Genomic DNA, 57,671 nt, shown 5'->3' with positions numbered 1-57,671 from the left:
CAACTTCCCAAACAGGGCTGCGATGACCCTTTAGGGTCTTGGAAAACCTACCGTCAAGACTCCACAACCGAGCAGTGCTGTCGCTACTGGCTGAAAGCAGCCTCTGCCCGTCAGGGGTAAAGTCCACATCGTAAACCCTGGCTTGATGCCCTGTGAAAGTTCGTAGGGGCGGTGCCCCCGTGCCCGCCCTGCCCTCCTTGTTCCACAGTTTCACGGTTTTATCGTTGCTAGCAGAAGCCATTAGCCTACCATCTGGACTTGGGGAGATATCCCAAACTCCAGCTTCATGACCTGTTATGGTTTTCAGTAACGTCCCGTCGAACTGCCAGAATTTAATTGTTTTATCTTCATTAGCGGTAGCAAGGAAAGGTGTATTAGCAGGATTGGCAAAGTTAGTACCAGAGAGGAAAGCAACCGAGTGAACGGCACTATCGTTTCCAGCAAAAGACTTCAGCAACGTGCCGTCTCGCCCCCACAGTTTGAAACTGCCATCGGAAGAAGCGGAAGCTAGCATCTGACCTTCGGGGGAAAAATCCACATCCCAAATCGTGCCGCCATGTCCGTAAAGGACTTTCGAGAAGGGGTTTGTCGGATTCCAGAGTCGAGCAGTATTGTCGTCGCTAGCAGAGACAACTATTTGACTGTTGGGAATAAAAGCAAGCCCGCGAATTCCAGATTGATGCCCTTTAAGGACTTTCAAAAGTGTCCCGTCCGGCTTCCAGAGGTTGATGGTTTGGTCAGCGCTAGCGGAAGCAATCACATCGCCTGCTATGCTGACGGCGACTTCAAACACTTCCGCACTGTGACCGCTAAGAGTAAGTAGGGGCTGTGCCCCCGTGCCTGCCATTCCGTCGGGTTGCCAGAGTTTGACAGTGTTGTCAGCGCTGGCAGAGATAATGGCGGGACGTTTTGCACCGCTATTGTCTGCAAGTAAAGCGAAATCAACGTCCCAAACGCTTGCGCTGTGACCTTCCAGGGTTCTCACGAGTTCGCCATCTAGAGTCCAGACCTTGACCGTATTATCTGTGCTGCTAGAGGCTAGCAGGTTTCCATCCGGGCTAAAGGCAACACCCCAAACCGAACCTTGATGTCCTGTCAGAGTCTTGAGCAGTTTGCCATCAAAGCTCCACAGGCGAATGGTGCTGTCTTCACTGGCAGAGGCGATGCGCTGACCGTCTGGGCTCAGGGCGATCGCCCAGATCGCAGCCTTGTGTCCCTGAAAGGTTTTGAGCAGTTTGCCTTCCCGACTCCACAGATAAATGTTGCCGTCCACGCTGGATGTTACCAGGCGCTGGCTGTCGGGACTAAAACGAAGGGCGTAGACGCTGCTGATTGTGTGTTGGAGAGTGTGCAGCAAGGTACCATCCCGTTGCCAAACCTTGGCTGTTTGGTCGCCGCCTCCGGTGGCGATGAGTTGACCGTCGGGGCTGACATCAACTGCCAGAACCGGGCTGGAATGGCCCAACAGGCGATTGAATTCTGCCGTTCCATAGATGGCTTGTTGCAGCACTTGTTGAACTTGAGATGGCAACTGGGGGCTGGAATTAGCTAGGCTGTCGATCCTGCGTCTGGCTTTAATGGCGCTCACGAGGGCATCTAATCGCTGTTGGGATGCGAATAGCCCTGCCGATGAGGAAGTGAGGGCTTGAATTTCACTGATGCGGGCTTGGTGTTCGCTGGTGATGGCGTAATGATATTGCCAGAGGGCGAGAATGCCAAAGGCGATCGCAACTATTAGCGCTCCGCTGAGCGCCCCAAGAAATCTTCGCTGTCGCTTTGCCGTCTCTCGCTCTAAAACTAACCGTTTGCGTTCTTCTGTGAGTCTGGCTTCAACTTCTCTGAGCCTCGCCGCTTCCAGCGCTTGCTGCACTTCCAGCCTGTCTAATTCACCAGAAGCGGCTAAAAAGTGATAATCCAAATCGCTCAAACTTTTTCCCTGGGCCCAGTAGGAAGCGTCTTTTAACGATTGTCCCCGCAACAATCGCGATTCATCGGTTTGTTTGGAAGCGATCCAAGCGTTGAAAGCTTGGGAATAAGGACGCAGTTGCTCTAACTGTTTTTCTACCCATTGTAGGTGAAAAACTGCTTGATAAATCGGGTTGTTTACCTGTAAAAAACCTTGCTGTTTTACTACCAAACCTGATAGCAGCAGTTCGATCTGCTCTCGACTATCATCCGCTTCAACTTCACCACATTGTAAGAGGTTTTGATAGATACCTAAGCTACGTGCAGTGAGTTGTTCGTTGCCAATAATGCGATCGCGAATTGTCTTTAAATGCTCAGGCTCATCTTGAGATTCCCATTTATTTATTGATGATATTTTCTATTACCACAGATTCCACAAAAAATCCCTCTGTTCCCGGTGGAATTTTTAAATCACCGCTGTGGGCTTTTCCTGCCATTTTTACTACTAATTCACATATTTTTTGAGTTAAAAATGGTTGTCCTCCCGTCCAATCTAAGATTTCTTTGAGAACTGCCTGCGGATTGGCTATGACCTTTTCTAACCCTTTCGCTAATGGTTGAGCTTCTTCTAAGCTAAATCCGGACAAATCGATCGATTTTCCGATATTAAAAGGTGTCCGATTTTTATCGGTGATTAAATCGCTGGGTGTAGCTACTCCGAAAATTACGAAGGTAATCCGGTTGTATGAGGGATTGAGGGCTCGTTGGTTGTAACAATAACGAATCAAGGCGAAAAAGTCATCGACGGGAAAATCTAAGCCTAAAATACTATCAATCTCATCGACAAATATAAAAATTCGCTCATGGGAAAATTTGACTAATAAAATTTCTTCAATAAATTGACTCAATCTTTGCAGGAGAGAAACTTCTTCTTGTTCTTGCCACCAGGTTTTTAAATTAACTTTGCCTACAAGATGGAAACTGCGCCACAAATCCCCAACGATTCCTTTATACCACTGTAAGGGAGTAATGTTTTCGCTACCGATGCGGGTCATGTCGATCGTGCTGCATTGAAATCCTTCGGCTTGCAGTCGATGGAAGGTGCGAACGAGAAGGGAAGATTTGCCCATTTGCCGCGAATTGAGAATGTAGCAAAACTCGCCGAGTTTTAAGGCTTGATAAAGTTCGATATCTGCTTGTCGTTCGACGTATGTAGGCGCATCAGTGGTGAGACTGCCACCAATTTGGTAAGAGTAATCTTTCATAATTGATAGTTAATTGTTTCGGAGAATTTAGCGATCGCCCACATCGCACAAATGCCTATCCTCCTCCTTCACATCGGCATTCGTTTGCAGATAATCCCGCACCCAGTCGCAACCATACTGGAGAAAATCGAGCTGGAAAATTCGCTCTAAATTCCACACAATTGCTGTGGTATCCTGACTGGCTGAGGCGATTAACTTCCCATCAGGGCTAAATGCCACTCCGAACACCCCATCGCTATGTCCCTTTAAAGTTTCAATCTCTTGACCATCGTACCTCCAAAGTTTGACAGTGCCGTCAAAACTTGCTGAAGCGAGAGTCTTGCCATCGGGGCTAAATGCGACTCCGAATACCCCATTTTTGTGTCCCTTTAAGGCTCTAATTTCTGTACCATCCAACCGCCAAAGTCTCACCATGCTATCCATACCTGCTGAAGCGAGAGTCTTGCCGTCAGGGCTAAATGCCACTCCAGCTACCTGACGACGATGGCTTGTTAAAGTGTGTAGAAGCTTGTAGCTGGGCTTTCCAGAGGCGATCGCATTATCCCACTGCCAAAGTTTGACAGTTCCGTCCACGCTAGCTGAAGCAATAACCTTTCCATCGGGACTAAAGGCAACTCCGTTAATGTGATCGGTATGCCCTTTGAGAGTTGCCAATTGGGTGCCGTCAATCCTCCAGACTTTGACCGTTTTGTCCTCACCCGCCGAGGCGAGTGACTGTCCATCTGGATGGAAATCAACCGCGAAAACTCTACCTTGATGTCCAGTAAAAGTCTTGATTAAGGTTCCGTCTAGTTGCCACAATCGAACAGTGCTGTCATAACCGCCTGTAGCAATCGTGTCTCCCTTTGGGCTGAAATCTACTCCGAAAACTTTATCAGCTTGTTTGGGGAAAGTGTGAATTAAGCTACCATCAAGGCGCCAAAGTTTAACGGTATTATCACGACTGGCGGTGGCAATTGTCTTACCATCAGGACTAAATTTTATGGTGTAAATTGATGCTTGATGTCCGTCAAGAGTCTTCAGCAAACTGTCATCAAGTTTCCAGAGTGCGATCGGGCCATCCCAACTGGATGAGGCGAAGATTTGCCCGTCAGGACTCCAAGCCAATCCAGAGACGACATCTTTAGCGACTAGCAGGGTTTTTACAAGAGTGCCGTCAAGCTTCCAAAGTTTGACTGTTCTGTCTAGACTTCCCGAGGCAAGCAAACCACCTTGAGGGTTAAAAGCGATTTTGGTCACGGCATCGCTGTGTCCAGTTAGGGTTTTGACTAAAGTGCCGTCAAGCTTCCAAAGTTTGACTGTTTTATCCGCACTCGCCGAGGCAATGAGATATTCTGAAGGGCTAAAGGCAACATTCATAACTCTATCCGTATGTCCGGTGAGGGTTCGGATCAGTTTACCGTCTGCATTCCAGAGTTTAATTGTTTTATCTTTAGAAGCAGATGCAATAGTTTGACTGTCCGGGCTAAAGGCAACGCTGTTAACTTCATCTGTATGTCCGGTGAGAGTTTTCAGCAGTTTGCCGTCTGTACTCCAGAGTTTAATTGTTTTATCTTTAGAAGCGGAAGCAATAGTTTGACCGTCAGGTGCGATCGCGACTTGTGAAATATTATTGGTATGTCCTTTTAAGGTCTGCCATAAGGTATAACTCGGCTTGACCTTTGGTGATTTTGTACTGTTTTTGCGCCAAAGTTTGACTGTTTTATCCCCAGACCCCGAAGCAATTACATCCCCTCTGGGGTTAAATACGACTCCCCAGACTGCATTGTTGTGCCCTTGAAGCGTTCCTAGTCTTGTACCGTCTTTTTCCCAAAGATCGATCGTTTTGTCGGCAGAAGCTGAGGCGATGAGTTCCCCATCAGGACTGAATGTGACATCATTCACCACATTGTTATGCCCCGATAAATGATTATAGTCAACTGCTCCATAAACAGCTTGATGGAGAGCTTCTTTAACTGAGCGTTCGAGTTCTGGGTCTACACCACCTAACTTTTGCAGTTGTCGCTTTCCTCTGATTGCCTCTATGAATGCGTCTAATTTTTGATTTGAGGCGAATAGTGCTTCGGAAGATTTGGCGATCGCTTTGATTTCGCTGACAGCAGTTTGCCGATACTGAAAATACACCGCTAGCCCCAAGGCAGAGGCGATAATTAATGCTATAGTTACTACAAAAAGCAAAAACCTTTGCCGCCTAGAACTTTTTTTCTCTACAGCTAATCTTTTTTGTTCTTCAGTTAGTCTGGCTTCAATTTCTTTAGCTCGTTCTGCTTCCAATCCTACCTGCATTTCTCTTCGGTCTAATTCTTCAGAAGCGCCTAAAAACTGATAATCTAAGTCACTCAAACTTTTACCCTGGGCCCAAGCTTGAGCATTTTTCAAGGCTTGTCCGCGCAACAGTCGGGATTTATCGGTCTGCTTGGAAGTTATCCAAGCATCAAAGGCTTGAGAGTATGGACGCAAGGAAGCGAGATTTTTTTCTACCCATTTTGTGTTAAATACTTCTTGATAAATCTGGTTTCTTACCTGTAAAAACCCCTGAGATTTTACTACCAAACCAGACAGCAATAGTTCTACCTGTTCTCGCGAGTCATCGGTGGGTACTTCCACTCCTTGTAAGATTTTTTGATAGATGCCTAGTAGTCTGCCAGCACGTTGCTCATTTCTCAGGATGCGATCGCGGATCGTTTTTAAATGCTCTGGTTCGTCTTGAGATTCCCAATTTTGGATGATGTGCGATCGCACGACAGATTCCACAAAAAAGCCTTCCGTTCCCGGTGGAATTATCAGCACGTCACTGTGAGATTCTCGCGTCGCTCTTACTATCAATTGACACAGCTTTTGGCTCAGAAATGGTTGCCCAGAAGTCCAAGCTAATATTGCTTTGATAATTGCCTCGGCATTACTAACTACACTCTCTAACCCTTGAGTTAAAGGAGAGGCTTCTTCCAAGGAAAAACCGGGCAAATCTACTGCTTGTCCGATATTAAAGGGAGTGCGCTTTTTATCTGCTATTAAATCGCTGGGTGCAGCTACTCCAAAAATCGCGAAGGTAATCCGGTTGTATTCTGGATTAATGGCTCGTTGGTTGTAACAATAACGAATTAAGGCGAAAAAGTCATCGACGGGAAAATCTAAGCTTAAAATACTATCAATTTCATCGACAAATATAAAAATTCGCTCGTTAGGAAATCTCGCTAATAATACCTCTTCAATAAATTGACTCAATCTTTGCAGGAGAGAAACTTCTTCTTGTTCTTGCCACCAGGTTTTTAAATTAACTTTTCCTACCAGATTGAAACTGCGCCACAAATCCCCAACAATTCCTTTATACCACTGTAAAGGAGTGATATTTTCGCTACCGATGCGAGTCATGTCGATCGTGCTGCATTGAAATCCTTCGGCTTGCAGTCGATGGAAGGTGCGAACGAGAAGGGAAGATTTGCCCATTTGTCGCGAATTGAGAATGTAGCAAAACTCGCCGAGTTTTAAGGCTTGATAAAGTTCGATATCTGCTTGTCGTTCGACATAGGTAGGCGCATCAGTGGTGAGACTGCCACCAATTTGGTAAGAGTAATCTTTCATAATTGATAGTTAATTGTTTCGGATAATTTAGCGATCGCCCACTGCATCGCACAAATGTCTATCCTCCTCCTTCACATCGGCATTTGTACGTAGGTACTCTCGCACGCGATCGCAACCAGAGGCTAGTACCCGATCTAACTCTACACTCTCCTCTAAATTCCAGAGAATTACTGTTTTATCCTCTGAAGCAGAAGCAAGAGTTTTGCCCTCAGAACTAAAAACTAAAGACCCCACCCGTGCGTTATGTCCAATTAAAGTGGTAATCTCATTGCCGTCACGTTGCCAAAGTTTAATCATACCGTCACTACCCCCTGTAGCGATCGTTTTATTGTCAGGACTAAAAGCCACACTCCAAATTCCAGAAAGATGTCCCTTGAGAGTGTGTAGCAACTTACCATCACGACTCCAAAGTTTAGCCGTTTTGTCATCACTCGCCGAAACAATTACCTCGCCGTCCGGGCTGAAAGCTACACCAAAAACTAAACTACTGTGACCTTGAAGGGTCTTAATTAACCTACCATCAAGTCGCCAAAGCTTAACTGTCTTATCTCCACTTGTTGAAGCAATAACCTTCCCATCAGGACTAAAAGCTACCCCCCAAACCCCAGCTTTATGTCCTCTGAGGGTAGTCAATTCGGTTCCGTCTAACTGCCAAAGTTTGACTGTTCTATCCCCACTGGAAGAAGCTATAATTTTGCCGTCAGGACTAAAAACGACTCTCCTCATATCAACTCCTCCTGGGAGAGTCTTCAATAAAGTGCCATCAGCACTCCAAAGTTTCACTGATTTGTCTGCACTAGCGACAGCAATAATGTTGCTATCGGGACTAATAGCAACACCACTAAACGCAGAGTTACGCCCCTCAAATCGCCTCAGTAACTTACGATTTCTGTGCCAAAGGAAAACCTCGTTTCCGCTTGATGAAACAACTAATCTTTGATTTTTGCTTAAAGCTACTCCCCAAACGCCAGCAGTATGTCTCCGTAGAATTGTCAGCAAGGAATTACTGAATTTCCAGAGTTTAACAGTACCATCAAAAGAAGTCGATGCGAGATATTCCCCATTGTGACTAAATGAAAGATCGCTAATTGCGCTGCCATGTGCTTTGATCGTGGTGAGTAAGGTGCCGTCAATGTTCCAGAGTTTGAGTATTTGGTTATCAGAACCAGAGGCGATCGTTTCTCCATCGGGGCTAAAAGCTAATGCCTGAACTCCTGCTTCATGGGCGGCAATTGTTCTTAACAAAGTGCCGTCACGGTGCCAGAGTTTAATAGTACCGTCTCCAGTGCCGGCAGCGATCGCATTACCATCAGGACTAAAGGCAATGGATAAAACAGGAGATTCATTTTGTGAAAGCGTTTTCAGCAAGGTGCCATCACGTCGCCAAATTTTCACAGTGCTATCTTCAGAAGCGGAGGCAATTAACTTTCCATCTGGGCTAAAAACTGCTTTCCTGACTACGCCAAGATGGCCTCTTAATGTCTTGAATAATGTGCCATTGCGCCGCCAAAGTTTCACCGTACTATCTTGGGAAGCTGAGACAATTAATTCTCCATCTTGGCTAAACTTGACGCTGTAAATTGGAGCTTTATGTCCTGTGAGAGTGTGTAAAGGTAGTGCTGCTTTATCTGTGCTACTGTTAAGCTGCCAGAGTTTAATGGTTAAGTCTCCACTCCCAGAAACGATAAGCTGACGATCGGGACTGATGGCAACTCCTAGAACGGGTGCTATATGTGCTTTGAAGGTGCGAATTAATCTGCCATCTTGATGCCAAATTTGCACCTCCCCGTCGCTTGTTCCCACAGCGATCATCTCATCATCAGGACTAATGGCTAAGGCATTCATCCAACCACTATTGCCTGAAAAACGGTTATATTCAATTGCTCCATAAATTGCTCGACGTAGCGCCGATTCAACCATGTCATTTGTCGGGCGATCTGTACCGTTTAATAGTTGTAGTTCTTTTCTGGCTTTGAGGGCTTCTATTAAGGCATCTAACCGCTTATCTAAGGCAAATAGGGCTTCGGAATACCGCGTTATACTTTGAATCTTACCAATTTTTTCATTGCGTTGGCTTTGAGTGGCTTGATGATATTGTGAAAAGGCGATCGCTCCCAATCCTAAAGCTAAGATTAATGCCATACTGAGTGTTACTATAAAATGTTTTTGTCGTTTGGCATTTTTTTTCTGCTCGAACAGGCGCGCTTCAACTTCTGTTAGTCGTGCTGCTTCTAGTGCTTGTTGCACTTCGATTCGGTCTAATTCTTCACTTTGGGATAAAAATTGATAATCTAGGTCACTTAAACTTTTTCCTCGCGCCCAATTTTGAGCGTCTTTCAATGCTTGTCCCCGCAATAGGCGCGATTTATCTTGTTGTTTTGCCGCCCACCACGCATCTAAGTTTTGCGAGTAAGGACGTAGTAATCCTAATTTGGTTTCGATCCATTCGCTGTCAAAAATTTTTTGATAAATTCGATTTTTTACTTTCAATAAACCTTGTTTTTTTTCTACCAAGCCACTGAGTAGCAATTCTATTTGTTCTCGACTGTCATCGGTTGGCACTGGCACGCATTGCCAAATTTTATGGTAAATTCCCAGCCATCTACCCATGCGTTGCTCGTTTCGCAAGATGCGATCGCGGATTGTCTTTAAATGCTCAGGTTCATCTTGCGATTCCCAGTTATTGATGATGTTTTCTGTCACCACCGATTCCACAAAAAATTCCTCGGTTCCCGGTGGGATTTTTAAATTCCCGCTGTGGGACTCGCCCGCAGTTGTTACCACTAACTCACATATTTTTTGAGTTAAGAATGGCTGCCCTTCCGTCCAAGCTAAGATTTCTTTGAGAACTGCTTGCGGATTGGCTATGACATTTTCTAATCCTTTCGCTAATGGTTGCGCTTCTTCTAAGCTAAATCCTGACAAATCGATTGCTTGTCCGATATTAAAAGGTGTCCGATTTTTATCGGCGATTAAATCGCTTGGTGTAGCTACTCCAAAAATCGCGAAGGTAATCCGGTTGTATTCTGGATTAAGGGATCGTTGGTTGTAACAATAACGAATTAAGGCAAAAAAGTCATCAACGGGAAAATCTAAGCTTAAAATACTATCAATCTCATCGACAAATATAAAAATTCGCTCGTTAGCAAAGTGTTCTAATAAAATATCTTCAATAAATTGACTCAATCTTTGCAGAAGAGAAACTTCTTCTTGTTCTTTCCACCAAGTTTTTAAATTAACTTTTCCTACCAGATTGAAACTGCGCCACAAATCCCCAACAATTCCTTTATACCATTGTAAGGGAGTGATATTTTCGCTACCGATGCGGGTCATGTCGATCGTGCTGCATTGAAATCCTTCGGCTTGCAGTCGGTGCAGGGTACGGACTAAGAGAGAAGATTTGCCCATTTGCCGGGAGTTAAGGACGTAACAAAATTCGCCAGCTTTTAAGGCTTCATAAAGTTCGGAATCTGCTTGCCTCACTACGTATGTAGGCGCATCACTGGCGAGACTGCCCCCAATTTGGTATGTTACCTGGGTCATGCCGTTTATGGGTGGGTTTAAAGGTGAGTATGTAGTAAATTTATTTAGAGGTGAGGATGTGGTGCTGGAGCTTCATTATAATATAAATAATGCCCAATTTTAATTAATTACCCCTTTTTTTTAGTCCGCGTAGGCGGACTTTGTTTGTATAGCAGCGATTTTAAATCGCCAGGAAAAGTGGAGTTTTCAAGGCGGATATTGGATTACGAAAAGAAACTGTAAAGCCGACTCTAAATAAAGTTGTGCGAACTAAAATACAGGCGGTACAACTCGCAGCTTAGCGTACAGCGGTTGTTATCGATATGAATCAGCCCCATACTAAATAATTTAGAAGCCACTATCGGCTCTAATTCCACTCCGTGTTCCGATTTTACCACTTGTTTAAGTGCAACCGCAAGTTCGGGATACTCTTGGAATGTGGCCCAAAAACTCCGCAAGTAATCTTTATAAATTCCCGCTATTGTCGGAGCTTCTTGTAGTAGCTGATCTAGCCTTACACTGTTTTGACAGAGGTGGTAAAGAGCTAGCCGCACCAGATAAGGATGTCCCCCTACCATTGCCATCAGTCGATCGCCATTGGGGCCATCTGTCCAATCCAGTCCGTGACGCTGGGCTAAAGCAACTATCTGCTCTTCTGTAAAATAGGGCACTTGCAGCGGCAAACCGACATTAAAAGGCGATTCCGTGAGCTTTAAAGGAATATAAATTTCTGTAGAGTGAAGAACGATTAACCGCAGTTTTTCCAGGGTCTTAATCCGCTTTGCTTCTTCATGCCAGCTTCGCAGCAGCGGCAAAAATTCTCTGGCAATTTTTGGATACTCAAAAATTCTATTTACTTCATTTAAAGCTAACACAAAAGGTGTACTTATTTCTGCTAATACATATTGTTGCAAATAGATGGTGCAGCTTACTTTGCTACCCATGTCTTCATCCCAATAATCATCTAATAGAGGTGGTAATCCTAGGTGACGGCTGATATTGGCACAAAACCAGCGTAAAAATTTATCGAGGTTGTCTAAAACAGCTTCCTCGGCTTGCTGAAAATCTAAACTTACTGTTCGATAGTCAAGAGAACTTGCACGATCTAAAATCCTTAGCAGAAGGGAACTTTTTCCCATCTTCCTGGGAGCCTTAATCCGCAGCACACTTCCTGGTTTGGTAATCTCTCGATAGGCGAGTTCTTCAATTAGGGGGTGATGGATATAAAATGGCGAACCGAGGGGCACGGGAGATCCGGGAAATTCTAAAGGTGTTGCGAGGCATTGGCTGCGGGTAAATTCTTCAATTAATTCTCGTTCCTCTGTGGTCAGGGAACGTGATTCTACACAAGAGCGAAAATTTGATTTGCTAATAGATGTCTGCAAGATTTGAGAGAGAGATTGCCACAAGGACGAGGCGATGTTTCTCAGGTAATGCTCTCCGTAATGAGAGGCAGATGCGATACTTGTATAAGTCTTTCCTTCCCAAACTTGGCGGAGTATGATTTCTTGTATGGGATATAAATCTTTTTGTAATCGCACACGAGTTAGCTGTAGTACCTCATCTATCGTCATAACGAGCAATAACCATATAAGTGTATCGTTGATATTATCACTTATGATTGAGTGTAAAGCTCAGAGCGATCGCCGATTGGATTGCGACACGATACTGTCGCGACATTTTTCATGGGGTAATTGGTCAAATCGGTTAAATCTCCCCGAAGAGTATCACTGTCAATGATCAAGAATTCCCTCGCGGGGCGGGGGCGGGTGTATTTAACCTGTCTGCACTTTTCAAGGGTACAAAAGTGAACCCACCTCTACAGGTTTTTGAGAATGGTTCTCTTCGTTAATTTAAATGCGTGACATCCGTTAAATCTGGTAATTACCCCGTTGCCTGACTGGTCACTCAGTGCTACAACCCAATTTTAATGGGCGCTGGCGCTCCTACTGGAAAGGAATCTGCGCTCAGTTTTTCTTGATCGTTGCCCAAAATGTCATGCCGGTGTCACAGTTGATAGTGAAAGCAGAATTAAAAATGTGACAGTTGACTTTGCTAAAGCTTAGTCGATTGATGTTAATTTAATTACAAGTAGTTTCATATCGCTGCATTTACTCATCACAAGTGTTAAGTCCAAAAGCCTAATTTTTATTTTTGTGCCAGCAGTTTTTTTAATTTTCCTGTAACCACCTCTCAAAAATATTAGCAAATAACCGAGTTAATTTGATGCAAATGGTTCATGAAATGTTTTCAAATTATTTTATTCCTCACGGTCATTGCTACTTGTGGAAGCCGGGATTAGTGAGGCTACACGTTTTGTCCGATGGCTTGATAGCCGTCGCTTATTTTTTGATACCGATCACGCTTATTTATATTGTCAAAAAGCGGCAAGACGTGCCTTTTGACTGGGTTTTCATGCTGTTTGGCTCTTTTATTGTCTGCTGCGGGATTACCCATATTATGGAAATATGGACGCTGTGGCATCCTAATTATTGGTTCTCTGGTTTTCTTAAAGGGATTACGGCGCTGATTTCGCTATGTACAGCAGCAGTGCTGGTGGAACTAATCCCAAAAATCTTGGCTATTCCCAGTCCTGATCAATTGGCGGTGGCAAATGTAGCTTTACAAAAGGAGATTTGTGAGCGCAAACAAGCTCAAGAAGCACTCTCGGAATTAATGCTAGAATTGGAAAAACGGGTGATGGAGAGGACGATCGCTTTAGAATCGACCAATGAACTTTTGCTACAGGAAAATCGCGATCGCTCTTTGGCTGAAAATTCATTGCGGCACTCGGAAGCTAAACTGCGAGAACAAACTCAGCATTTAGAGAACGCTCTGCAACAACTTAAAGGCGCTCAAACTCAACTCGTGCAAACTGAAAAAATGTCGTCTTTGGGGCAAATGGTAGCTGGGGTTGCCCACGAGATCAATAACCCTGTTAACTTCATTTATGGCAATCTGATTCCTGCGGAGGAATACATTAAAGAGCTTGTAGAATTGATTAAGGCTTATCAAGTTTATTACCCCACTCCGGCGCCGGAAATTGCAGACAAGATTCACACTATCGAACTCGATTTTATTTTAAAAGACTTGCAAAAACTTTTTGGTTCGCTCAAAATTGGAGCAGAGCGAATTAGGGAAATTGTTAAATCTTTACGGACTTTCTCCCGGTTAGACGAAGCCGACATGAAAAAGGTCAATATCCATGAAGGTCTCGATAGCACTTTAATGATTTTGCAGCACCGCTTGAAAGAACAACCAAACCGTCCGCCTATTCAAGTGATTAAAGAGTATGGAGATTTGCCAGAATTGGAATGCTACGCTGGACAGCTTAACCAAGTATTTATGAATATTTGTTCTAATGCTATTGATGCTTTAGAACAGATTGTACAGCAGGGAGATTTGACCAACGGCTATTGGGAAAATAATTTATTTGACTACTCACAAAACCCCTATTGCCCACTGCTAAAAATTCGCATCCGCACGCTTTTAGTTGATGGCAAGTGGGTGCAGATTCACATTGCTGATAATGGCACTGGCATAGATTATGATGCGATCGCTAAAATTTACGATCCATTTTATACAACGAAACCTATCGGTGCTGGTACCGGACTGGGTTTGGCGATTTCTTATCAGATTATTCAATCCCATGAAGGTTATTTGCGCTGCACATCCGAGGTTGGCAGAGGTACGGAGTTTATCATTGAAATTCCTTTGCGATCGCAATTTAGCGAGCGCCACCTAGTGCAGAAGCAAGCTGTTATGAACAAGCTGGGTTGAGGCGTTAATAAATAATGCTTAATCCAGCTACAATTTTCGGTTGATTTTATTTTTTGCCTAACTTAGGCATCATCAAATCCATATTATCTGCCAATAACAAGTATTATGTGGGAAGCACTCAAAAATATCTTTTCCCCTACTCAGTATATGCCTCACGGTCATTGCTATCTTTGGCAAACGCCTTTAGTGTGGCTGCACGTAACTGGGGACTTTTTAATCGCGATCGCCTACTATTCAATTCCGGCGATGCTAATTTATTTTATCTTCAAGCGGCGCGATGTTCCTTTTTTAGGAATATTTGCTTTATTTGGTGCATTTATTATTCTCTGCGGCACTGGTCACTTGCTAGACATTTGGACGTTGTGGCATTCCGCTTATTGGCTGTCGGGGATTGAAAAAGGAATTACTGCACTGGTTTCCTGCTTCACCGCCGCCTCGATGGTAACACTATTGCCCCAGTTTTTGTCTTTAAAAACCCCCCAAGAATTAGAGGCAATCAATTGCAAGTTGCAGACTGAGATTGCGGTGCGTGAAGAGGCTGAGTTAGCGTTGCGCCACGCTTATGATGATTTAGAAATTAAAGTTCAAGAACGCACCGCAGAGTTGAGAAAAATCAACGGTTATTTAGAAGCAGAAATTAGAGAAAAGATAGCCGCTGAATCGGCTTTGCGAGAACGAGAGACTAGGTTGACAGAACAACAAAATGGTTTGCTAGAATTAGCGAAAAATTCTAGTATCTACGAGGGAAATATCGCCGAGGCGTTGAGAGAGATTACGCAAATGGCAACTCGTACCCTGAATGTTGATAGGGCAAGTATTTGGTTTTATCAGGAAGATAAATCCTCACTGTGCTGTGCGGATATTTACGAACTGACTCCCAATCAACACAGCGCCGGCGCAGAACTGAAAGTTGCTGACTATCCTAGCTATTTCCAAGCTTTGAATACAGAACAGGCGCTGGCAGCGGTTGATGCCAAAACCGATCCGCGCACCCGAGAATTTAGCGAATCTTATTTGACGCCTTTAAACATTTCGTCGATGCTAGATGTTCCTATTACCCATCAAGGACAAATTGCGGGTGTAATTTGTTTAGAACATCAGGGAACGACCAGGAATTGGACGCTCGACGAACAAAGCTTCGCTAGCTATGTGGCGCAGATCGCAGCTTTAGCAATGGAAGCTCGCGATCGCAAGCAAGCCGAGTTAAACTTGCGTTCTGTCACCGAACGCTTGCAATATTTGCTGGCGACTACTCCGGCGGTGATTTTTAGCTGCAAATTAGGGGGGAATTATGACGTAACATTTGTCAGCGATAATATTGTTTCAATGATGGGTTATGAAGCCAGAGAATTTCTTGATGGTTCCCTTGATTGGCATAGCCTCATTCACCCAGACGATAGAGAAAATGTTGCAACTGCATTCGCTCAGATATTGGAAAAAGAATCGATTTCCTACGAATACCGCGAACGGCACAAAGACGGTACTTATCGCTGGATATACGATGAGATCAAGTTAGTCAAAAATTCTGCTGGCATACCTGTGGAGTGCGTGGGTTATGGAGTAGATATTACTGCTCGCAAACAGGCGGAAGCAGCTTTGCAGCAACAAGTAAAAAGGGAGCGGCTCGTGAATTCCATGCAAGAGCGAATTCGTTCCTCTCTTAATCTAGAAGAAGTGCTGACAATGGCTGTGGAAGAAGTCCGCCAGTTTTTGTCAACTGATAGAACAGTTATTTACCGCTTTAATCCAGATTGGAGTGGATTTATAGCCGTCGAGTCGGTATGTGTCGGTACGATGCCGATTTTGGGAATTGATATTAATGACCCTTGTTTTCGAGAACACTATGTCTCTATTTACCAGCAGGGACACGTCCGCGCGATCGACAATATTTATACGGCAGGTATTTCAGAGTGCCACATTAATTTACTAAGCGAGTTGGAAATTAAAGCTAACCTCGTCGTTCCCCTTTTGCAAGGTGACAAACTATGGGGGTTACTCATTGCTCATCACTGCCGCAGTCAAAGGCATTGGAACTCTTCTGAGATAGAATCTCTCAAGCAAATTTCCGTGCAGCTAACAATTGCCATCCAGCAATGCACCCTTTTTGAACAAGCCAAAACAGAAATTGCCGATCGCAAATTAGCAGAAACAGCATTACAAAAAGCTGTCGTAGCTGCTGATACAGCTAACCGTGCCAAGAGCGAATTCCTTTCTTCTATGAGCCATGAATTGCGGACTCCCCTGAATGCCATTCTCGGATTTAGTCAGGTGATGGTGCGCGATTCATCTCTCAACAATCAACACCAACAGCACCTAGAAATTATTAATCGCGCCGGTGAACACTTGCTTGCCCTGATTAATGACATTTTGGAAATGTCTAAAATTGAAGCGGGCAGAAGTCAGCTTAATGAAAGCAGTTTTAATTTAATGCGCTTGCTAAAAACCTTAGAAGAAATGTTCCGATTAAAAGCTAAATCTAAGAAATTGCAGCTAAATTTGGAAGTGGGTGACGGCGTACCACACTTTGTTACGGGAGATGAAGGTAAATTGCGGCAAATTTTGATTAATCTTGTAGGAAATGCGATCAAGTTTACAGAGAGGGGTAGCGTTACTTTGCGAGTGAAAAAGAAGGTACAAGAAAGTTTGGGGGCTGAAACCGCAGAGTTTTCGGACACACAAACAAAACTTGTCGGCGCGGCTTCTGAACATTCCGAAAGCTTAGCGGTTGAAACCACAGCTATACAAAGGAAACCCGGATGGTGCACTGGTTTTAATGAGTCCGAAAGCTTGGCACACTGTGATTGTGTAGACGCGAATCACCTTTACCCGGAATTGTTACGCCTTCAGTTTGAAATTGAAGATACTGGCCTTGGCATTGCCACAGAAGAAATGAATAAGTTATTTGAACCATTTGAGCAAACAAAAACAGGTCAAAAGTCTCAACAGGGGACTGGATTAGGTTTACCAATTAGCCGCAAATTTGTACAAATGATGGGAGGAGATATTACAGTCAGCAGTACACCTCAGTTGGGAAGTAAGTTTGCATTTGATATTCAAATCAACCATGCCACTCCCACTGAAATTAAAATTCTTAAACCGCAGAAAAAAGTCATGGGTTTAGCACCGAGTCAACCAGAATACCGGATTTTGGTTGTTGACGATCGCGCCGATAACTGCCTAGTCATAGAGAGATTATTGTCACCACTAGGCATCCTCGTGCGAGAAGCTAGAGATGGTGAAGAAGCTATTGCTGTATGGGAGGATTGGCAACCGCACCTGATCTGGATGGATATGCAGATGCCTGTCATGGATGGCTATGAAGCCACCAGAAAAATTAAAGCTCATCCTCTCGGAAAACAAACTGTAATAGTTGCTCTTACTGCGAGCGCTTTTGAAGAGGAACGACAAACTATTTTAGGAGCAGGATGCGATGATTTCATGCGTAAACCCTTCGAGGCAAAGATACTATTTGCGAAAATGGAAGAACTTTTAGGAGTACGTTACATTTACGAGGAATCAGTTGATGCACCACTAGAAAATGAAAACGAAATTAGCGGAGTGACTAGCAATCAATCTGTCGAGTCACAACTCGGTCAAATGCCTCTTGAGTGGGTAGAAAAGATATCTCATGCTGCTCATGAATGTTGCGACGATAAAATTGTTAAGTTGATTGAGGAAATGCCTAGCGAGTTTGCTTTTGCCGCAGAATACTTAACTACTTTGGTGCAGGATTTCCTATTTGACGATATTATAGATATAGCGCAGTCAGCAGTTGCAACGAGGTAAAAATAACAGTTTTCAACTAATCTTAACTTGGGAGGCAATTCTATTTAAAAAAGACCTAACATTACGCCCCAATACCGTCTCCTTGCCATCTATTTTTAGCAAGGTAAATCGGATTTTCTACCGTTGCGTTTTTTTGAGGTAAACTTTTTAAGTGTTAATATCTTTTATCTTGACAAACTACCGTGAGCGATCGCATGGACAGCCATCATTATCCTACAATTCAAGCCAACATTTTAGTAGTTGATGATAAGCCCGATAATGTGCGGCTTTTATCTACAATCTTGACCGAACAAGGGTATCAGGTTCGTAAAGCGCTGAACGGGCAAAGGGCGATCGCTACAGTGCAAGAGTTTCCGCCGACTCTAATTTTGCTGGACGTGATGATGCCAGACATGAATGGATATGAGGTATGTGCAAAGTTGAAAGCTTCACCAAAAACCAGTTCCATTCCCGTGATTTTCTTAAGCGCCTTAGATGACGTTTTAGATAAAGTGAAAGCTTTTGAGGTGGGAGCAGTTGACTATATTACTAAACCTTTTCAAGGTAAAGAAGTATTGGCACGAGTGGCAAATCAGTTAACTATTCAAAGTCAACAACAGTTACTGCAACAGCAAACGAAGCAATGCCAAGAACTTGTCGAACGTTTGCAAAACGAAATTAAAGAGCGGCAGGGGGTGGAGCTAGCTTTACGGCTTGCTCAAACAAAGTCGGATCATTTATTGCTGAATATTTTACCAGCAGCGATTGTTGAAAATTTGAAAAAGGGCGAGGGTTCTCCTGCCCAGAGGTTTGATTCAGCAACAGTTCTTTTTGCCGATATTGTCGATTTTACGTCTATTGCTGCTAGAATGTTACCTCTAGAATTGGTAAATGTATTGAACCAAATTTTTTCAAGGTTTGACCAATTAACTGAAAAACACGGTTTGGAAAAAATTAAAACAATTGGAGATGCTTATATGGTAGCGGGGGGGTTGCCGGTGCCGAGGGCAGATCATGTAGAAGCGATCGCGAATATGGCATTGGATATGCAGGAAGCGATCGCTGATTTTCAAACTGACAGAGGCGAACCATTTCAAATTCGGATTGGCATTCATACAGGACCAGTAGTTGCTGGCGTAATTGGCACTAAAAAATTTATCTATGACTTGTGGGGAGATACTGTTAATGTGGCTTCTCGGATGGAATGTCAAGGATTACCGGGATATATTCAAGTTACTACGGCTATTTACGAACTGTTAAAAGATGGGTATTTATTGGAGGAGAGAGGTGCGATCACGATTAAAGGAAAAGGAGAGATGAGCGTCTATTGGCTAAAAGGTAAAAAAGGTAATTCAGCGGTAGAAACCGCTTCTCGTCAAACGAATTCCTCTCCTAGCGAAGTAATAGAGTACCCAAATACCCCACTTCTTTAAGAAGTCGGGCATCTAACCTAAAAGCTACGGATGAACGTTGAACTAATCCTTAAAAAATGAAAATAATTTGCAATTGCAAATTAGTATTTTCCCGGAAGATTTCAATGCGATCGATAAATTCTCGAAAGTAAAACCTGCGTTCTGATTCTGATAAATCGAGCCAAAATTGCGGCAGGGAAACAGTTTGGGCAATTTCTCGCAAATTTACTGGGGGTAGTTGCGCTAATTTGCTTTGCAGTTCGGCAATTTCGGTGCGGATTTTGTAGGCTCTAAACTCGGCCGTTTCCGTGTCTAAAATGCCGCTTTCAATCAGGGTCCCAAGTTGCTCTATGATTTCTTGTTTCGATGCGATCGCCCTGACAATTCCTGCTTTAATTCCATTCATATTCGGCATTTGCAACCCAGCAACAGCATCGGGTAAATCCCGACAAATACCGGCGATGGTTAATTGCAATACTTCATCGTAGGAAAGGCCGCTACATTTAGGCTGTTTTGGACAGTTAATCGGTCGCAAATAAAGGTATTCTTTTTCTTGGCGGTAGGAGGTGACTTTGGCAACTGTCATGGGGGATTTGCATTCTGCACAAATTGCTAAACCTGCGAGGGAACGTGGGGCGCTAGCGCTGCGAGGAGAAAGGCAGCGGTTGCGGCGCAGTAACCTGTCTATTTGGGCGGCTTCTTCTCTGGAAATAATCGGGACGTGGGTGTTAGAAATTACTTGACCGTTTTGATATTCCAAATCACCTCGGTAGGCTGGATTTGTCAGCCAGCGGCGGCCGGTGCTTACAGAGATTTTTTTGTTGTATTTCTTGGCTAAATACCGCACGGAACCTCGCAAGGAACCGTAAATTAAAAAGTGTTCAAAAAAGTCTTTGACGGTGGGGGCGGTGGTTTTATCGATCGTATAACAATCTTTGCCGCGCCGGTAGCCGTAGGGAGCCTTACCCGGTGGAATCCGGGATTTGATGCGGTTGCGGGCGTGTCCTTTGCGAATACTCCGGCTGTGTTGGCTGCGCTGGATTTCTGCGAGGATTTGCAGCAAGTTTTGGCGGTTTCGCGGTTCTGTTTCTGCTTGTACGATGATTTCGACGCCGAGGTTTTCGAGTTGGGCGAGGTGCGAACACACTTGCTGTACGGTGTCGCCGAGTTCTTCAAACCGCTGAATTAATAAGTATTTGACTGGTTCTGTTTGGCAGTCTTTGAGGAGTTGTTGCAGTTGTTGTCGCCCTCCTAAGTCTTGATAGGTGCGATCGACTTCTTGGCCCCAAATTTCCGGTGCGGGTGCTGCTTCCAGTAGCGGTTCAGTGTAAGAATAAGCGATGATTTTCATCTGTTACTCGCTGAGTTCGATGATGTTGCCGTCGGGATCTTGGGTAAATAATGCCGATCGACCTGACGCGCTCATTTGAAACGGGCAATTGTGAGCGATTAACTGCTGTTTGGCTGCCTCTAAGTTGGCCACAGAAAATGCTAGATGTCGGTTGCGTCCCCATTTGGCATGGTCTACGGCATCTGGGATAATTGTTGCACCTAAAATTAGGTGGAGCTGGAAGTCGCCGATTTGATACCAGATTCCGGGAAATTTTAAGTCGCGATCGATTTTTTGCAGTTTTAGTACGGTGCTGTAAAAGTGTTGGGATTTTTCCAGGTTGGAGATGAGTAGGGCGGAGTGGAGGGATTGAGTAATTTGCATTGTTTGTTGGAATTTATTGTTTTATTTTAACCGCTGATGCAGGCAGATGAGCGCTGATGAACGCAGATTTTTTGATGTTGGTTGAGTTTTTGATATGATAACATTGTCCGTCGATCTTAATATATCTATTATCAAGTCTTGTAACAAAAAACTGCCCCCTGGGAGTGTTTTTAACAATGGTTTCTCAAAAAAGTGCGATCGTCTCCAAAGCGGGCAAATTCCCTCTCCGCAATGTCTTGGTAGTTCCCTTTGTTCTCCAAATTTTGGCTGCTGTTGGCTGCGTTGGCTATCTCTCTTACAGAAACGGAGAGCAGATAGTCAACGATATTGTTAGTCAGTTGCGGCAGGAAGTGAGTGCGAGAGTTTACGAACGTGTTCAAACCTATCTGGAAGCTCCGCCACTGGTGAATCAGATTAATCAGGATGCTGTACCTTTGGGGGTGTTGAACTTTGACGATTTGGAGCAAGCTCGACCCTATTTTTGGAAACAAGTTCTGCAATTTAAGTCGATCGGTCACGCGGGAATTGCCAACGAAAAAGGTCAGTACCTGCGTGTGGGTTGGGTAAATCGGCTGGTTGGACTTGAACAACCTCAGCTTGCCCAGCAACTGATTCCGGGGGGCGGCGACTTGATATATTACAACCTTGACGATAATGGAAACCCGACAACAATCGACAAAAACACGCCCAATTATGACGTTCGCACGCGCCCTTTTTACAGAGTAGCTGTTGAGAAGAAACAGGCAGCTTGGAGTGAAGTTTATATTAATTTTGGCTACGGTACGCTGCAAATTAATGCGAGTGTACCCTATTACGATGCCGAAGGGAAACTAATTGGGGTGCTGACTTGCCAGATGGGACTAGATCAAATTCGCCACTTCCTGCAAACCTTAAGGGTGGGTAATTCCGGTCAAGTATTTATCATTGAACCCCAGGGTGAGTTAATAGCCACCTCGCTTAAAGAACAGCCTCTTTCGGTGGGAACAGGCAAAGATACAACGCGGCTAAAAGCACAAGAAAGCAGCAACCCGCTGATGCGTCAGAGTGTGGTTTATCTGCTCGAACGCTTCAAGCATTTGGAAGATATCGAGCAAACTGTTCAACTTGACTTTAAGCTGAACGGTGAGCGGCAATTTATCCAAGTTTCTCCGCTAACTGACAAGTACGGTCTCAATTGGCTGAGTGTAGTAGTAGTTCCTGAAGCGGACTTTATGGCGCAGATTTATGCTAACACTCGCTACACCATTTTACTGTGTATAGTGGCTCTCATTGTCTCTGTTGGAGTGGGTATTTTCACCGCTAGCTGGATTACTCGCCCCCTAAACCAAATTGCTCAAGCTTCAGAATATCTAGCAGGTGGTGCTCTTAACCAGAAAGTTGCTTCCAGTCAAATCGGGGAAATTGAAACCTTAAGAAATTCCTTTAACAGCATGGCGATACAACTGCAAGAATCCTTTGAAACACTAGAAGATAAAGTCAAAGAACGTACCTCTGAACTCGCCACAGCCACCAAACAAATTGCCACTCTCAACCAGCTCCTGAAAGCGGAAAACCTTCGCATGAGCTCCGAACTCGATATGCTCAAACAAATGCAGCAGTTGATTCTGCCAAAACCTGCTGAACTCGCAGCCATTCAAGATTTAGATATTGCCGGATTTATGGAGCCAGCCTCGGAATTAGGTGGTGATTACTACGACGTACTTTGTACTAACGGGGTTGTCACGATTTGCATTGGTGATGTCACCGGACACGGATTAGAAAGCGGCATTTTGATGGTGATGACTCAAGCTGCTGTCCGCACTCTTCAAGAAATGCAAGAATCCAACCCGGTGCGTTTTTTAGATACCCTCAACCGCACTATTTATAAAAATGTCCAGCGCATGAACTCCGACAAAAATATGACACTAGCTTTGCTAAACTATGCGGATCGCACAATTAGTATCAGCGGTCAACATGAGGAAACTCTTGTGGTCAGGAAAGGTGGTAAAATCCAGCGGATAGACACCATGAATTTAGGATTTCCGCTCGCCTTAGATGAGGATATTTCCGATTGGATTAGCCATGTTTTAGTAGACTTAGAGCCGGGGGACGGGGTGGTGCTTTACACTGACGGCATTCCCGAAGCTAGAAATATGCACAAAAAATTCTATGGTATTGAAAGACTCTGTGAAGTTGTTTCTCAAAACTGGCACTTGAGCGCCGAACAAATCAAGGAAGCCACCATCGCTGATTTGCGAAAGTTTATTGGAAAACAAAAGGTTTTTGATGACATTACTTTGCTAGTATTGAAGCAACAGGGAAATATTGTGCATAATTTATGATTGACGATCGTCAACCAGGTTTCTACGAGGAATCTTGGATTTAGTGGTCAAGCATCGAAGCAGAAACAGGATTTCGAGTTCCGCGCTTGTAAGTTATAATAATTTACAGCGAGGAAGTCAAACAATTTTGCGCTTCCAAATTCGGAAGTAGAAATTATGAAACCACAAATAAATTTAGCACCATCTAAATCTCCAGAAGAACTCCATACCCAGCTACAGGAGTTGAGCGAAAAACTTGAGGAAGTAGAGGATGAAAAAAATAGCTATGAAACCTTAGTAGAAATTATTACGCAACACTCCACGGATCTGGAAAACCAGATCCATCATAAAAACCGAGAGATGCAGACTTACATCGAGCAGGTAAAAAAGGTTATAGATGCAGCTATTGCTGTAAAAAACAATAGCTTTCAACCCCAGATATTGTCAGATGTGGCAGCGCGCAGTGATGCACTGGGAGAACTGGCACAGGTATTCTCGCATATGGTCCAAACGGTGAAAGCGCGGGAACAAGAATTAGAGAAACTTTTGCAGGCTTACGGACGTTTTGTTCCCGATGAATTTCTCCAATTTCTCGGCAAGCAAAGCATGGTTGATTTCCAGCTTGGAGATCACGTGAGCAAAGAGATGGCAATTATGTTTTCCGATATGCGTTCCTTCACCACGATGGCGGAGCAAATGACTCCTCAAGAAAACTTTGACTTCATCAATAACTATTTACAGCAAATTAGTCCCGAAATTCGTAAGCACAATGGTTTTATTGTCAAGTATATTGGAGATGGAGTCATGGCAGTTTTTCCTGATGGCGTGGATGATGCTATTCAGGCAGGAATTGTGAAGTTGGAGCAGTTGCAGAAATACAATCAAAGCCGTAAAATAAATGGGGATATACCGCTGAAGATTGGCATTGGTATCCATGTGGGTGATACGATGGTTGGGATTATTGGAGATGCAAATCGGATGCAAGCAGATGCGATCTCAGATCATGTCAATCTCACAGCTCGTCTGGAAGGTTTGACTAAGTATTATGGCGTATCTTTATTAATTTCTGGAGATGTGGTACAACATTTGAGTCAACGCGAAAAGTATCATATCCGTTTTTTGGATCGGGCTATTGTCAAAGGTAGACAAGAAGCCATTTTAGTTTGTGAGGTCTTAGATGTTGAAGTAGAACCAGTGCGATCGCTCAAAATTCAAACTTTGCCTATATTTGAGGAGGGACTCCAAGAATATTGTCAGGGAAATTTTGCTAAGGCCATAGTTTGTTTTGAACAGATAGTGGCGCTAAATCCAGATGACAAGCCCAGTCAACTTTACCTAAAACGCCTCCAATCGCTGTTAGAAAAGAGTTTTCCTGCTAACTGGAATGGCGTGTGGAAATTTACCCAGAAGTGACATTGATACATCAATTGGAGGCAGAAAAATCATGACATCTGGAAGCTTAAAAACAATGACACAAATCTTTGGAGAATTCATTGAAGAATTTCCTCCTGAACACGACTCCCTAGAACTTACATTTACCCCCAGTTCTCGCCCCATCAAACAGCGCTGGCGCAATAACAGGCTTTCAGCTCATTTTGTAGCCGATTATTTGTCTAGCTTTCTACCGGTGGATGAGGAGGATGCTAGCAGCGAGAAACGGATAAAAGAAAGCAAGGGAGCTGTGAGCTATGTGGCAAACGAACTCTTAGAAAATGCGATAAAATTTAATAACGATGATACCAATTACAAGGTCAGATTTGGTATACATTTTATTGGTGAAACAGAGGTGACGGCGATAATTTTTGCCAGTAATAGTGTCAAGCCAGAAAGGGCAAATAAATTGAAGGAGTTTATTGAAGAAATTCTGGCTTCCGATCCCAATGAACTTTATTTGCAGCAGCTTGAAAAGAATGCGGAATCGGAAAGTGACACATCGGGATTGGGATTGCTGACGATGATTAATGACTATTCAGCTAAGATAGGTTGGAAATTCGAGCGCAGACCAGATAGTGATACCATCATTGTTACGACTGTGGTTCAAATTAGGGTCTAGTTGCTAGCATTTCAATATTTACTCTCTTGTGCGATCGCACTATTTTAGTCAGGAAACAAAATTACAATGGGCATTCAAGAAATTCAAGGTGAAGATTACAGCATTCAGTACGATCCAGAATCAGTCACAGTCACTTTCCAAGGCGAACTGAGCCTGAGCGGTCCAGCAGAGTATGCGCCAATAGTCGAATTGTTAGATGAGGTCGCCAATCCCGAACCGCCTACTATTACCTTGAACCTAAAAAATTTGGAATTTGTTAACAGTTCTGGTATCAGTATGCTGTCGAAGTTTGTTATTGCCGTTCGGAAAAAGAAAACGATTCAACTTTTGGTATTGGGTTCAAATGATGTTCCCTGGCAACAGAAATCTCTCAGAAATTTAGAAAAGCTGTTGCCAACTTTGAAGCTCGAATTAGCGTAGGATATGTGTAAATGTAAATTTTAACTACAGTTAATACAGGCGGGACGCCCGTTCCACACACAGTTAACATAGGCGGGACGCCCGTGCCACACACAGTTAAAATAGATAAATTTGGATGATTAGTAAATTGCTTAAGTTTGCTGGATCGGCAGTTCAATGATAAACTCGGTTCCCTTGCAGGCTTCAGACTCGCACCGGAGCGATCCTCGGTGATTTTCTACTAAGATTTTGTAGACAATAGACAATCCTAAACCGGTACCTTTACCAATTTCCTTAGTGGTGAAAAACTGCTCGAACATTCGCTCTTTTATCTGTGGTGTCATTCCGGTTCCCGTGTCAGCAATCCGCACTCTCACGCGATCGGGGCCAGCTAATTCTGTGGTGATAAAAATTTTTAGCGCAGCATGGGGCTGATTTTGTGATACTTCGTCCAAAGCATCGATCGCGTTGGTAATTAGATTCATAAATACTTGATTTAGCTGTCCTGAATAACACTCTACAGGAGGCAATTTTCCATAACTTTTAACTACTTGAATGTCGCGACGGTCTATTTGAGAATTGAGACGGTTTCGCAAAATTAACACGGTGCTGTCAATGCTGTCGTGCAAATCGCACATGGTCATGTTACTGTTATCGGTTCGCGAAAAGTTGCCCATAGATTTGACAATTTCGCGAATGCGATTGGAACCCATTTGCATGGAAGAGATAACTTTAGGCAAGTCTTCAACTAGAAAATCAAGATCTATCTCTTCGATTTTAGCTGTGATTTCGGGACAGGGATTGGGATAGCATTCTTGATAGAGACACAGCAGGTTCAACAAATCTTGAGTATAAATTGCGGCATGGCTCAAGTTGCCGTAAATAAAACTAACTGGGTTATTAATTTCGTGGACGATACTAGCCATTAGCGCCCCCAGCGAAGACATTTTTTCGCTGTGGAGGAGTTGAGCTTGAGTTTGTTTTAGTTCGCAAAGTGCGCGATCGAGCTGGGCGGCTTGAGCTTCCGCTTTCGAGGTAGCAGCACAACTTTCTTGATAAAGTTCAACCTGTTTAAGGTCGATTTCAAATTGTTCGATTTCGCTTTCTTGCTGGTATTGACTCACCACGGCATCGAAAGCTTCTAGCAAGTCGCCGCCCGCTGCTTCGACAATGTACAGCAGGTGGGGGTTTTCCAGCATGAGTTCGGCATCAGGAACTTGCACCAATGCTTTTATTCGATCGATATATGAGCGCACTTGTTTGTCTAAATACAGTGGCGGCTCAAAATACATTGCCTTGAGGGCGGGTGAAGGGGGACTCACTAAGTTGACGCTGCTGCCAAGATTAATTAAGTCGCGGTGCGATTTTTCCATAAGCTCGATCGCCTCTAACAAATCCCGGCGCAGTTTTGCTCTTTCTACCCCATTCTGAGAGGAAACTAACCTCATGCAAAAAAAAGCCGTTCGTTGGGACAGCATTCGCTGGCGGCCGCTGATGTTAATTACCGCAGCACTAATTTTTCTGGCTGTCGTAATTTCTTCCAGATTAAAGTAGTTGCTCAGTGCTGCCATTGGTAATACCCCCGACTCCACTAAATGTCTGTAGCTCCTGCTGACACAAGATTTAAGAGCCATAAAAAAAATTGTACAAGACACTAATCAATATATTCTGTATTTCCTAATAAAGTAGTATACTAAAACACAATTATTTTCCATTGGTGGCTTATCACAATTTTTATAATTCGGCTTCTTGCACAGTTTTTCTTAATGATTCAAAAATTCACAAGTCAACTTCGCCATAATTTGAGCTTGAGTTTGCGGCAACCCGTGAGTAGCATTGGGAATAATTACTAACTCGGCCCCCGGTATCTCGTTAGCGTAGGTTTCACAGTGCCATAGAGGAATTGTTTCGTCGCTATCTGCTGCGATAACTAAGGTAGGAATTTGCAATTTGTGAATTTCTTTTTCTACTGTATCAACTGCGTCTTCCGGCCGCATCCGACTCATTAAAAATGACCTTGCTACTGGTTGAGACATTAACTCCCTGCGCCACCCGGAAATTTGCTGCAATTTCTCACTTTTTCCCGCTAAACTAGCAAAAGGTTTTGCCAACTGCAAAGCCCAATCAACGGCTGGGGTTTCCCACAACAGCGGCCGCAAAGCATCATATTGACCGCAAAAACTATCGTCCCGAATTCCCGCTGGGGCTGCTAATACTAAACTGCTGACAGAATTAGGATATTTTAGGGAATATGCAGATGCTACCCAACCGCCAAAAGAATGTCCGATGATGCAGCAGGGTTCGATATTTAGTTGTTCTACAACTTGCCGCACAAAAGCAACTTCTACAGCTACGTCGTAGCGGATTTCTGGTTTGCTGGATTCTCCAAAACCCAACATATCTAAACTGATGCACCGAAACTGAGATTGCAATAACTCAATGAACGGCAGCCAGCAAGTCTTTTCTCCTAAGAAACCGTGCAGCATCAATAAGGGTCTGCCGCACCCGATGTCGAGGTAGGCGGCTGTTTGGGTGGTGCTATTGACAAATGTAGTTAATGTGTGCGTTTGTCCTCGAAGTGCTTGAGACTGCATGGGTGATCGACTCCTAATAGGTAAGATACATTTGTAAAGGATTGTAACAAAAAAGCAGTTCAAACGTTAAACTTCATTACGGAGTACACAGTTAGAAATAGACCATGATATTGTCTATGATTATTAGAAAACACTACAAACCCAAAGCAGGAGAACACTTTGAACTCTACTTTAAAACAGTACCCGGCTTGCTCTCTTCGCGAAGATGTCAGTGAGTACGTAGCACACCTACAGCTTCACATGACGTTACAAGCTCGCAACTTGCTCCCTACCATTACCACCGCTAAGGATAGTCGCGAACAACTGTTGCAGCAGACTCAGGCTCATTTTGAGAAACGTGTTTCTCGACAAACTATTTAAACAAATTTAACGATCGCCCGCGGTCGATCGAACTTTCCCACATTTCAGCATCCCAGAAACCCGGTAGCCTCAACAATACCGGGTTTCTTTTCGGCTAATTATGCAGGGGCCCGGTTTTGGGTAATATGCGTTCGGTGTGTTTTAAATTTAATGTCTATGCGAATTCCGATTATTGCATTTTTGACTTTGGCTGCGCTGGCTGGCGGCGAATTGACGGCGCAGGCGATTGATCCGAGTGCCGCACCGACTGAGGCGGAGTTTAGAGAGGGAACCGCAGAGGCGCAGAGGGCGCAGAGGGAGGAGGATGAGGTCATCGGTGACAACTTAACGTCAAACCGACCATCTCTGTTGTTTGTAGCGAAGTCTAGATCCCCCCTAGCCAAGGGCGGGCACGGAGGCACCGCCCCTACTAAGGGGGGGACAAGAAATATGCTCAAAGTCCCCCTTATTAAGGGAGATTTAGGGGGATCTAGACTAGATGACAAGCGACATTTGTTATCGGTTCCAGTCTTAAATAGTCACCAATCGGATGAGGTGAACCCAACTGTGCGGGATTTGCCGGCATCCGATGAGCTCGCAGCTTCTGGAGAAGTACGCGCGGCGCAGCTATCCCCTAGGGAATCTCTCTCATATCGTTTCCGGTTGCATCAAAATAATAAAATCGAGTCAACAGTTAACACTCAACCATTCAGTTTTTCCACCCCGAGTCAACAGTCAACAGCCAACAGTCAACAGTCAACAATCATTCCGGTGCAACCGGAATTGATATCACTCAAGTCCAGCCACAATAAAGATTTTACATCTCTGTTAAAAACTCCGGCGACGATCGCGACACAAGCCGAAATCCCCGAAGCAGTAAACAGCAACGCCCGACAGCTAGGCGGTACTCTACAAATCAGTCAAGCGGGCAATGCTGAGGGCGTTTACGTTGCAGAGGTAAAAATTCGCTTTGTCAATTCCCGAGGTGAAGCTGTTGATAAAAAAGGGAATCCCATTGAGGGCAGAATTTCGGAAGATTTTATCCGAGGTGAGCTCAAACTCAAGGCGGGGGATAACTACAGCCGGGAAGTTGTACGATCGGATTTACAGCAGTTGCAGCAATTGGGATTGTTTGACAAAGTGACGGTTTCGATTGAAGAAGTTGGCACGGATGTTAATGTAATCTACAACGTTCAAGAGCGATCGGCTCGTTCTTTTAGCGTGAGTGCCACTCTGAGTGATGATGTGGGCGTTGCTGTTCCTCTTTCGTATACCGATCGAACTTTCGGCACCAACCCCCAGCGGCTAGCGGTGGAACTTGAACCCAGCCTCCGAGGTATCCAGTACGATGTCGAGTTTGTCAGCCCTTACGTTGCCGCCGAAGACCGTTTGGGATACAGTGTGAGAGCTTTTGGTGATCGCAGAATATCGGAAATTTTCAACAAAGATATTGATTTGCCCAACGGGAACCGAGTTCGGGAAATTCGGGTGGGGGGAAATCTCAGGTTTACCAGACCTTTGGGCGATTGGCAATCGACTTTGGGACTGAATTATACAAACATCAGTACGCGCGATCGCAACTTAAATATCGCCCGCCGCGACGAACTCGGCAATCCTCTCACATTCAGCGGCAGCGGCGTTGACGAGTTATACACTGTTTCTTTCGGTGCGATGCTTGATCGGCGGGACAATCCCTTCAACCCCACCAGTGGCTCGATTCTGGGCCTTAGCACCGAGCAGTCGATACCTCTGGGGCGAGGTAACATTGTGAGTAATCGGCTGTTGGCAAATTATATACAGTATGTACCAGTAACTTTGCTCGGCATCAGCGAGTCCGAAGCCTTGCCCGAAATGCTGGCTTTTAACTTGCAAGCGGGGACGGTAATCGGGGATTTGCCACCAACGGAAGCTTTTCGCCTCGGCGGCCGCAATTCCGTGCGGGGTTACGACGGCGGGGATATTGGCAGCGGCCGGAGTTATTTTTTGGCTTCGGGTGAATATCGGTTTCCTGTGGGTCAAGATGTTGGCGGCGTGATATTTGTTGATTTTGCGTCGGATTTGGGAACGGGAGATAGTGTACTCGGAAAACCGGCTGTAGTTAGGGACAAACCGGGGACTGGGGCGGGTGTTGGGGTGGGTGTGAGGGTGCGATCGTCCTTTGGATTAATTCGCTTAGATATGGCTGTTAGCGACTCCGGCGACCTCAAATTTATACTCGGTACAAAGCAACGGTTTTAACAATAGTGCAACAGATCATATCAATTCCGGTTGCACTCCTTCGGAATTGTTGACTGTTGACTGTTAACGGGCGGGTCGAAAAACTGAATGGTTGAGTGTTAACTGTTGACTCGATTTTATTATTCCGATGCAACGGGAAACGATATTAGTTAACCCACAGTGTGAAACAGATTTTGGGCGACTCAATTGCCGCCAAAGCCTTTGGTCGGACATCATCAAACCTATCGGCCTCGGCTGGCGGGGTGTCGGTAATTTCTGCGAAGGATAGGGTAAATTGTCGATCGAATAATTGAGTTTGATTTCTTTCCTCAGCCCAACCTCCAAAGTTTGTAGTAGTAATCGAAATTGAGTGAAATACAGCACCTCGGTAAGGACACAACAATGTTGTATCCCTACTGTGTCGTAGGCAATTGACAATTGCTATATAGCAGTTCTCAATCTTGGTGAGGTATGCCCTATGCCCTATGCCCCATGCCCTATGCCCCATGCCCTATGCCCGCTTATCCAGCGTGCACCTCATGTTACTGAGAAAGGCTATATTTATTTATGCTCGTAAATGCTTAACGCTTTGGTTTCTTCACATCAACAGTTTTCGGCTTAGCCGCCGGAGTGCGCGGATAAAACTTAAACTTATTGAGCGCAGCACTTGCCGATTTAGCCACACCGCTATCTATATCTCGCAAAGCTTTTTGTAGCAGCGGAATCACTTTTTCAGACTTAATCATTGCTAGTGCTTCCACAGCAGCTTCGCGCACCTCCGGGTGAAGATCTTGAGCTAATTTTCCCAAGGTTTCTATTGCTCGCTGACCTTCGGATCTCAGAGCATTAGCAGCAGCCATTTTACCTAAAGCAGACGCTGCAAACTTGCGGGTTTCTTTGTCCTGACTTTGAACACATCCCATCAACTGCGGTAGGGAATAGCTTGGTGCTTGTCTGGTAATTGGAAGCTGTTGTTCGACTGCTGGTTGATGTAAATCAATTGGTTGGGGTTCCGAAAAATCTGTGTAATTTAACTCTTCTTCAACTTCTGTTTGATTTAACTCACTTGACAGTTCCTGCCAAACTTCTTCTTGTGATAAACCTTCGGAAAATTCTGTTGAATTTAACTGACTGAACTGCTGCTCCGGGACTTCTTGTTGTACATTACTCTCGTACTGCTCTTGCAAAGACCTGATAGTAGCTTGCATCTGAGCTTCGTGCTCTCTCAACTGCTCGTGAGCCGCTTGCAACTGACTCTCGTATTGCTCTTGCAAAGCCTCCATATTTAACTGCAGCTCTACCTCGCGGTTCTCATATTCCTCGGCAATTTGCCTCAAGCGAATTTCGTGTTCATTTTGCAAGTTTTGCAAATGTTGCTCCATCTGAGCTTGATAATTTATATGCAATTCGTCAGCAACTCTAAGTAAATGATGTTCGTGTTCTGCTTGCAAAGATTGGATATTTTGCTGCATCCTAGCATTGTTAGCGGCTTCTAATTCCTCGCTGATTTGTCGTCGCAGCTCGTACTCGTCTACGCTGGCAAATGGTTGGGGCTGACTGTCGCGTTCTGCCAAAACTTGTTGGAGCTGACTGTCGCGTTCTGCCCGAACTTGTTGGAGCTGATTTTCATATTGAGCCGCAACTTGTTTGAGCTGGTTTTCGTATTGGGTAGTAACTTGTCTGAGTAAATTTTCGTGTTCGATAGTAGCTTTTCTAAGCTGATTTTCCCGTTCTCCTTGCTGAGATTCGACAGCTTGTTGCACCCGAGACATCTGAGCTAATTCTATTTCCTCAGTAATTCTGCGAGTTTGCTGCAAGTATTCTTGCTTTTGCTTCTTTAAGCGCTTTTCCACTAACCAGTAAGCAACTGCTACCCCTGCCAAAAAACCTACGATCGCTCCTATGATACCCACAACTGAGATCCTCCCGACAAAATAGTGATGCTGGACTTTTTACATTTAACCATATAGCCTCCTGTAACCGCCCAGTAGCAACAGCCAGGCTGTCACTGCGAGCCAGTGAACCGCCACCGCAGGCCAGATAGAACCGCTTTGCAGGTATGCGAGGGAGCACGCAACTCCCAAAATTGCCGCCAGTAGCAAAAATACTGGATTCATAAAGGTCGATCGACCAACCGGGTAAAAAGTTAGCGCGTTCAGCGGGTGGTAAACTACAAAAACCGCCAAACTCGCGCATCCCCAAAACCATAGCATTAACCCAGAAGCATTCTCTAACGGATGTGGCAGCATTAACACGCGGAAATATACTTCCTCGGTGATGCCAGGACTTAACAAACAGCCAACGAGCACTCCCACAATTGTAGGCCTGGAGGTTTGCAAATCAACTTTCAAAAATCCCGACCAAAAACCGATAGGAAGCGCGATCAAAGTGTAAACCAGCGTGAGCATAGCTGCAACCAGCCAATCAGTGAAATCGGGAATAGTTGAAAAAGCTAGGGTGACGCGGCGTACGAGCAATCCCAGCAGCGCCATCGCACTAAAATTTAACATAATCAAACTGATCCTTAAAATTTTCAAACAGATGTTAGCAGTAAGTTGAGCCGTTTATTATGCAAAACCAATCATTGCCGCCCGTCAGAGTCCGCGTTTTTGTTTCGGGATTAGTTCAAGGAGTAGGATACCGATATTCAACGAGGAATCAAGCAAAGTATTTCGGCCTCAGTGGCTGGGTGAGAAATCTCCCCGATGGGCGCGTCGAGGCTGTCTTTGAAGGCTCCAAAAAAGCTGTGGAAGGAATGATTAGTTGGTGCCGCCGCGGCCCCAGCGGTGCTACGGTTAGTGAGTTGGTTTTGGAATACGAAGACCCGGAGGGCGATTCCCTTCAAGATAGCTCCGCTTCAGGCACTTTTGAGATCCGGCGATAAAAGAATAAACGGCATAAACTGCGGTTGAAACCGCTACCGTAGAAACGATGTCTGCCTTGTATAAGGCAGGCTTCGCTCACGCTGACTAAAGAATGAATCGCATAAAAAGCGCGAATTTGGTATTGGCAATTTACAGCGTATTCCAGGTTTATGAACTACACCCCAGAAACCGGGTTTCTTTACAGTTCTCGTATCATTACTGATACTGTTTAAGAAACCCGGTTTCTCGCGATCTACATTTACATGAAATATGCTGTATCAATGATGAGCAAGTTGACTTAAATTAGCAAACAACTGAGTAACTTTGGTCAAATCTTTATCTCCCGGCGCTATTTCTACGCCACTAGAAAGGTCAACACCGCTGAAGTTATTGCCGATCACACTATCAATTGCATTTAAAATATTATCGGGTGTTAAACCGCCCGCCAGCAGCCAGGGACACTGGGGTCTAAACTCTGATAACATCATCCAGTCGATCGTTTTACCAGTACCGCCCAATTGCCCTGGATGGTAAGCATCCAGCAGTAAAGTATCGACACGAACAGCATAAACAGCAGCGGTGGCTAAAGTTTCAGGAGTCTTAACTCTCAGGGCTTTGATAATTTCAATTCCCGGCAAAAACTCCCGCAGTCGATCGCAATATTCCGCTGTTTCATCTCCATGCAACTGCACCCCACTTAAATTTGACTCTACCGCTACTTGACAGATATTTTCTATTGTGGTGTTGGCAAAAACGCCGATGCGATCGACATTTTCCGGCAACTGCTCGACAATCAGGCGGATTGTTTCTGGGCTGACATAGCGGGGGGAAGCCGGGACACAGATAAACCCCAAAGCCTGGGCTCCCAAGCGGGCGATCGCAATTCCTTGGTCTAATTTAGTGATTCCGCAAATTTTAACCCGCACTCTTCCTCCTCGGTTCCGAATTTGTATCAAAATATAAACGAATTGTTAACTATTAAAACAAATCTTAGTTTAATGCAAACCGCTTTTTATAATCTGGGAAATCAATTTATCTGTGAAATCAGGAGATAAGAACATGATCACCTCATCTTTGCTGTTAGCCGTACAATCTACCGCTCCCTCAACACCAGAGTGGTCGCCACTGGTAGGACTGACAATGATTTTATGCAATTTGCTGGCGATCACGATCGGCTACTACGGCATCTCCAAGCAAAACCGAGGCAAGGGCCCAGCTTTACCCGTTGCACTCCCTGGAATGTTCAAAGGCTTCGGCGTACCAGAATTGCTGGCAACAGCCAGCTTCGGCCACTTGCTCGGAGCCGGAGTAATCTTGGGCTTGGGTAACGCCGGAGTTCTGTAAAAATCAGGGGAAAGGCAAAGGCAAGGGGTAGAAAAGATATAATAGAAACTCTTTCTTGCTCTCCTTTCCCAGGAAAATTCATGCAGACAGGTTGGCGAATCGGCTCTTTATTTGGCATCCCCCTAGTTATAGATTATTCGTGGTTTATAATTTTAGCCTTAGCAACCCGCGAATACGCCAGCAGTTACCGCCTGTGGGGGCCTGCGCTCTCCTGGAGTGCGGGGTTAGCAATAGCTCTGCTACTGTTTGCTTCCGTACTCTTGCACGAACTCGGACACAGCTTGGCGGCGATATCGCAAGGCATTAAAGTTAATTCTATTACCTTATTCTTATTTGGCGGAGTAGCTTCGATCGACTCGGAATCAAAAACTCCCGGTCAAGCTTTTCAAGTAGCTATTGCCGGCCCTCTCGTCAGCTTTGCGCTGTTTTTAATCCTCGGTTTGGGTTCTCAAGTTCTGCCCCCGAAAAGTTTGTTAGCAATTGTCACCGAAAGGGTAGCACTAATCAATCTCGTTTTGGGATTATTTAACTTAATTCCCGGTCTGCCTTTGGATGGAGGACAAGTTTTAAAAGCAGCAATTTGGAAAATCACCGGCTCTCGATTTGCCGGCGTTCGGTGGGCGGCAAAAACAGGACAAGTTTTAGGTTGGCTGGCTGTTGCTTTGGGTCTGAGTTTATGCTTGTTAGCGCGCGAGTACGGCGGCTTGTGGATTGCGCTGATCGGCTGGTTTGGCATTCGCAATGCCACTGCTTATAGTCAAGTTACTTCGCTGCAAGAAGCCCTGCTCAAAATTAAAGCCAGCGATGCGATGAGTCGCGAGTTTCGAGTTGTAGATGCAGATTTGACTCTGCGAGAATTTGCCGATCGCTATTTGTTAGAAGTCAATCCGTTTCCATTTTACATTGCTGCGACCAACGGCCGCGATTTGGGCTTAGTGTCGATCGACGATATCCGCTTCACAGAACGCAGTCAATGGCAAGTTCAGACTTTGCACAACATTTTGAAACCCCTGGGAAAAACCCCCACAGTCTCGGAAAAAGCATCCATCGCCGAAGTAATTAACAGCATGGAAGCCCGTCAACTCCCCCGAATCATCGTCCTCTCGCCGATTGGTTCAGTAGCGGGGACGATCGATCGGGGTGACGTGGTTAAAGTTTTGGCAAAATACCTCAAACCCCAGGTTTCCGAAACCGACATCAAGCGCAGCAAAGAAGAAAACAGCTATCCTAAAGGATTGCAATTAAGTGCGATCGCCAAAACTGCACAGGAAAACTAAAAATTGGGTATCGGTAAGGGGCATCAGCGATCAGTTAAGATGTAGCATACTTTGTGACTCAGGGTTGAAACACTAAATTTTATGCCCCAATTCTTTAAGAGAATTTATCATAAATTTGCGGAGGGACTTGGGAAAAATTTAACTCATTTATTCCCCAACGCTGGCTTGCAACCTGTTGCTATTATCTGGATTGTCGTGACCGGAACTCTATTGGGAGTGAGGCATTTAGGCGGGTTGCAGCCACTAGAATTAAATGCTTACGACCTCATGGTGCAGTTGCGCCCCGATCGGGGCCCTGACCCCAGGTTGCTGATAGTTGAAATCACCGATCGGGACATTAGTGCTTTAAACAGATGGCCAATTTCCGATCGCGTTTTAGCAAAAGCGATCGCCGAAATAGCGCGTTTGGAACCCAGAGCTATTGGTCTCGATATAATTCGTGATATTGCCTACGAACCGGGGAGTGCAGAATTAGCAACTCAACTGAAAAACCCCAAAGTATTTCCCATTACCTTCATCGGTTCCTTAAAGTACGATCGAGTGCAGGCACCTCCCAACATACCAGACAAGCGGGTAGGATTTAACGATTTGTATCTCGATCCAGATGGTATAGTGCGTCGTAATGTGATGTCTATTGGCGATGGTAAAAACACGTTTTATTCATTTCCCTCCCGGCTAGCTTTTGCATATTTTGATAGCAAAAAAATAGAATCTAAAGCCACAGAAGACAATGAATTTATAGTAGATAAAACAGTATTTTATAAGTTACGATCGAACTCAGGAGGTTATCAGAACATTCCTGCCCAAGGCTATCAAATATTGCTCAATTACCGCTCTCCTAAAAAGATAGCAGAAACCGTGACCATAACTCAAGTTTTGGAGGGCAAAGTTGACCCCAAATTGGTAAAAGGTAAAATAGTCTTAATCGGGGTGACAGCCCCAACTGTAAAAGATATTTTTTCTACCCCTTACAGCGCTACTAAAAACGGTAATATCCCGACGCCTGGGGTATTAATTCACGCAACGGCCACCAGCCAAATTCTCAGTGCAGTTTTAGACGGCCAAGGGCTATTTTGGTATTGGGATGAATGGCAAGAAATCCTCTGGATTGTGGTTTGGAGTGCAGTGGGTGGCTGTTTAGCTTGGCGGCTAGAAAAAGCGCTGAATTTGATCGCGATCGCGATCGTAGCTTGCGGCTCATTATTCGGATTCACCTTTTTCCTCTTCCTACAACAGGGGTGGATACCTCTAATTGCTCCAGCCCTTGCCCTTTTAATCACCGCAGGAGTCGCAGTTACCTATAAATACGAGCAGTCGAGGCAACAGCAAGGGATTGTGATGAAATTATTAGGACAACAAACTTCACCCGCGATCGCAAATGCCTTGTGGAAAGAGCGCGTCCATCTGCTCGAATCAGGCTTATTGCCAGGGCAAAAAGTTACTGCTACGATCGTCCTCACCGACGTGCAGGGTTTTAGTACAATCTCCGAAAAACTCGCGCCAGAAGTGGTAATGAGTTGGTTAAATGAGTATTTATCAGCAATGGCTCAAGAAGTCCAAGCACATCAAGGGGTAATTAATAAATTTACCGGAGATGGAATGCTGGCAGTATTTGGCGTACCCATTCCCCGCACCACTGCAGAAGAAATTGCAGAAGATGCTCGCCTTGCCGTATCTTCCACTTTAGCTATAAGTTCGCGCTTGCCAGAAATGAATCAAAATTGGCTTGATCGCGGTTTACCGACAGTAAAAATGCGAGTAGGCATCTTTACAGGGCCTGTGATGGTGGGTAGTCTGGGAGGTACAACCCGTTTAGAATATGGAGTGATCGGCGACAGCGTAAATATTGCCTCTCGCCTGGAAAGCTGCGAAAAGGATCGGCAAGAGGACACTTGCCGGATATTGATTGCAGAAGAAACCTTTCTGTATCTGGCGGACAAATTTGAGGTAGAATCTTGGGGACCTTTACCGTTAAGAGGCAGGGAACAAAAAGTTAATGTCTACCGGATTTTGGGAAGGAAAAAGAAATAAAAAGAGAGAATATCTCCCTACAAATTCATGGAGTTAATATGAAAACAATTACTAAGTTTCTCATCAATCTGATATCAGTTGGCTCAATAGTATTGATAGCCACACTTAACATTTCTCAATTGGCAGTTGTGGGACAGCCCAGCATAAACACACCTGACCGCCCACCCAACCCTATACCGGGAGGGCCGCGCTTCATTCCGCCTACTGAAGATATAGATAATTGGCCCCCCACTCAACCGAGACGGCCTGTGCGCGGTGGCTGCGCGAGCATTAGTCAGCTAGGTCTCACAGCCTTAGTGCCTAAAAATAAGATCGGACGGACTGTTTCCGACTATCCAACGTTCTTTTTCTACTTGCCTAAAACAGAGGCGGAATCAGCCGAATTTATCCTACAAGATCAAAGCGGCAAGGAGATTTATAAACAGGATCTCACAATTAGCAATTTATCAGGGGTGATCGGCGTTAGTATCCCCGCTAACAAAAATGCGCCGCCCTTGGAATTAGGCAAAAGTTACCGTTGGAATTTTACAGTGATTTGCGACTCTCAAGACCGATCGGCAGATCAGATCGAAAGCGGTACTGTACGGCGAGTTGAACTCAGTGCAGATATCCGCCGTCAATTAGATCAGGCAGATCCGCGCCAGAAAACCGTTATTTATGCTGAAAATGGGATTTGGCAAGATGCCCTCAGCACCCTAGCTGCCGCTCGCCGCGATCAGCCTAATGATACAACGTTCAAGGCTGATTGGGAAAGCTTGCTGGATTCTGTGAAATTGGGCGAAATTGCCCAAGAACCGATCGTTCAAATTCCGCCACAGCCATAAGCTCTACTGCATTTAAATTTAACTTTTTTGGTGGCGTTAGAGCAAGGAGGCAGAAAACTTTTAATAAAAAGAAGTGTACAAGTTTTTCACTTGTATCAGTAATAGCCAAGATGGCTGTTATACAATAAAATTTCTTTGTTGTGGAACGGCCATCTTGGCTGTTCCCAAAAGGCGGTATACCCCACAATAATTATCCCAGAAATATGTGGAACGGCCATCTTGGCTGTTCCCAAAAGGTGGCAGGAAAGCCCGCCCCCAAATATGCAGGTTAAAAAATGTGAAACAGCTTATTACTTGTTAATTCCCCAATATCCTGCCATTCCTGATCCGAAAGCGGCTGCACCTCCAAATCAATTTCAAAACAGCGACAAGCCACCGCACTCAAAACATCAATTACAGTGGCTATCAAATCATCTCCCCCTTCAGATAGAGGTAACTGCACAGGAATTAATTCCTCCCCAAACACTTGAGAAAACAAACTAACATCCGGCTGCAAACGCATCGAACCGTGCTGCAAAATAGCATCACCCCGTCGCAATTGCGCGCTACCAATTAACTTGCAACCATCAGCGGTAACTAAATCCGCACCCGTCGCAGTACCAAAACAATTCGGATTGTGAATATAACCCCTTCCCGCTTCCCCGTATTGCAAATCCAAACCCATCGCCCTCCAACCCTCAATCAAAAACTCGCAAATAGTCTGATAAGCTTTCATACGACTGCTTCCAAATCCCGACGCCACAACTGCATAAGTTAAATCCCCTTGATGCAACACTGCGCGCCCGCCGCTGGGCCTCCTCACCAACTCCACAGGCATTCCCTGCCAAGACAACTGCTGCCAAAACTCCGGCCATCGGCGCTGGTGGTAGCCCAAGGAAATCGCCGCCGGTTGCCAAGTGTAAAATCGCAGAGTTGGCGGATGTTTGCCCGCTAGATGCTGTTCCAGTAGCCATTGGTCGATCGCCATCTGCACGCTACCAGACGCCGACAACAGTGGAATTAAACGCCATACAGAATTAGCCATCCGTCCCCAGTCCTGAGTTTGCACTCAATAATTCACAGAATGTTTTAAAATTAGTAACAGTTTTTTGGGCCTGTCTTCTAAGTTGATGCAAGTTTCACGCCCGCCGGTGCTTTAGAAATAAATAGAAAAAATAATCGCAGAACCATGAGCAACAGTGTAATTGTCATTAACGACGAAAAATTTGAAACAGAAGTCCTGAAAGCTGAGCAACCAGTGCTTGCCTATTTTTGGGCTACTTGGTGCGGGCCTTGCAAACTGATCGCGCCTTCGATAGACTGGGTGGCGGCCAACTACAGCGATCGGCTGAAAGTGGTTAAAATGGAAATTGACCCCAATCCTAATACTGTCAAGCAGTATAAAGTAGAAGGAGTCCCAGCTCTCAGGCTGTTTAAAAATGCCGAAGTAGTGCTTTCTCACGAGGGAGCCATTACTAAACAAACTTTGGTCGGTTTGCTGGACGCTCACTTATAAAGTTTGGAAATGATTCGGGAGTTTCCAACTCCCAACTCACAACTATAGCAATCGAAAAGATTTTTTAATATCTCTCTTTTCTCCTCGATATTCCTCTCTGAATCTGCGCCCTCTGCGCTCTCTGGGGTTATAAAAAAAATTTACAAAGCAGCACATAAAAATGAAAAAAAAATAATTCAGCCATGTAAGAAATATTAATATGCCCCAAAAGTTAGAAAAAATATGCAATTTGCTAAACGTTTAGAGCCACTGCAATTTAATGTATTTGCCGATATGGATCGGGCAAAAGCTCAAGCTAGAGCAGCGGGACAAAATGTGATTGACTTGTCTCTGGGTTCTTCGGATTTGCCGGCGGCGGCTCATATTACAGATGCGATCGCACATTCTCTGTCAGACACCAGCACCCACGGCTATTTGCTATTTAACGGCACAAGAGATTTTCGGGAAGCAGCAGCTATTTGGTACGAGCAAAAATTTGGAATTGCAGTCAATCCAGAAACAGAAGTGCTGCCGTTAATTGGTTCCCAAGAAGGCACGGCGCATATGCCTTTAGCTGTACTCAACCCTGGAGATTTTGCTTTGTTGCTCGATCCCGGCTATCCTTCCCACGCGGGCGGTGTGCATTTAGCAGGCGGTCAAATTTATCCGATGCCCATATTAGCAGAAAATGCGTTTTTGCCGATATTTGAAGATATTCCGACAGCAGTGCTGGCTGAGTCGAAGATGATGGTTTTGAGCTATCCTCACAATCCTACAACTGCGATCGCCCCGGTTGCTTTTTTTGAGAAAGCTGTGGCTTTTTGTCGGGAACATCAACTTGTTTTAGTTCACGATTTCCCTTATGTGGATTTGGTGTTTGACGATTCTGTAGGGGCGGTGCCCCCGTGCCCGCCCTCTGAGATCGAGGAAAACCGCAAATTGATGGCGCCGTCAATTTTTCAGGCCGATAGAGATAAGAGTGTGGCGATCGAGTTTTTTACACTATCCAAATCCTACAGTATGGGAGGTTTTCGAGTCGGATATGCGATCGGCAATTCCGAACTAATTGCAGCGCTGCGACAGGTAAAAGCCGCAGTGGACTTCAACCAATATCGAGGGATTTTAAACGGAGCGATCTCCGCATTAACAGGCCCTCAAGATACCGTCAGAACCAGCGTAGAAACCTTCAGAAAACGGCGGGATGCCTTTGTAAACGCGCTACAGGGCATCGGCTGGCAAGTACCCGTACCCCCTGCCACCATGTACGTTTGGGCGAAACTGCCGGAACCTTGGGCCAACGATTCCGTGAAATTTTGCACTCAGCTAGTACAGAGTACAGGAGTCGCAGCTTCCCCCGGTGCCGGTTTCGGGAAATCAGGAGAAGGCTACGTGCGATTTGCCTTAGTCGAGTCGCCAGCAATTTTGGAAACAGCAGTTAGAAAAATTGCTGAGTTTCTAAATTGAGCGATGTAATCTGTCTCAACTTAACCCGAAACACCCTCGTGATATCGTTTCCGGTTGCATCGGAATAATAAAATCTAGTCAACAGTTAACACTCAACCATTCAGTTTTTCGACCCGCCCGTCAACAGTCAACAGTCAACAATAATTCCGGTGCAACCGGAATTGATATGAGACTTAAGCCCACCCGACGTGAGCTTTTAGGCAGGGGTTAAAACCCCTGCCGGACTGGGGTTTTGACGTTTTTGGACACAGGAAGAAGGGCACGGCGTCTAAGTGCTTACCCGCAGCTCAAGATGGATGCAATTGCTAAAATAGTGTGATTTATACCTAAAGGAATAGATATTTGCACGCAGTATCTGTCACAATTTTTTTTAAGAAATGTTAACGTGAGACATCTTGGGAATTACCAGTTCCGCTCACCCACTCTAAAAATCCTTGCAGTGAATTCTGTCGGAGTAGCGATTGTTCCGTAGCGGCGAGCGCACACCCGAAAAAGACCACACTGCCCAAAATTGCAATCAGCGGCAAAGGCTTGCCCAGCCCAAAGTCCCGCTGAAGGCGAGCTAACGGTCTGCTCTCGCGCCTGAGCATCTTTCCCACCGTCAGTTGTTTGAGACTAAAAGGATCGCGCACAAAATGACCGCTCCAGCTAATTACCATATGAGAATGACAGTGGGGACAAGTGAATAGTCCACTGACCATCCCGACTGGGCCTACGACGCTGGAACGGTTGCAGATCGGGCAAGTGACAGAATGAGTGTTATAGGTAGGAGCGTTCATAACTGTTTTTCTTGAGTAAAAAAAACTAACAAGTAATTGGGAGCCTGTGTTAACGCCAAAGGTATAGACCTTGAGAGGCACTTTTCCTTAATTCCTAGTTTACCGCTCCGATCGGGTCGATCGGAGCTCACTGCTTCGGAAAACCTTCAACTTGCCAATCCCGCAACGAGTGCAAGTCGGGAGCACAGGTGAGATTATATTGCAAAGGAGTTACGGTTATTCTGTTGTCGCGAATAGCTTGTACGTCTGTAGGAATATCATGCGGCACCGCCGAATCGGCGATTTCTTCTACATCTTCTAACAATTCCCCAGCCAGCCAATAATAAGTTTTGCCGCGCGGATCGGTGCGCTTTTGAAATATGTCGAAATAGCGGCGAATGCCTTGACGGGCGATCGCAACTCCGGTAATTTCTGCTTGTGTGACTGCTGGTATGTTGACATTCAACAGCATCGGTTTCGCCATTGGCTGTTTTTCCAACTGTGCCAGCAAGCTGACAGCGAAATCCACCGCCGGCCCAAATTCCTGCGAAGTAAAGCTGGCGAGGCTGAAAGCAATGCTGGGAATCCCTTCCATAATTCCTTCCATTGCGGCCGAAACCGTACCCGAACAGATGATATCCGTGCCTAAATTGGGCCCGTGGTTGATACCGGAAAGAACAAAATCCGGCGGTTTGTCAAGTAAAGCCCACAAAGCAAGTTTCACGCAGTCGGCGGGAGTGCCCGAACAGGCCCAAGCTTGGACTGCGGGATCAAAAATAGATTCGACTATTTCGGCGCGGATGGGTTGGTGCAGAGTAAGGCCGTGGCCGGTAGCAGAACGCTCTCTGTCGGGACAAACTACGCTCACGTCGTGGCCAGCGTCGGCGAGAGCGTTGGCGAGGCTGCGGATGCCTTGTGCAAAGATGCCGTCGTCGTTGCTAATTAAAAGTTTCATTGAAATTTTTATAAGCCTTATAACAATACTAAACTAGATTCAACTAGCGCGATCGCTCTAACATCGAATTCCCTATTACAAATTATCCGTAACTGCCGAAAATCTAAAATCTAAAATCTAAAATCTAAAATCAACAAGCTGTAGAGCCAAAATTGCGCTAAACTCAACTTGGCCCAAAACTGCCATCAATCTAAAATCTAAAATCTAAAATCTAAAATCAAAATGACTGTCCAGCTAAGCGACATTGAAACTCAACTAGAAACCCTCGGCCAAGAGTCCAAAAGTGCGATCGCCACTGCCAATACCCTCGAACAACTCGAACAGTTGCGCGTCGGCTACCTCGGCAAAAAAGGCCAACTCTCTCAAATTTTAGGCATGATGGGCAAACTGTCGCCAGACCAACGGCCCAAAGTAGGTGCGATCGCCAATACAGTCAAAGAAGCCCTGCAAGCCGATTTAGAAGACAAGCGCGCCGCCCTCCAAACCGCCCAAATCCAAGCAAAATTAGCCTCAGAAACCATCGATGTCACCATGCCGGGGATTTTTCGCCCCCACGGCCGCGTGCACCCATTAAACGCAGTCATAGACCGCGCTCTCGATATCTTTGTCGGCCTCGGCTACACCGTCGCCAACGGGCCCGAAATGGAAACAGATTATTACAACTTCGAGGCGCTGAACACACCGCCAGACCACCCAGCGCGGGATATGCAAGATACATTTTACCTACCAGGCGGCAACTTGCTGCGGACTCAGACATCATCAGTGCAAATTCGCTACATGGAACAGCACAAACCGCCGATTCGGATTGTCTCTCCCGGCCGCGTTTACCGCCGCGATACTGTTGATGCTACTCACGCCGCAGTTTTCCACCAAATTGAACTTTTAGCAATTGATGAAGGTCTGACATTTACTGACTTGAAAGGCACAATTAAAGAGTTTTTGCGACAAATGTTCGGGCAAGATTTGCCGATTCGTTTCCGCACGAGTTACTTTCCGTTTACCGAACCTTCCGCCGAAGTTGATTTGCAGTGGAACGGCAAATGGCTGGAAGTTTTGGGGTGCGGAACAGTCGATCCTAACGTTCTTAAAGGAGTCGGTTTAGACCCAGAAAAATATACTGGGTTTGCGGCCGGTTTTGGAGTCGAGCGGTTCGCAATGGTACTTTATGAAATCGACGACATTCGCCGGGTTTATGGTAGCGATTTGCGTTTTTTGCGGCAATTTTAAAGCATGGTTTGGGGTCGGTTCTACAAACCCTCTAGAGATTTTGCTTAAGCTACATCAATTTTTCAGTTTCAAGTAAGTAAGTACAAATAAACATTACTGGGGGAGAGGGCGGGTTCTGCAACGATGACTCGCCCTTACTGTAGATAAGCGCTAAAGCTGCGCCTACAAGCCCCCGCAAGATATTATTGTTTTTTTGCGCTTACCTACTTATTTATTGTCTACTTCCCAAAAACACCCTTGATGCTGTCAACAGCGCTCTCGACAGCATTCTTGGTATTATCTACTGCTTTCTGAGTCCGAGCTGAATCTTCCGATGCTCTTTTCTCAATTGTGGCCGCATCTTTCTTAGCTTTGCGCTCTACTACACTACCATCCTCCGATGATCGATCGACTTTAGCAGCATTTGTCTTGGCAGTTTCCTTAACCTTCTCTTCTGTATCTCGGATGAAGTTCTTGGCTCGTCCAGCATCTTTGCTGGCTTTTTCTTGAACCGCATCGCCCGCATCTGCTTCTGCTGCCATCGAGTTTACAGCAGGAGAAGCCATTGCTGCGGTGTTGGAGAAGAACGCACCAGACCAGACGAAGGCCATCGCACAGACGCAAAGCACAGTTGCAGCGATCGAGCGCCCTAAAGTCGAAAGCCGTTTCGTAAAATAATTCAGTTTCATAGAATACAAAGCAAGATATGACACTCTATTTTTACTCGATCAGAGCGATCGGCGTAACCGTTCTCTAGATAGAGGTTATCCGTCGGCCATCGGTTAAAAAAGTTCAGTCTTTTGATAGATTCAAGCAAGGAATGTCACTCACTTTTAGATTTTAGATTTTAGATTTTAGATTGTAGAGTTGACTCCCCAGCCGCCATTTGGAAGCTTGAACTTTGGTGAGTCGATTAAAGATTAAAGATTAAACAATTGACTCCACAGCCGGAGCGCTGATCCGCGCGCTTAAGTAGGTAGGCGGAAAAAATTATGTTTATGTAAAGAAACATTAACTAGCGTAATTCAAGTTAAATTTAACACATTGTTTACGGTCAGTAAGTAGGTGCACATAAACTTTAGTATGTCACCGACTATCAAGCTATCATCAATCGGGCGATTGTTTTCATAAAATATCGCTGCTAAGGAGCGTTTCACCGAGTGACTATCGCTTTGGACTACATAGATATTTTGCCGCTCATCTACTTATTTAGGAATAGGTTGTTCCCGAAATTGTGCGTGGGATATCAACATATAATACTTATAATGACTAATCACAATTTAGTAAAAAAGTCAATACCGTTTCATCAATTCCCTTTAGTTTCAAAGGCTTATATTTAACAATGCGATTTTCCTCAACATAATCTGCCACCGCCGCCGAAATTAGCACCGTGTTTGGTTCCGTCACCTCTTGCAAGCGGGCGGCAATATTCACGCTCGGCCCGATCGCAGTATAATCCGATCGATCAGGGCCGCCAAACATCCCCACCACCGCAGTACCCTGGTGAATTCCGCAGCGAAACCGCACCGGAGGCACGCCATTTTCCCCAACAATTCCCTGCTCCAACCAGCCCTTGTTAAGCTCCTTCAGAGCTCGCAGCATTTGGTCAGCAGCAGCCACAGCGCGGCGTACTTGCTCATTAGGCGTTAGTTCCTCCGGCGCGCCAAAGAAAGCCATTACCGCATCTCCAACAAACTTGTCCACCGTACCGCCACTGTCAAAAATAGCCTTAGTCATTGCCGCCAAATATTCATTCAACAGCTCAGCTACCCGGCGCGAGCGCAGCGTATTTGCCATTTGAGTAAAACCGACAATATCGCTAAACAAAATAGTAATCAATCGCGGTTCCGGGCGCAAATCCAAGGCCAAATCTCCAGCCGCTGCAGCCTTCACCATCGCCGGCGGCAAAAATCGGCGCAGCACCGACTCAGTTAAATAACTGTTCAACTGCTGCACTCGGCGCTCGTTTTGTTTGAGGGCGATCAAATTCCGCACTTCCGCCAACAATTCTCGATCGTTAAAAGGCTTGGACAAATAAGCATCCGCACCCCGTTCTACTCCTTCAATTCGAGTATCTTCATCGGCTTTAGCAGTCAGTAAAATTGCCGGAGTTCCCTGCAATTCCTCATCCTCTCGAATCATCTTAATCAAATCCAAGCCCGAAATCAAAGGCATCATCAAATCAGTTATAATTAAATTAGGGCGACGTTTTTTAGCCACGGCAAATCCTTCTTCTCCGTTGCGGGCGAGCAAAACTGCAAAGCCGGAATCTCGCAGAATTGCCGACACATAAAAGCGCAAATCAGGATTGTCGTCAACCACCAAAACCGTTCCCACTGCTGTTTCTGATTTGATCGGTTGGAGCGCATCAAAGTTATGATTTTCTGCCTCATTTTCCGATAAATCCGCTTCCACATCAGCCAGTTCCACCGCTGCTTTGGATGAGTGAAACTCCGCAGGTATTTCTAGTACCTGTTCCGGGGGCAAGTGAGTCGAACCGAAGTGCAGCCAAACGGTAAAAGTAGTACCTTCGCCGTAAACTGATTCAACTGAAATTTGACCGCCGTGGAGTTCGACTAATTCTTTGACAAGTGCCAAACCTAAGCCGCTGCCTTCGTAGGAACGGCTAGCTGAGCCTTCGGCTTGGTGAAACCGCTCGAATAAATAGGGAATTTGTTCGGTGCGAATGCCGATACCGGTGTCTTTTACTTGCAACAAGCAGTGAGCGCCGGCCGATTCAACTTTCAGGGTGATAGTTCCGCCTTCTGGGGTGAATTTAACAGCATTTGATAGCAGGTTGTAAATAACTTTGTCAAATCTTTCCAGGTCCAAATAAAGTAAAGGACATTCTTGCAGTTGGGTAATTAAGTGCAGTCCTTTTTTCTCGCAGTAGGCGCGGAACGACTCTGCGGTAGAGTAACAGAAACCGACCAAATCGCAGGGGCGAAAACTCGGCTGCATCCGTCCGGCATCGAGCCGCTGCAAGTCCAGCAGTTGATTTACCAAGCGCAGGAGGCGACGGGAATTACGCAAAGCGATTACGGCTTGTTCGTAGGGTAAGTCTTCTTTGCGTCTACAAGCTGATTCCAGAGGGCCGATAGTTAGAGTTAAAGGGGTGCGGAACTCGTGGGAGATATTTTGGAAAAATTCGGTTTTGAGCCGATCGGCTTCCAAAAGCCTTTCTGCCTGCTGTCTGGTAGTCTGGTAGAGGCGCGACTGCTGCACGGCTAGAGCAGCTTGAGTTGCGACTATTTGAGCCAGGTCAATGTCTGAGATGTTCCAGCGGCGGATGGTGTGATTTTGGCGCAGGGAAATGCTGCCGATGATTTTGCCTTCTGAGAGTAAGGGAACGACTAACAGGGCGCGGGCTGGCGATCGAACTTGCAGTTCTGTAACATTTAACTCGGGGTGTTCGTCGAGATCTTCGATCGCCACCGGCTCTTTTGATACCATAACTTGCAACAACAGCGGATTGCCTCGAATCGGCACCAAAGACTGTGGCAAAGAAGGATGGGCAAAAACCCAGGCGCGAGTGTTCTCAGCAGCATCGCCAGAAGCCGTCTCGTAGCCCAGAGAGTTCACAACTACTTCTGGATTGTCAATAAAACCCTGTTCTACAGCCACGGTATCCCTATCTGTGTCGTATAGCCCCACGCATTGGACGTATTCATCATCTTCAGTCCACAGAGATAGGGCGCAGCCGTCAACTTGCAAAGCTTGGCCGAGTTGTTGAGTAATGGCTGCAAAAATATTTTGGGGATCGAGACTCGATCGAATTGCCGTAGTAATAGTATTGACTAAGGCCTCGCGCTTGGCCAGCGCCCGCACCTGTTCGTAAGCCCGGGCTTGAGAAAGCGCCAAAGCCGCTTGGTCTGCCACCGTAATTACCAACTGTACCTCGTGGTCTTGCCACTGGCGCGGTTCCTCAAACTGGTGCAGCGCCAAGACTGCCATCAGTTCGATTTTGTAAAACAGCGGTACGATCAAGCTCGATCGAATATTCGCAGCTTCGTAAGCCTGTTGTCGTTGCGGATTATCCCAGTTTAAAACTCGATCGTCAGTTTGGGCATCTTGAATCACCTCCACATCCAGAGTTTCCCAAACCAAATCCGGCAGCAAATCGGGCGAGAGTTCGGCAGCAGAAGCATCACCGGGCATTGCTTCCTCATCGCCCCGCAACCCTTTAGTTTCTGCCTTTTGGTAAACGAACCACTCATCGGCCACCCGGCCGTCTTGGAACGGCCGCAGCAGACAGCAACTCACCTCAAACATCTGCCCGACAGTTTCCACAATTCTTTGCAGCATTTGCTGGTAATTGGGAGCCGATCGGATAGTATTGGTAACGGCATAAAGCAGCGATTCTTGGCTCAAAGCACGGCGCAGTTCATTGGTGCGCGTTTTCAGAAGATTGTGAGTCTCAACAGCTTGACTGACAAGATTGATCAGCTCTTGAGCATCCCAAGGCTTGGTAACGTATTTAAATACTTTGCCAGCGTTAATAGCTTCAACTAAATCTTCAACATCCGTATAGCCAGTTAAAATAATTCGGATCACGTCGGGGTACTGAGCCGCGGTCAGGCTGAGAAACTCCGTACCGCTCATTTTTGGCATTCGCTGGTCGGAGATAATCACCGCAACTTCTCCCTCTTTTGCCAAAATTTCGAGCGCAGCCGGGCCTGATTCGGCTCTGAGCACTTTGTAGTCTCGATGAAAGGTGCGGTAAAGCAAGTCGAGGTTATCTGGTTCGTCATCGACGATCAGAATTTTTAGCTTAGGATTTTCTTGGGAATTCATGCACCGTTCTCCTGTGCCCCGGGGCTGTTCGATTTAATAAGTCTGATTAAAGGAAGAATTCGCCGATTTAAATTGCTGAAGTCATACCATTTTCGATTTTCGATTTTCGATTTTCGATTGCGAATGACTGATGACATAAGGGTTGGGATTTTGCCTAGAGTGCCATTATTTTGGGAAAAAGGTATCACAATAATTCGTCGATATGAAGTTGTTGTGAGTGTGCGAGGCAAGCATCAACCTTGATTTTTGATGTCTGGGTTTTCAATTCGGAATTCTTCTGAGCCACAGTTATCTGTCGTGCACCCCAATTTTATTATTTAATGATATTCACATAAACTCGTCTCCCGATAATTTTCCTTCACCCCTTACCTTTATGCAGCCGGAGAGCAAACACAAATCTGGCTATTTTAACTGCCGTCTGGATTTCTCAGAATACATAGGAATAACCGTCCTGATTGTGAGTTGATTTGCCAAATTTATGTTTGCTTCTGGCTCCTGGGACTATTTTATTTGGTATGTGAAAGCTGCCCGCAGCAAGATAGAATAGACAACCAACATCTTCGCCTGTGTTTTTTCCCACAAGTAATAGCAACTTTAACAGTCAGCCAAGGATACCGACCACAATCCGGCGCCGAGCCCCTGACTGATATTCGGGGGTGGCTGACAGACCACAGAGGTGTCTGTGGGAGTGACGCAATTGCTGTACCATTTTAGTTAGACTTGCATTTTTTTCCCCGATCTCGGCATTTTTTGTGCGTCCTGCAGATTAACGCCCAAGCCAATTACTGCGGCGAAACACCGCAAGCTAGAGCATCCATCTGTTAATCTTAGCTAGGGATGTACTCTGTGGAAACCGATCAGTCGATTTTAGATTTTAGGTTTTAGATTTTAGATTTACTCCACAGATGAATCGGGGAGCTTGAACTAGGGTCTAAAATTTTGATCAGTCCCCGACGAGTGTCGGTGGCTTGTATCGGTTTTTGGGCAGGGTCAATCAGCTCGATCGAGGTTTTTAAGGTCTCATCGCGCGCAGCAGAGTATCGAACCGACGGGGAAAACCCCTGCTGACTGTTTCCAGGCATCCAAATTTAAATTGGAAGTTGGGAAAGTACCCCCTAGCTCAACAGGTAAGGCCGGTTCCATGGGGGACGGGCGATGGATAGCCCAGAACTGCTGAAAACTAGGGTGCCAAGCCGGGGGGGCGGCGGCGAACATCCGACGCGCGATCGTACCCGGTGTTAGTATGGTAAGTCGTGGAGTTTTTCTACTACCGCTGGACGGATAAATTATATTCGATCGGGTATTTCCGTAAGCAGAGATCGGTAGGATTCCGGGAACCTGACGTTAAAACCTTTGTGATTGTTTTTAATACCTTGCCCGCTAAGCTGTCGCGCATTTAATTTGTAAGCTACTGTTTACTTAAACTCTTCTGATGCCGGCCGAAAGCCAGGGATCAAGCTTCAATTTAAAGGCAAAATAGCTTATCCACAAATCTAGTATTAGGGGATGAGTTTTATTTTTTCATAACTAGAGTATTAAATGCTAAAAATTTTCCATTTACCTCAAATGGTACTTAAAGTCAAGCACCAAAAAATATAATTTAATCTGGCTAATAAACTATGCCTATAAGTTACGTTATAAGATCAGTATAACATCAGTGAATTTTCTAAGAGGGTAGCTTAGAAACCCGCGTAAAAAAAATTAATATAGTGGCCTGGCATTGTGAATCCTTCATTTTTTTCCTCACCATCTCACCAACAACAAACTCCCGGACTTTCTGGTTTTTCGATCCGGGTCGCTGTGCCCAACGACTTAACGCAGCTAGCTGATATTTTAGCCATGAGCTTTCACTCCCGCGAGGGGTTGGTAGAATGGGTGTATCCAGTGTTGCGTTTGGGCATTTACGAAGATTTAAAAAATCGACTGCGTTCTAAGGCAGAACATTACATTTGTCTGGTTGCTGAGCTAGTCTCGCGCGAGGAGGGAACACAGAATTATCGATCGCACCGAGCTCAGCGTATGGCAGGAACAGTAGAAATGGCTTTGCGTTCTCGCTTTCCTTGGCAAATCCCTAGTTCTGACTATCCTTATTTGTCGAATTTAGCCGTTCACCCGGATTATCGGCGCCAGGGAGTTGCTCAACAATTGCTCAGCAACTGCGAGGAGACCGCCAAAGAATGGGGATTTTCTGAGATTTACCTCCACGTTCTGGAAAATAATCACCCGGCGCGACAGTTGTACTATCAGGCCGGCTATCGCTTGCAACAGGTGGATTGGAATTGGACTGGTTGGCTGTTCGGCCAGCCGCGCCGCCTGTTTTTACGCAAGCAGATTTCGCTATCCTAAGCTAACTATTTGAATTGATCATGGGGAATTGGGGCTTCGCCAAGAAAAAGGAAAAAATAGCTATCCGTGTATCTTTTACTTCCGAATTGTGAATCAATGGAATGGGAATGGGGAATTAGTGATAAATTTTAGTTTGCTCTTAAGCCCGAGCGCACAACACACTACAATTAGTTGGTAGTAAACACTTGAGCTACCAAGCCTTGTGTACCTGAGACCACCTGAAAAACCCATACAAAATTATATCAAATCCGGTAGCCTCGTCGGGCGTAAAATCCCGTCAAGAATCACGGACGCTGCAACAGGAATTAATCGAATTAATCTGCGTTAATCTGTGTTTATCTGCCCACATCTGCGGTAAAAAAAAGAAAATTCATTAACCGCCCCGGACAAGGGATTGAAGCTGATTTACGCCGATAATAAGAGATTTATGAATAAGCCCAAGGCTACCAGATTTGATATTATACCAAATCCGGGTTGAAGACACCTTTATTTTTTAGCATTTTAGAGAGGGACAAAAGGCAACTGTAAGAGCGATGTCAAGGGCCGAGTGCAACACAGTTTCTAACCCGGATTGAGTAGGGTGAGGAACGCCACAGAAGTTCTGATCTGCTGTGGCGTTTTGTTCGTCGGAACAGGAGACTTTCGCCGCCAATTCTAGAGTTCAGAGAGATTTGGTAGGAAATCCGAGGAGCCGATCGCCCCGTTAACCCCAACCAGATTCGCTAAAACCCGATCGGTTCCTGCTACTCGCAGCAACGTACCGTTCGGAGTGGCGCTAAATTGCAACTGCTGGAAACTCAGCCCGTCGGTCAAAACAAACTTATCGACGCCTACCTCGAAGTTAATGACAGTATCAGTGCCGCCCTCACCATTCAACACAAATTGAGCGCTCCCAATACCTCCAATTAAAGTATCTTCGCCCAAGTCGCCAAACAGCCAGTCATCTCCAGCGCCCCCATTGAGAAGGTCGTTATCTTTACCACCAATCAAGGTATCGCTGCCAGCATCTCCGTTGATAGTATCTTGGCCTTCGTTGCCGTAAAGCAAGTCATCGCCCTCACCGCCGTTGATGCAGTCTTGCTGGTCGTTTGCGGCCACCGAGACACCCCGGTTATCAGCACGATCGCCATAGATGGTATCGTTGCCCTCGTCACCGCAGATCTCATCGCTGCCGTCACCGCCGTAAATCAAGTCGTCACCCCGATCTCCGTGTATGAGGTCGTTAGCTTTGCCGCCGTAAATCAAGTCGTTGTCTTCACCGCCACTGATAGTATCGTCACCCTCATCGCCGAACAGCACATCAGCACCGATGCCACCAAAGAGCAAGTCCTGGCCGCCAACATCTTGAACTCGACTTCGAGCACCGCCGTACATGGTGTCGTCGCCGCTGTCGCCCACAAGGGTATCAGAGCCAAGTTCGCCCCAAATCAGGTCATGATCTTTGCCACCCCAAACACAATCATTGCCTTTACCTGCTTGCACGGTATCATTACCGTGACCGCCGCCAATGATATCGTTGCCACCGTCGGCAAAGATTAAGTCTTGTTCCCCGATATCCCCGATTGACTGGGAACTGCCACTGTCGCCGAGCAGAGTATCGGCTCCTTGGCCGCCGTAGAGGGTATCGGACCCTAATTGACCGTAGATGATGTCATTGCCTTTACCTCCGTAAGCGCGATCGTTATCTTTCCCTGCAACCAGCGTATCGTTTCCTTGTTGGCCGTTGAGGAAGTCGTTACCGAAGCCTCCGTACAGCAAGTCGCGTCCCTGGGAGTCGCTAGCCTTTTGGTCGCGGATGCCCCCAAACAAGCTGTCGGAGCCGATGCCACCAAACAACGTATCGGAGCCGAGTTCGCCCCAAATTAAGTCATTTTCTTTACCTCCAAGGGCAATATCGTCACCTTTGCCGGTATGGATGGTATCGTCGCCCTCGTTGCCGTTAATCAGGTCTGCACCGTTGCCTCCGAAGATCAAATCGCCATTGTTCTGAGCACTGCTGGAGTTATCGTTGCCGTTGTCTCCCAAAATCGTATCGGCACCTAGATCTCCAAACAGGCTGTCAGAGCCTAAGTCGCCGGCAATCCAGTCGTTCTGTTTGCCTGCAAATACGATATCGTTGCCCTCGTCTCCGTAAACAATATCGGTGTCAATGCCCCCAAAAATCGTGTCATTGTCTTCGTTGCCGTAAATTTCGTCCGCGCCGTCTTCACCTAAAAGCAGATCGTTGCCTTCAAAACCGAAGATTTTTTGGTTGCCTTTGGTGTCTACGATCAAGTCATCGCCGTCGGTTCCTTTGGTGGTTTGTCCCTCTGAAAATTGTGAAATAGGCCGGACAAAGCCAACTGCGGGTGGTTGCTGCGGAGGCGCAAAGTTAATTCCCGGTTTTTCAATAATGGGCGAACATTGACAGTTGGTATCTGTTTCGGCGATCGGATTTGAGATGATCGGCGATGCCGGCGTTGGTGTGGGTGTAGGTATGAGTGGGGGAACTGTTCCAACTGGCCTCAAGATAGCAGCAACAGTAGCGCTAGCGGGGCTGACTTTGCCGAGGTTGTCGGTGGCGGTGTAGCTGAAAGTTGCTCCGTTAAAGTCAACTGTGGCTACGAAAAATAGTTGTCCTATTTGTGCCGGAGTCAAAACTTGACCGACTGTCACGGGTATGTCGCCGTTGACTGAATCTGATAGGAACAGGACTCCTTGGTTGGCTGGGGGGACTCTGGTGATGGTGTAAGAGACGATCGACCCATCGGGGTCACTTCCTCCCAATCCCAACACCTGCACGATGCCGTTAGTCGGAACCGTGAAGTTAACATTGTTAATCGATGGCGGTTGGTTGGAAGTCGGGGAGATAGCGGCAACTGTAGCAGTGGCGGGGCTGGTAGCGCCGCTGTTATCTGTGGCGCTGTAGCTGAAATTGGCACCGGTAAAGTCGCCGGTGGATTGGAAAAATAGTTGTCCTATTTGTTCCGGTGTCAAAACTTGACCTGGTGTCACGGCTACTCCGCCGTTGGCTGGATCTCCTAAAAACAGGATTCCTTGGGCCGCTGGCGGCAGGGTGTTGATGGTGTAAGAGGCGATCGACCCATCGGGGTCACTTCCTCCCAATCCCGGCACCCGCGCGCTGCTGTTGGGCTCTACCGTGAAATTAGCATTGTTGGTTACTGGCGGTAAGTTTAGGGGATTTGGTGTGGGAGTTGCTCCTGTGGCACCGAGAGTTGCGGTAGCCAGGGAACTGGTAGCGCCGTTGCTATCTGTGGCGCTGTAGCTGAAAGTTGCTCCGGTAAAGCTACCTGTGGATTGGAAAAATAGTTGTCCTAGCTGTTCCGGTGTCAGGATTTGACCGGGTGTCACGGGTACGCCGCCGTTGGCTGGATCTCCTAAAAACAGGACTCCTTGGGCCGCTGGCGGCAGGGTGTTGATGGTGTAAGAGGCGATCGACCCGTCGGGGTCGGGGTCGCTTCCTCCCAATCCTGTAACTAACCTGCTGCTGTTGGGTCCGAGGCTGGAGTTGGCATTGTTGGCAACTGGCGGTTGGTTGTTCGTTGGAGTTGGAGTTGGTGTGGGCCCTATCAGTCCAGCCACACTAGCGGTAGCGACTGGACTGATAGCACCGCTGTTGTCTGTAGCGGTGTAGGTGAAATTGGCTCCTGTAAAGTTGCCCGTCGTGAAGAAATATAGTTGCTGCAACTGTTGAGGAGTCAGGACTTGACCTTGTGTCACTGGTACACCGCCGTTGGCTGGATCTCCTAAAAACAGGACTGCTTGGTCTGGTGAGGGCAGGGTGTTGATGGTGTAAGAGACGATCGACCCGTCGGGGTCGGGGTCGCTTCCTCCCAATCCCGTGACTAACCTGCTGCTGTTGGGTCCGAGGCGGGAGTTGGCATTGTTGGCTAATGGCGGCTGGTTGTCAGTTGGAGTTGGAGTTGGTGTGGGAATTGGCGAAACAGGCCGCAAGATAGCCGCCACAGTAGCGACAGCGGGACTGGATGCGCCGCTGTTGTCTGTGGCGCTGTAGGTGAAATTGGCTCCTGTAAAGTTGCCCGTCGTTTGGAAAAATAGTTGCTGCAACTGTTCTGGAGTCAGGACTTGACCTGGTGTCACTGGTACACCGCCGTTGGCTGGATCTCCTAAAAACAGGACTGCTTGGTCTGGTGAGGGCAGGGTGTTGATCGTGTAAGAGGCGATCGACCCGTCGGGGTCGCTTCCTCCCAATCCTGTCACTAACTGGCTGCTGTTGGGTTCGAGGCTGGAGTTGGCATTGTTGGCAACTGGCGGTTGGTTGTTCGTTGGAAGTATGGCCGCGACAGTAGCGGTAGCGGGACTGGTGGCGCCGCTGTTGTCTGTGGCGCTGTAGGTGAAATTTGCTCCTGTAAAGTTGCCCGTCGTTTGGAAAAATAGTTGCTGCAACTGTGCTGGAGTTAGGACTTGGCCTGGCGTCACTGGTTGGCCGCCGTTGGCTGGATCTCCTAAAAACAGGACTGCTTGGTCTGGTGAGGGCAGGGTGTTGATCGTGTAAGAGGCGATCGACCCGTCGGGGTCGCTTCCTCCCAATCCTGTCACTAACTGGCTGCTGTTGGGTCCGAGGCGGGAGTTGGCATTGTTGGCTAATGGCGGTTGGTTGTTAGTTGGAGTTGGTGTTGGTGTGGGAGTTGGCGCCACTGGGCGCAAGATAGCCGCCACAGTAGCGACAGCGGGACTGGAGGCGCCGCTGTTGTCTGTGGCGCTGTAGGTGAAATTGGCTCCTGTAAAGTTGCCCTTCGTTTGGAAAAATAGTTGCTGTAACTGTTGAGGCGTCAGGACTTGACCTGGTGTGACTGGTACGCCGCCGTTGGCTGGATCTCCTAAAAACAGGACTGCTTGGTCTGGTGAGGGCAGGGTGTTGATCGTGTAAGAGGCGATCGACCCGTCGGGGTCGCTTCCTCCCAATCCTGTCACTAACTGGCTGCTGTTGGGTCCGAGGCTGGAGTTGGCATTGTTGGCAACTGGCGGTTGGTTGTTAGTTGGAAGTATGGCCGCGACAGTAGCGGTAGCGGGACTGGTGGCGCCGCTGTTGTCTGTGGCGCTGTAGGTGAAATTTGCTCCTGTAAAGTTGCCCGTCGTTTGGAAAAATAGTTGCTGTAACTGTTGAGGCGTCAGGACTTGACCTGCTGTGACTGGTACGCCGCCGTTGGCTGGATCTCCTAAAAACAGGACTGCTTGGTCTGGTGAGGGCAGGGTGTTGATCGTGTAAGAGGCGATCGGCCCGTCGGGGTCGCTTCCTCCCAATCCTGTCACTAACTGGCTGCTGTTGGGCGCGAGGCTGGAGTTGGCATTCTTGGCAACTGGCGGTTGGTTGTCAGTTGGAGTTGTGGGAGTTGGTGTGGGAGTTGGAGTTGTGGGAGTTGGTGTGGGAGTTGGTGTTGTGGGAGTCGGTGTGGGAGTTGGTGTTGTGGGAGTCGGTGTGGGAGTTGGTGTTGTGGGAGTCGGTGTGGGAGTTGGTGTTGTGGG

General features: G+C 46.1%; 35 protein-coding genes and 1 pseudogene (1 of these 36 cut by a window edge). 18 read left to right on the top strand and 18 right to left on the bottom strand.

The annotated features are described in order from the left end of the window. The 4 genes and pseudogenes from QUA90_RS09970 to QUA90_RS09950 form a co-directional block, all read right to left on the bottom strand. A pseudogene (locus QUA90_RS09970) lies at positions 1 to 3,170 on the bottom strand (AAA-like domain-containing protein) (it extends 437 nt beyond the left edge of the window). Between the two features lie 27 nt (positions 3,171 to 3,197). Beyond that, complete coding sequence (locus QUA90_RS09960; RefSeq protein WP_333445245.1) at positions 3,198 to 6,752, bottom strand: WD40 domain-containing protein; 3,555 nt, start codon at positions 6,750 to 6,752, stop codon at positions 3,198 to 3,200. 27 nt (positions 6,753 to 6,779) lie between these two features. Continuing rightward, a complete protein-coding gene (locus QUA90_RS09955; RefSeq protein ID WP_333445243.1) occupies positions 6,780 to 10,295 on the bottom strand; it encodes a WD40 domain-containing protein in 3,516 nt (1,171 codons plus the stop codon). A gap of 230 nt (positions 10,296 to 10,525) precedes the next feature. Beyond that, positions 10,526 to 11,815 carry an AAA-like domain-containing protein gene (locus tag QUA90_RS09950; protein WP_333445241.1) on the bottom strand — a complete coding sequence of 430 codons (1,290 nt, stop codon included), beginning with the start codon at positions 11,813 to 11,815 and terminating at the stop codon, positions 10,526 to 10,528. Positions 11,816 to 12,500: 685 nt separating this feature from the next. Between QUA90_RS09950 and QUA90_RS09945 the strand changes: the two genes are divergently transcribed. The 3 genes from QUA90_RS09945 to QUA90_RS09935 all read left to right on the top strand — a co-directional run bounded on the left by QUA90_RS09945 (position 12,501) and on the right by QUA90_RS09935 (position 19,252). Continuing rightward, positions 12,501 to 14,054 (top strand): ATP-binding protein, encoded by a 1,554-nt coding sequence (locus tag QUA90_RS09945; RefSeq protein ID WP_333445239.1) that lies wholly within the window; start codon positions 12,501 to 12,503, stop codon positions 14,052 to 14,054. Positions 14,055 to 14,159: 105 nt separating this feature from the next. Further along, the gene (locus QUA90_RS09940) at positions 14,160 to 17,840 is read left to right on the top strand and encodes a GAF domain-containing protein (protein WP_333445237.1); all 3,681 of its coding nucleotides are present in this window, start codon (positions 14,160 to 14,162) and stop codon (positions 17,838 to 17,840) included. 194 nt (positions 17,841 to 18,034) lie between these two features. After that, entirely contained in the window at positions 18,035 to 19,252 is a 1,218-nt protein-coding gene (locus QUA90_RS09935) for an adenylate/guanylate cyclase domain-containing protein (RefSeq protein ID WP_333445255.1), read from the top strand. 49 nt (positions 19,253 to 19,301) lie between these two features. Here QUA90_RS09935 and QUA90_RS09930 read toward each other — a convergent pair whose 3' ends face one another. Beyond that, positions 19,302 to 20,582: a recombinase family protein gene (locus QUA90_RS09930; protein ID WP_333445233.1), complete on the bottom strand. Its 1,281-nt coding sequence runs from the start codon at positions 20,580 to 20,582 to the stop codon at positions 19,302 to 19,304. A 3-nt stretch (positions 20,583 to 20,585) separates the two neighbouring features. After that, the gene (locus QUA90_RS09925) at positions 20,586 to 20,945 is read right to left on the bottom strand and encodes a VOC family protein (RefSeq protein ID WP_333383240.1); all 360 of its coding nucleotides are present in this window, start codon (positions 20,943 to 20,945) and stop codon (positions 20,586 to 20,588) included. Between the two features lie 176 nt (positions 20,946 to 21,121). Here QUA90_RS09925 and QUA90_RS09920 point away from each other — a divergent pair, with 176 nt between their 5' ends. From QUA90_RS09920 to QUA90_RS09905, 4 genes are all read left to right on the top strand, one after another. Next, positions 21,122 to 23,266, top strand: a complete 2,145-nt coding sequence (locus QUA90_RS09920; RefSeq protein WP_333445231.1) for a SpoIIE family protein phosphatase — start codon at positions 21,122 to 21,124, stop codon at positions 23,264 to 23,266. A gap of 156 nt (positions 23,267 to 23,422) precedes the next feature. Further along, positions 23,423 to 24,658, top strand: a complete 1,236-nt coding sequence (locus QUA90_RS09915) for an adenylate/guanylate cyclase domain-containing protein (RefSeq protein WP_333445230.1) — start codon at positions 23,423 to 23,425, stop codon at positions 24,656 to 24,658. A gap of 31 nt (positions 24,659 to 24,689) precedes the next feature. Continuing rightward, entirely contained in the window at positions 24,690 to 25,298 is a 609-nt protein-coding gene (locus QUA90_RS09910; RefSeq protein WP_333215643.1) for a DUF6272 family protein, read from the top strand. Between the two features lie 66 nt (positions 25,299 to 25,364). Next, entirely contained in the window at positions 25,365 to 25,718 is a 354-nt protein-coding gene (locus QUA90_RS09905; RefSeq protein ID WP_333081064.1) for a slr1659 superfamily regulator, read from the top strand. Positions 25,719 to 25,849: 131 nt separating this feature from the next. On the opposite strand, the gene QUA90_RS09900 is transcribed toward QUA90_RS09905, so the two are convergent. After that, on the bottom strand, positions 25,850 to 27,331 hold the full coding sequence (locus tag QUA90_RS09900) for an ATP-binding protein (RefSeq protein WP_333445228.1): 1,482 nt from the start codon (positions 27,329 to 27,331) through the stop codon (positions 25,850 to 25,852). 129 nt (positions 27,332 to 27,460) lie between these two features. Further along, positions 27,461 to 28,291: an alpha/beta hydrolase gene (locus QUA90_RS09895; RefSeq protein WP_333323505.1), complete on the bottom strand. Its 831-nt coding sequence runs from the start codon at positions 28,289 to 28,291 to the stop codon at positions 27,461 to 27,463. A 159-nt stretch (positions 28,292 to 28,450) separates the two neighbouring features. Between QUA90_RS09895 and QUA90_RS09890 the strand changes: the two genes are divergently transcribed. Together QUA90_RS09890 and QUA90_RS09885 are read left to right on the top strand one after the other, a co-directional pair. After that, entirely contained in the window at positions 28,451 to 28,651 is a 201-nt protein-coding gene (locus QUA90_RS09890) for a hypothetical protein (RefSeq protein WP_333081061.1), read from the top strand. 156 nt (positions 28,652 to 28,807) lie between these two features. Continuing rightward, positions 28,808 to 30,868, top strand: coding sequence for a BamA/TamA family outer membrane protein (locus QUA90_RS09885; protein ID WP_333445226.1), 2,061 nt, complete (start codon positions 28,808 to 28,810; stop codon positions 30,866 to 30,868). A 145-nt stretch (positions 30,869 to 31,013) separates the two neighbouring features. On the opposite strand, the gene QUA90_RS09880 is transcribed toward QUA90_RS09885, so the two are convergent. From QUA90_RS09880 to QUA90_RS09870, 3 genes are all read right to left on the bottom strand, one after another. Further along, a complete protein-coding gene (locus tag QUA90_RS09880; protein ID WP_333323509.1) occupies positions 31,014 to 31,250 on the bottom strand; it encodes a hypothetical protein in 237 nt (78 codons plus the stop codon). A gap of 178 nt (positions 31,251 to 31,428) precedes the next feature. After that, a complete protein-coding gene (locus QUA90_RS09875) occupies positions 31,429 to 32,760 on the bottom strand; it encodes a HEAT repeat domain-containing protein (RefSeq protein ID WP_333323511.1) in 1,332 nt (443 codons plus the stop codon). 45 nt (positions 32,761 to 32,805) lie between these two features. Beyond that, positions 32,806 to 33,357: a CPBP family glutamic-type intramembrane protease gene (locus QUA90_RS09870; RefSeq protein ID WP_333383261.1), complete on the bottom strand. Its 552-nt coding sequence runs from the start codon at positions 33,355 to 33,357 to the stop codon at positions 32,806 to 32,808. A 59-nt stretch (positions 33,358 to 33,416) separates the two neighbouring features. Here QUA90_RS09870 and QUA90_RS09865 point away from each other — a divergent pair, with 59 nt between their 5' ends. Next, positions 33,417 to 33,731, top strand: coding sequence for an acylphosphatase (locus tag QUA90_RS09865; protein ID WP_333445223.1), 315 nt, complete (start codon positions 33,417 to 33,419; stop codon positions 33,729 to 33,731). 258 nt (positions 33,732 to 33,989) lie between these two features. On the opposite strand, the gene QUA90_RS09860 is transcribed toward QUA90_RS09865, so the two are convergent. After that, on the bottom strand, positions 33,990 to 34,637 hold the full coding sequence (locus QUA90_RS09860; RefSeq protein WP_333445221.1) for a phosphoribosylanthranilate isomerase: 648 nt from the start codon (positions 34,635 to 34,637) through the stop codon (positions 33,990 to 33,992). 133 nt (positions 34,638 to 34,770) lie between these two features. Between QUA90_RS09860 and psaK the strand changes: the two genes are divergently transcribed. The 4 genes from psaK to QUA90_RS09840 all read left to right on the top strand — a co-directional run bounded on the left by psaK (position 34,771) and on the right by QUA90_RS09840 (position 39,187). After that, the gene (psaK, locus tag QUA90_RS09855) at positions 34,771 to 35,055 is read left to right on the top strand and encodes a photosystem I reaction center subunit PsaK (protein WP_333040629.1); all 285 of its coding nucleotides are present in this window, start codon (positions 34,771 to 34,773) and stop codon (positions 35,053 to 35,055) included. A gap of 80 nt (positions 35,056 to 35,135) precedes the next feature. Further along, positions 35,136 to 36,332, top strand: a complete 1,197-nt coding sequence (locus tag QUA90_RS09850; RefSeq protein WP_333445219.1) for a site-2 protease family protein — start codon at positions 35,136 to 35,138, stop codon at positions 36,330 to 36,332. Between the two features lie 81 nt (positions 36,333 to 36,413). Continuing rightward, entirely contained in the window at positions 36,414 to 38,363 is a 1,950-nt protein-coding gene (locus QUA90_RS09845) for an adenylate/guanylate cyclase domain-containing protein (RefSeq protein WP_333445217.1), read from the top strand. Between the two features lie 38 nt (positions 38,364 to 38,401). Continuing rightward, positions 38,402 to 39,187, top strand: a complete 786-nt coding sequence (locus tag QUA90_RS09840) for a DUF928 domain-containing protein (RefSeq protein WP_333445215.1) — start codon at positions 38,402 to 38,404, stop codon at positions 39,185 to 39,187. A gap of 268 nt (positions 39,188 to 39,455) precedes the next feature. Here QUA90_RS09840 and QUA90_RS09835 read toward each other — a convergent pair whose 3' ends face one another. Continuing rightward, positions 39,456 to 40,211, bottom strand: a complete 756-nt coding sequence (locus tag QUA90_RS09835) for a biotin/lipoate A/B protein ligase family protein (RefSeq protein WP_333218258.1) — start codon at positions 40,209 to 40,211, stop codon at positions 39,456 to 39,458. 144 nt (positions 40,212 to 40,355) lie between these two features. Between QUA90_RS09835 and QUA90_RS09830 the strand changes: the two genes are divergently transcribed. Next, positions 40,356 to 40,682: a thioredoxin domain-containing protein gene (locus QUA90_RS09830; protein ID WP_190740071.1), complete on the top strand. Its 327-nt coding sequence runs from the start codon at positions 40,356 to 40,358 to the stop codon at positions 40,680 to 40,682. A 222-nt stretch (positions 40,683 to 40,904) separates the two neighbouring features. After that, a complete protein-coding gene (locus QUA90_RS09825; RefSeq protein WP_333383278.1) occupies positions 40,905 to 42,125 on the top strand; it encodes an LL-diaminopimelate aminotransferase in 1,221 nt (406 codons plus the stop codon). A 380-nt stretch (positions 42,126 to 42,505) separates the two neighbouring features. Here the strand turns inward: QUA90_RS09825 and QUA90_RS09820 are convergent, their stop codons facing one another. Both QUA90_RS09820 and surE read right to left on the bottom strand, forming a co-directional pair. Continuing rightward, positions 42,506 to 42,904 carry a hypothetical protein gene (locus QUA90_RS09820; protein WP_333215869.1) on the bottom strand — a complete coding sequence of 133 codons (399 nt, stop codon included), beginning with the start codon at positions 42,902 to 42,904 and terminating at the stop codon, positions 42,506 to 42,508. 127 nt (positions 42,905 to 43,031) lie between these two features. After that, on the bottom strand, positions 43,032 to 43,838 hold the full coding sequence (gene surE / locus QUA90_RS09815) for a 5'/3'-nucleotidase SurE (protein WP_333323524.1): 807 nt from the start codon (positions 43,836 to 43,838) through the stop codon (positions 43,032 to 43,034). Positions 43,839 to 44,060: 222 nt separating this feature from the next. Here surE and pheS point away from each other — a divergent pair, with 222 nt between their 5' ends. Continuing rightward, complete coding sequence (pheS, locus tag QUA90_RS09810) at positions 44,061 to 45,065, top strand: phenylalanine--tRNA ligase subunit alpha (protein ID WP_333323526.1); 1,005 nt, start codon at positions 44,061 to 44,063, stop codon at positions 45,063 to 45,065. A 218-nt stretch (positions 45,066 to 45,283) separates the two neighbouring features. On the opposite strand, the gene QUA90_RS09805 is transcribed toward pheS, so the two are convergent. Both QUA90_RS09805 and QUA90_RS09800 read right to left on the bottom strand, forming a co-directional pair. Further along, positions 45,284 to 45,733 (bottom strand): hypothetical protein, encoded by a 450-nt coding sequence (locus tag QUA90_RS09805; RefSeq protein ID WP_333445213.1) that lies wholly within the window; start codon positions 45,731 to 45,733, stop codon positions 45,284 to 45,286. A gap of 580 nt (positions 45,734 to 46,313) precedes the next feature. Beyond that, complete coding sequence (locus QUA90_RS09800; RefSeq protein WP_333445211.1) at positions 46,314 to 49,838, bottom strand: response regulator; 3,525 nt, start codon at positions 49,836 to 49,838, stop codon at positions 46,314 to 46,316. 1,722 nt (positions 49,839 to 51,560) lie between these two features. Between QUA90_RS09800 and QUA90_RS09795 the strand changes: the two genes are divergently transcribed. Continuing rightward, on the top strand, positions 51,561 to 52,184 hold the full coding sequence (locus tag QUA90_RS09795) for a GNAT family N-acetyltransferase (RefSeq protein WP_333085179.1): 624 nt from the start codon (positions 51,561 to 51,563) through the stop codon (positions 52,182 to 52,184). 654 nt (positions 52,185 to 52,838) lie between these two features. Here QUA90_RS09795 and QUA90_RS09790 read toward each other — a convergent pair. Further along, positions 52,839 to 57,671 (bottom strand): beta strand repeat-containing protein (locus QUA90_RS09790; RefSeq protein ID WP_445300098.1); only part of this gene is annotated, 4,833 nt, incomplete at its 5' end.

Origin of the sequence: Microcoleus sp. D3_18_C4, from assembly GCF_036702355.1 — a bacterium.
Classification (GTDB): Bacteria; Cyanobacteriota; Cyanobacteriia; order Cyanobacteriales; family Microcoleaceae; genus Microcoleus.
This window is presented reverse-complemented; position numbering and strand designations above follow the sequence as displayed.

Coding starts and splice junctions, on each gene's coding strand:
- QUA90_RS09940 (WP_333445237.1), top strand. CDS start 14,160: ATGTGGGAAGCACTCAAAAATATCTTTTCCCCTACTCAGTATATGCCT.
- QUA90_RS09865 (WP_333445223.1), top strand. CDS start 33,417: ATGCAAAACCAATCATTGCCGCCCGTCAGAGTCCGCGTTTTTGTTTCG.
- QUA90_RS09960 (WP_333445245.1), bottom strand. CDS start 6,752: ATGAAAGATTACTCTTACCAAATTGGTGGCAGTCTCACCACTGATGCG.
- pheS (WP_333323526.1), top strand. CDS start 44,061: ATGACTGTCCAGCTAAGCGACATTGAAACTCAACTAGAAACCCTCGGC.
- QUA90_RS09900 (WP_333445228.1), bottom strand. CDS start 27,331: ATGGCTCTTAAATCTTGTGTCAGCAGGAGCTACAGACATTTAGTGGAG.
- QUA90_RS09925 (WP_333383240.1), bottom strand. CDS start 20,945: ATGCAAATTACTCAATCCCTCCACTCCGCCCTACTCATCTCCAACCTG.
- QUA90_RS09850 (WP_333445219.1), top strand. CDS start 35,136: ATGCAGACAGGTTGGCGAATCGGCTCTTTATTTGGCATCCCCCTAGTT.
- QUA90_RS09845 (WP_333445217.1), top strand. CDS start 36,414: ATGCCCCAATTCTTTAAGAGAATTTATCATAAATTTGCGGAGGGACTT.
- QUA90_RS09805 (WP_333445213.1), bottom strand. CDS start 45,733: ATGAAACTGAATTATTTTACGAAACGGCTTTCGACTTTAGGGCGCTCG.
- QUA90_RS09910 (WP_333215643.1), top strand. CDS start 24,690: ATGACATCTGGAAGCTTAAAAACAATGACACAAATCTTTGGAGAATTC.
- QUA90_RS09945 (WP_333445239.1), top strand. CDS start 12,501: ATGCAAATGGTTCATGAAATGTTTTCAAATTATTTTATTCCTCACGGT.
- QUA90_RS09915 (WP_333445230.1), top strand. CDS start 23,423: ATGAAACCACAAATAAATTTAGCACCATCTAAATCTCCAGAAGAACTC.
- QUA90_RS09885 (WP_333445226.1), top strand. CDS start 28,808: ATGCGAATTCCGATTATTGCATTTTTGACTTTGGCTGCGCTGGCTGGC.
- QUA90_RS09840 (WP_333445215.1), top strand. CDS start 38,402: ATGAAAACAATTACTAAGTTTCTCATCAATCTGATATCAGTTGGCTCA.
- QUA90_RS09930 (WP_333445233.1), bottom strand. CDS start 20,582: ATGAAAATCATCGCTTATTCTTACACTGAACCGCTACTGGAAGCAGCA.
- QUA90_RS09800 (WP_333445211.1), bottom strand. CDS start 49,838: ATGAATTCCCAAGAAAATCCTAAGCTAAAAATTCTGATCGTCGATGAC.
- QUA90_RS09955 (WP_333445243.1), bottom strand. CDS start 10,295: ATGACCCAGGTAACATACCAAATTGGGGGCAGTCTCGCCAGTGATGCG.
- QUA90_RS09835 (WP_333218258.1), bottom strand. CDS start 40,211: ATGGCTAATTCTGTATGGCGTTTAATTCCACTGTTGTCGGCGTCTGGT.
- QUA90_RS09920 (WP_333445231.1), top strand. CDS start 21,122: ATGGTTTCTCAAAAAAGTGCGATCGTCTCCAAAGCGGGCAAATTCCCT.
- psaK (WP_333040629.1), top strand. CDS start 34,771: ATGATCACCTCATCTTTGCTGTTAGCCGTACAATCTACCGCTCCCTCA.
- QUA90_RS09870 (WP_333383261.1), bottom strand. CDS start 33,357: ATGTTAAATTTTAGTGCGATGGCGCTGCTGGGATTGCTCGTACGCCGC.
- surE (WP_333323524.1), bottom strand. CDS start 43,838: ATGAAACTTTTAATTAGCAACGACGACGGCATCTTTGCACAAGGCATC.
- QUA90_RS09935 (WP_333445255.1), top strand. CDS start 18,035: ATGGACAGCCATCATTATCCTACAATTCAAGCCAACATTTTAGTAGTT.
- QUA90_RS09830 (WP_190740071.1), top strand. CDS start 40,356: ATGAGCAACAGTGTAATTGTCATTAACGACGAAAAATTTGAAACAGAA.
- QUA90_RS09820 (WP_333215869.1), bottom strand. CDS start 42,904: ATGAACGCTCCTACCTATAACACTCATTCTGTCACTTGCCCGATCTGC.
- QUA90_RS09905 (WP_333081064.1), top strand. CDS start 25,365: ATGGGCATTCAAGAAATTCAAGGTGAAGATTACAGCATTCAGTACGAT.
- QUA90_RS09895 (WP_333323505.1), bottom strand. CDS start 28,291: ATGCAGTCTCAAGCACTTCGAGGACAAACGCACACATTAACTACATTT.
- QUA90_RS09825 (WP_333383278.1), top strand. CDS start 40,905: ATGCAATTTGCTAAACGTTTAGAGCCACTGCAATTTAATGTATTTGCC.